At 41.2% G+C, this 57,671-nt stretch carries 50 protein-coding genes, 1 pseudogene and 1 riboswitch (1 of these 52 running past the window's edge); of the genes and pseudogenes, 6 read left to right on the top strand and 45 right to left on the bottom strand.

Going from position 1 to position 57,671, the window contains the following annotated elements; genetic code table 11:
• The 23 genes and pseudogenes from hpt to BLS20_RS09080 form a co-directional block, all read right to left on the bottom strand.
• Positions 1 to 108, bottom strand: the beginning of a protein-coding gene (gene hpt / locus BLS20_RS09190; protein WP_090174083.1) for a hypoxanthine phosphoribosyltransferase. It extends 417 nt beyond the left edge of the window; 108 of the gene's 525 nt are visible here — the first part of the coding sequence; it begins with the start codon at positions 106 to 108; its stop codon lies beyond the left edge, outside the window.
• Positions 109 to 110: 2 nt separating this feature from the next.
• Positions 111 to 1,526 (bottom strand): tRNA lysidine(34) synthetase TilS, encoded by a 1,416-nt coding sequence (gene tilS, locus BLS20_RS09185; protein WP_090174082.1) that lies wholly within the window; start codon positions 1,524 to 1,526, stop codon positions 111 to 113.
• A 17-nt stretch (positions 1,527 to 1,543) separates the two neighbouring features.
• On the bottom strand, positions 1,544 to 1,843 hold the full coding sequence (locus BLS20_RS09180; protein ID WP_090174081.1) for an FtsB family cell division protein: 300 nt from the start codon (positions 1,841 to 1,843) through the stop codon (positions 1,544 to 1,546).
• A 180-nt stretch (positions 1,844 to 2,023) separates the two neighbouring features.
• Positions 2,024 to 2,263, bottom strand: coding sequence for an RNA-binding S4 domain-containing protein (locus BLS20_RS09175; RefSeq protein WP_090174080.1), 240 nt, complete (start codon positions 2,261 to 2,263; stop codon positions 2,024 to 2,026).
• Positions 2,264 to 2,347: 84 nt separating this feature from the next.
• Positions 2,348 to 2,623, bottom strand: coding sequence for an HU family DNA-binding protein (locus BLS20_RS09170; RefSeq protein ID WP_090174079.1), 276 nt, complete (start codon positions 2,621 to 2,623; stop codon positions 2,348 to 2,350).
• 135 nt (positions 2,624 to 2,758) lie between these two features.
• Complete coding sequence (locus BLS20_RS09165; protein WP_090174078.1) at positions 2,759 to 4,489, bottom strand: phospho-sugar mutase; 1,731 nt, start codon at positions 4,487 to 4,489, stop codon at positions 2,759 to 2,761.
• A 21-nt stretch (positions 4,490 to 4,510) separates the two neighbouring features.
• Positions 4,511 to 5,800: a hypothetical protein gene (locus tag BLS20_RS09160; protein ID WP_090174077.1), complete on the bottom strand. Its 1,290-nt coding sequence runs from the start codon at positions 5,798 to 5,800 to the stop codon at positions 4,511 to 4,513.
• Between the two features lie 4 nt (positions 5,801 to 5,804).
• On the bottom strand, positions 5,805 to 7,130 hold the full coding sequence (locus BLS20_RS09155; protein WP_090174076.1) for a CCA tRNA nucleotidyltransferase: 1,326 nt from the start codon (positions 7,128 to 7,130) through the stop codon (positions 5,805 to 5,807).
• A gap of 33 nt (positions 7,131 to 7,163) precedes the next feature.
• Complete coding sequence (gene proS / locus BLS20_RS09150) at positions 7,164 to 8,603, bottom strand: proline--tRNA ligase (RefSeq protein ID WP_090174075.1); 1,440 nt, start codon at positions 8,601 to 8,603, stop codon at positions 7,164 to 7,166.
• A 4-nt stretch (positions 8,604 to 8,607) separates the two neighbouring features.
• On the bottom strand, positions 8,608 to 9,282 hold the full coding sequence (locus tag BLS20_RS09145) for an RluA family pseudouridine synthase (RefSeq protein ID WP_090174074.1): 675 nt from the start codon (positions 9,280 to 9,282) through the stop codon (positions 8,608 to 8,610).
• A gap of 245 nt (positions 9,283 to 9,527) precedes the next feature.
• The gene (locus BLS20_RS09140; protein WP_090174073.1) at positions 9,528 to 10,217 is read right to left on the bottom strand and encodes a response regulator transcription factor; all 690 of its coding nucleotides are present in this window, start codon (positions 10,215 to 10,217) and stop codon (positions 9,528 to 9,530) included.
• Positions 10,210 to 11,703 (bottom strand): sensor histidine kinase, encoded by a 1,494-nt coding sequence (locus BLS20_RS09135; protein ID WP_090174072.1) that lies wholly within the window; start codon positions 11,701 to 11,703, stop codon positions 10,210 to 10,212. The genes BLS20_RS09140 and BLS20_RS09135 overlap by 8 nt, the downstream gene beginning before the upstream one ends.
• A 96-nt stretch (positions 11,704 to 11,799) precedes the next feature.
• Entirely contained in the window at positions 11,800 to 12,987 is a 1,188-nt protein-coding gene (gene metK, locus BLS20_RS09130; protein ID WP_090174071.1) for a methionine adenosyltransferase, read from the bottom strand.
• A gap of 67 nt (positions 12,988 to 13,054) precedes the next feature.
• A riboswitch (SAM riboswitch) is annotated at positions 13,055 to 13,152 on the bottom strand.
• 121 nt (positions 13,153 to 13,273) lie between these two features.
• Entirely contained in the window at positions 13,274 to 14,566 is a 1,293-nt protein-coding gene (locus BLS20_RS09125) for a UDP-N-acetylglucosamine 1-carboxyvinyltransferase (protein WP_090174070.1), read from the bottom strand.
• Between the two features lie 191 nt (positions 14,567 to 14,757).
• On the bottom strand, positions 14,758 to 15,273 hold the full coding sequence (locus BLS20_RS09120; protein WP_090174069.1) for a shikimate kinase: 516 nt from the start codon (positions 15,271 to 15,273) through the stop codon (positions 14,758 to 14,760).
• Positions 15,274 to 15,366: 93 nt separating this feature from the next.
• Complete coding sequence (locus BLS20_RS09115) at positions 15,367 to 17,115, bottom strand: ABC transporter ATP-binding protein (RefSeq protein WP_090174068.1); 1,749 nt, start codon at positions 17,113 to 17,115, stop codon at positions 15,367 to 15,369.
• On the bottom strand, positions 17,105 to 18,832 hold the full coding sequence (locus tag BLS20_RS09110; protein ID WP_090174067.1) for an ABC transporter ATP-binding protein: 1,728 nt from the start codon (positions 18,830 to 18,832) through the stop codon (positions 17,105 to 17,107). Before BLS20_RS09110 ends, BLS20_RS09115 begins: the two co-directional genes overlap by 11 nt.
• A gap of 133 nt (positions 18,833 to 18,965) precedes the next feature.
• The gene (locus BLS20_RS09105; protein ID WP_090174066.1) at positions 18,966 to 20,090 is read right to left on the bottom strand and encodes a peptidyl-prolyl cis-trans isomerase; all 1,125 of its coding nucleotides are present in this window, start codon (positions 20,088 to 20,090) and stop codon (positions 18,966 to 18,968) included.
• Positions 20,091 to 20,171: 81 nt separating this feature from the next.
• Positions 20,172 to 23,708: a transcription-repair coupling factor gene (gene mfd / locus BLS20_RS09100; RefSeq protein WP_090174065.1), complete on the bottom strand. Its 3,537-nt coding sequence runs from the start codon at positions 23,706 to 23,708 to the stop codon at positions 20,172 to 20,174.
• Positions 23,709 to 23,717: 9 nt separating this feature from the next.
• A complete protein-coding gene (gene pth / locus BLS20_RS09095) occupies positions 23,718 to 24,290 on the bottom strand; it encodes an aminoacyl-tRNA hydrolase (protein WP_090174064.1) in 573 nt (190 codons plus the stop codon).
• 317 nt (positions 24,291 to 24,607) lie between these two features.
• Complete coding sequence (spoVG, locus tag BLS20_RS09090; protein WP_090174063.1) at positions 24,608 to 24,880, bottom strand: septation regulator SpoVG; 273 nt, start codon at positions 24,878 to 24,880, stop codon at positions 24,608 to 24,610.
• Between the two features lie 25 nt (positions 24,881 to 24,905).
• Positions 24,906 to 26,042: a glucose-1-phosphate adenylyltransferase subunit GlgD gene (glgD, locus tag BLS20_RS09085; protein ID WP_090174062.1), complete on the bottom strand. Its 1,137-nt coding sequence runs from the start codon at positions 26,040 to 26,042 to the stop codon at positions 24,906 to 24,908.
• Positions 26,039 to 27,314, bottom strand: a pseudogene (locus tag BLS20_RS09080) (glucose-1-phosphate adenylyltransferase). The gene glgD and the pseudogene BLS20_RS09080 overlap by 4 nt, the downstream one beginning before the upstream one ends.
• Positions 27,315 to 27,591: 277 nt before the next feature.
• Between BLS20_RS09080 and murC the strand changes: the two are divergent.
• The 4 genes from murC to BLS20_RS09060 all read left to right on the top strand — a co-directional run bounded on the left by murC (position 27,592) and on the right by BLS20_RS09060 (position 32,620).
• A complete protein-coding gene (gene murC / locus BLS20_RS09075) occupies positions 27,592 to 28,971 on the top strand; it encodes a UDP-N-acetylmuramate--L-alanine ligase (protein WP_090174061.1) in 1,380 nt (459 codons plus the stop codon).
• A 286-nt stretch (positions 28,972 to 29,257) separates the two neighbouring features.
• Positions 29,258 to 30,334 (top strand): DnaD domain protein, encoded by a 1,077-nt coding sequence (locus BLS20_RS09070; protein WP_090174060.1) that lies wholly within the window; start codon positions 29,258 to 29,260, stop codon positions 30,332 to 30,334.
• 20 nt (positions 30,335 to 30,354) lie between these two features.
• Positions 30,355 to 31,347, top strand: a complete 993-nt coding sequence (locus BLS20_RS09065; protein ID WP_090174059.1) for an ATP-binding protein — start codon at positions 30,355 to 30,357, stop codon at positions 31,345 to 31,347.
• A 97-nt stretch (positions 31,348 to 31,444) separates the two neighbouring features.
• Positions 31,445 to 32,620, top strand: a complete 1,176-nt coding sequence (locus BLS20_RS09060) for a ribose-phosphate pyrophosphokinase (RefSeq protein WP_090174058.1) — start codon at positions 31,445 to 31,447, stop codon at positions 32,618 to 32,620.
• 38 nt (positions 32,621 to 32,658) lie between these two features.
• Here BLS20_RS09060 and BLS20_RS09055 read toward each other — a convergent pair whose 3' ends face one another.
• The 3 genes from BLS20_RS09055 to BLS20_RS09045 are packed head-to-tail and all read right to left on the bottom strand — an operon-like array spanning position 32,659 to position 36,032.
• Positions 32,659 to 34,095, bottom strand: coding sequence for a TrkH family potassium uptake protein (locus BLS20_RS09055; protein ID WP_090174143.1), 1,437 nt, complete (start codon positions 34,093 to 34,095; stop codon positions 32,659 to 32,661).
• A gap of 5 nt (positions 34,096 to 34,100) precedes the next feature.
• Positions 34,101 to 35,459: a Trk system potassium transporter TrkA gene (gene trkA, locus BLS20_RS09050; RefSeq protein WP_090174057.1), complete on the bottom strand. Its 1,359-nt coding sequence runs from the start codon at positions 35,457 to 35,459 to the stop codon at positions 34,101 to 34,103.
• A 24-nt stretch (positions 35,460 to 35,483) separates the two neighbouring features.
• Positions 35,484 to 36,032: a DUF308 domain-containing protein gene (locus BLS20_RS09045; RefSeq protein ID WP_090174056.1), complete on the bottom strand. Its 549-nt coding sequence runs from the start codon at positions 36,030 to 36,032 to the stop codon at positions 35,484 to 35,486.
• A 163-nt stretch (positions 36,033 to 36,195) separates the two neighbouring features.
• On the opposite strand from BLS20_RS09045, the gene metA reads away from it, so the two are divergent.
• Positions 36,196 to 37,110, top strand: a complete 915-nt coding sequence (metA, locus tag BLS20_RS09040) for a homoserine O-acetyltransferase MetA (RefSeq protein WP_090174055.1) — start codon at positions 36,196 to 36,198, stop codon at positions 37,108 to 37,110.
• A 193-nt stretch (positions 37,111 to 37,303) separates the two neighbouring features.
• Here metA and nrdG read toward each other — a convergent pair whose 3' ends face one another.
• The 13 genes from nrdG to BLS20_RS08975 all read right to left on the bottom strand — a co-directional run bounded on the left by nrdG (position 37,304) and on the right by BLS20_RS08975 (position 51,124).
• Complete coding sequence (gene nrdG / locus BLS20_RS09035; RefSeq protein WP_090174054.1) at positions 37,304 to 37,840, bottom strand: anaerobic ribonucleoside-triphosphate reductase activating protein; 537 nt, start codon at positions 37,838 to 37,840, stop codon at positions 37,304 to 37,306.
• A gap of 146 nt (positions 37,841 to 37,986) precedes the next feature.
• On the bottom strand, positions 37,987 to 40,164 hold the full coding sequence (gene nrdD / locus BLS20_RS09030) for an anaerobic ribonucleoside-triphosphate reductase (protein ID WP_090174053.1): 2,178 nt from the start codon (positions 40,162 to 40,164) through the stop codon (positions 37,987 to 37,989).
• Positions 40,165 to 40,521: 357 nt separating this feature from the next.
• Positions 40,522 to 41,184 (bottom strand): phosphatase PAP2 family protein, encoded by a 663-nt coding sequence (locus tag BLS20_RS09025; RefSeq protein ID WP_090174052.1) that lies wholly within the window; start codon positions 41,182 to 41,184, stop codon positions 40,522 to 40,524.
• Between the two features lie 293 nt (positions 41,185 to 41,477).
• The gene (gene fdhF, locus BLS20_RS09020; RefSeq protein WP_090174051.1) at positions 41,478 to 44,189 is read right to left on the bottom strand and encodes a formate dehydrogenase subunit alpha; all 2,712 of its coding nucleotides are present in this window, start codon (positions 44,187 to 44,189) and stop codon (positions 41,478 to 41,480) included.
• 1 nt (position 44,190) lies between these two features.
• Positions 44,191 to 46,014: an NADH-quinone oxidoreductase subunit NuoF gene (gene nuoF, locus BLS20_RS09015; protein ID WP_090174050.1), complete on the bottom strand. Its 1,824-nt coding sequence runs from the start codon at positions 46,012 to 46,014 to the stop codon at positions 44,191 to 44,193.
• A gap of 16 nt (positions 46,015 to 46,030) precedes the next feature.
• The gene (locus BLS20_RS09010) at positions 46,031 to 46,408 is read right to left on the bottom strand and encodes a (2Fe-2S) ferredoxin domain-containing protein (RefSeq protein ID WP_090174049.1); all 378 of its coding nucleotides are present in this window, start codon (positions 46,406 to 46,408) and stop codon (positions 46,031 to 46,033) included.
• 26 nt (positions 46,409 to 46,434) lie between these two features.
• The gene (locus BLS20_RS09005) at positions 46,435 to 46,983 is read right to left on the bottom strand and encodes an ATP-binding protein (protein ID WP_090174048.1); all 549 of its coding nucleotides are present in this window, start codon (positions 46,981 to 46,983) and stop codon (positions 46,435 to 46,437) included.
• Positions 46,984 to 47,475, bottom strand: a complete 492-nt coding sequence (locus tag BLS20_RS09000; protein ID WP_423230178.1) for an NADH-quinone oxidoreductase subunit NuoE family protein — start codon at positions 47,473 to 47,475, stop codon at positions 46,984 to 46,986.
• Positions 47,476 to 47,982: 507 nt separating this feature from the next.
• Positions 47,983 to 48,699 carry a PHP domain-containing protein gene (locus tag BLS20_RS08995; RefSeq protein ID WP_090174047.1) on the bottom strand — a complete coding sequence of 239 codons (717 nt, stop codon included), beginning with the start codon at positions 48,697 to 48,699 and terminating at the stop codon, positions 47,983 to 47,985.
• Positions 48,689 to 49,027 carry a DRTGG domain-containing protein gene (locus BLS20_RS08990; protein ID WP_090174046.1) on the bottom strand — a complete coding sequence of 113 codons (339 nt, stop codon included), beginning with the start codon at positions 49,025 to 49,027 and terminating at the stop codon, positions 48,689 to 48,691. The genes BLS20_RS08995 and BLS20_RS08990 overlap by 11 nt, the downstream gene beginning before the upstream one ends.
• On the bottom strand, positions 49,017 to 50,321 hold the full coding sequence (locus BLS20_RS08985) for a [Fe-Fe] hydrogenase large subunit C-terminal domain-containing protein (RefSeq protein ID WP_090174045.1): 1,305 nt from the start codon (positions 50,319 to 50,321) through the stop codon (positions 49,017 to 49,019). The genes BLS20_RS08990 and BLS20_RS08985 overlap by 11 nt, the downstream gene beginning before the upstream one ends.
• 31 nt (positions 50,322 to 50,352) lie before the next feature.
• Positions 50,353 to 50,778, bottom strand: coding sequence for an ATP-binding protein (locus tag BLS20_RS08980; protein ID WP_090174044.1), 426 nt, complete (start codon positions 50,776 to 50,778; stop codon positions 50,353 to 50,355).
• Positions 50,771 to 51,124: a DRTGG domain-containing protein gene (locus tag BLS20_RS08975; RefSeq protein WP_090174043.1), complete on the bottom strand. Its 354-nt coding sequence runs from the start codon at positions 51,122 to 51,124 to the stop codon at positions 50,771 to 50,773. Before BLS20_RS08975 ends, BLS20_RS08980 begins: the two co-directional genes overlap by 8 nt.
• A 337-nt stretch (positions 51,125 to 51,461) precedes the next feature.
• Here BLS20_RS08975 and BLS20_RS08970 point away from each other — a divergent pair, with 337 nt between their 5' ends.
• Entirely contained in the window at positions 51,462 to 52,355 is an 894-nt protein-coding gene (locus tag BLS20_RS08970) for a LysR family transcriptional regulator (RefSeq protein ID WP_090174042.1), read from the top strand.
• Positions 52,356 to 52,400: 45 nt separating this feature from the next.
• On the opposite strand, the gene BLS20_RS08965 is transcribed toward BLS20_RS08970, so the two are convergent.
• The 6 genes from BLS20_RS08965 to BLS20_RS08940 all read right to left on the bottom strand — a co-directional run.
• Positions 52,401 to 52,991, bottom strand: coding sequence for an HD domain-containing protein (locus tag BLS20_RS08965; protein ID WP_090174041.1), 591 nt, complete (start codon positions 52,989 to 52,991; stop codon positions 52,401 to 52,403).
• A gap of 2 nt (positions 52,992 to 52,993) precedes the next feature.
• On the bottom strand, positions 52,994 to 53,599 hold the full coding sequence (locus BLS20_RS08960; protein ID WP_242870565.1) for an NUDIX hydrolase: 606 nt from the start codon (positions 53,597 to 53,599) through the stop codon (positions 52,994 to 52,996).
• Positions 53,600 to 53,603: 4 nt separating this feature from the next.
• A complete protein-coding gene (locus BLS20_RS08955) occupies positions 53,604 to 54,767 on the bottom strand; it encodes a GNAT family N-acetyltransferase (protein ID WP_242870571.1) in 1,164 nt (387 codons plus the stop codon).
• Between the two features lie 87 nt (positions 54,768 to 54,854).
• Positions 54,855 to 56,138 (bottom strand): L,D-transpeptidase family protein, encoded by a 1,284-nt coding sequence (locus BLS20_RS08950; protein WP_176762354.1) that lies wholly within the window; start codon positions 56,136 to 56,138, stop codon positions 54,855 to 54,857.
• A gap of 212 nt (positions 56,139 to 56,350) precedes the next feature.
• Positions 56,351 to 57,274: a ribonuclease H family protein gene (locus BLS20_RS08945; RefSeq protein ID WP_090174039.1), complete on the bottom strand. Its 924-nt coding sequence runs from the start codon at positions 57,272 to 57,274 to the stop codon at positions 56,351 to 56,353.
• Positions 57,275 to 57,391: 117 nt separating this feature from the next.
• Positions 57,392 to 57,671: group II intron maturase-specific domain-containing protein (locus BLS20_RS08940; protein ID WP_143010248.1), on the bottom strand; the 280-nt coding region annotated here is incomplete at its 5' end.

Here is a 57,671-nt window from a genome sequence, read left to right as displayed (position 1 = left end):
TACATAAAGTTCTTCTCCTTCGTAGTCCTTTGTAATCTGTGCTCCGATTTCCCGAATTCTCTCATTCACCTTTTCCTCTGATATAAATTCGTGAATAATCTCTGCCATTTTTAGTTGCCTCCGTCTATTACTATTTCCAAAATTTTACTTGTTGTCTCTGTGATTCGATACCCTTCACTTCCTCGGTATCCAATCACCCACAGGATATGATTTCCTTCTGCAACAAGTGGAATCAGTTGTCTTTGACCGGCCGGAATCTTCTGATTCACAAAATAATCCTGCAATCGTTTTTTATGCCCTTTCGAATCTATCACAAGGTAATCGGATTCCTGTCGATTTCGTACAACTAATCTATTCTTAATTTTATCATAATCATACCATTTCGTATACCGATTTTTCGGAATTTCCATGGTCGAGGCATCGTAGTCAAACTTTCTCCACCTTAGAATTGTCCCATCTTGAAGCGTATAGCTGCCGTCTTTTGAAACTTCTAGTAAAGCCGGCTCTATCTGCTGTACCTTCTGCGGATCCCTTTCAAAAATCAAGCTTTCATACTCTTTTGTAATCATGAGTCCTCGATAGATTGATATCCTTTTTCCGCTCTGCGCCTCAGCCAAAGCCATCGCATTTTGGACATGTGTTTTTGTTAAATCTTTGTTATGCCCTGTCATATCTGCAATGATCTGATACATCACGAAAGAAGCAATATACGGATGCAGTTTTTTAAACCGCCTAAGATCGACCACCCCTTTTTGCTCTTCTACTTGTCTAAAGCATTGCTTCATTGCCTCCTCTACACTCAGTGCAAGATAGCTTTCTGCTTCCCTCATCGTCGCTGCCGCCTGCGTTATATGGTGCACCGCCTGTTCATTAATCTGCTCAAGTTGAGGTATCACATGCAGCCGGATTCGGTTTCTTGCATACGCATCCGAGCTATTGGTTGCATCTACGCGATAGGATTGTTTCTCATTTGCAAGATATTCCTCTATCTCCTGCCGCGTACTTTCTAGAAGCGGGCGAATAAGGTTGCTGCGCTTTGGCAACATTCCACGTAATCCACGGATATCACTTCCGCGCACCAAATGAAACAATATGGTTTCTGCCTGGTCTCCCGCATGATGCGCCAGCGCAATTTTATCTGCCTTACAACTGCATGCCGTCTCTTTTAGCGATTGATACCGCAAAATTCTTGCAGCTTCTTCTAGTCCTAGTTTTTCCTTTGTTGCAAATGCAGGTGCATCAACCGTCACAATATGAAACGGAATGTTTCGACTTCTACATAGTTTTCTTACAAACTCGGCATCCTGAAGGCTTTGTGCTCCGCGAATCCCATGCTCTACATGTATTACCTCCAAATCAAAATCGAGTTCTTCTTGTAATTCATGTAAAAGCAGCATGAGACACACAGAGTCTGCTCCTCCCGATACAGCCGCTAGAACTTTTTCTTTTGGTCTGATTAAATTTTCCCGTTTAATAAATGCTTTTACGTTCTCTTTCATCATTTCCACAATCAAATAAAACCACACTCGCAAGTGTGATTTTATTATTCCTGTTCTTTAAATACAATTTCATTATCATATACAAGTCCAAGCTTGGCTCTTGCCATCTTCTCGATGTATTCTGCCGTCTTTACATAATCAGCATAATCATCAAGTTCCTCCGCGCGCTGCTCTTCATCCTCAATCTGGCTTTGCAACTCACTTGCTTTCGCTTCATAACGGGTTTTATCCTGGTATAAGGCGACAATTCGAACAGACATAACACCGACCAACATACAGACGATTGCTATGACGCATACTTTCCCTGTATTCTTTTTTTTCCTTTTTCCACGTCGTCTTGCCATATATTCATCTTCCCCGATATATATATTATCTTTATTTTACCCCAAAATACCAAAATTTCAAATGTTTTCGGGTTCTTTCACATATTTTTCTGTCAAGACTCGCTCGCGAGTCTTGCGCGAGATATATATTTGCGCATAATCTACCACTGTAGTTTATATCGGACAATAGTCCCAATTTCTTTATAATATTTCAAACAATTCTTTCGCTTCTTCTTTTTTTGTTGTTTCTTGCAAATCAAGCACTCTAGCGCGCAGCGTTTTGGTTCCAAACTGGATTTCAATAATGTCTCCAACTTTAACCTTTGTCGAAGCTTTTGCCACTTTATCATTTACCAACACACGTCCCGCATCACAAGCTTCATTTGCAACGGTTCTTCTCTTAATCAATCTTGATACTTTTAAAAACTTATCCAATCTCATGAAATCATTCTCCTACCATTATTAGAGTATTTGCAAAAAGAAAGAGCGGAACAAGTGGTTCCACTCTTTAAGCATTTTAATTTCTTAGTTATTTACAGCATCCTTTAAAGCCTTACCAGCTTTGAACTTTGGTGCTTTAGAAGCTGGAATCTTAATTTCCTGCTTTGTCTGAGGATTTCTTCCTGTTCTTGCAGCTCTCTTTGATACTTCAAATGTACCAAATCCTACTAACTGAATCTTGTTGTCTTTCTTCAGCTCTTCTGTAACAACCTCTGTGAAAGCTTTTACAGTTGCTTCTACATCTTTCTTAGATAACTCTGTCTTGTCAGCGATTGCTGCAACTAATTCTGTTTTGTTCATTAAAATACTCCTCCTATAATTATCTTTCAGGTTTTGATTTCACCTATATCATTAGTTATACTTTGTTTTGCCCTGTTTGTCAAGGAAAAATGGGCATTTTCAGGCATTTCTAGGCATTTTTATAGCTCTATAGTCCTATAAATAGTGCTCCACAATTTCGTTCAGACTTTTTTCTAAGAAAGCGCCCTGTTTTTCAGCATCTTCAAAGTTTTTCCCTTTCACGCCGTAATATAATTTTAATTTTGGTTCGGTTCCGGATGGTCTCACACATACCCATGCTCCGTCACTAAGTTCGTAATACAAAACGTTAGAAATCGGCAGATTCGTTGGCGTCACTTCCCCGGTCAGAGCGCACACACTTTTTCCGGTCCTGTAATTGCGCACTTTCTCTACCTGATAGGCTCCAATCTGTGTCGGAGAATTCTTCTCTAATTCCTCAATAATAAATTGAATTTTCTCAATTCCTTCTTTTCCTGCAAGCGTGATGGAGGTTACGCTATCCTTGTAATAACCGTAACGCTCATACATCATCAGCATAACGTCCCACAAAGTCTTACCTTGCGTCTGATAGTACGCAGCCGCTTCACACAAGACCATCGTTGCCGCCACTGCATCTTTATCTCTGGCATAGTCGCCCGGAAGACATCCATAACTTTCCTCAAGTCCAAACAGATAGCTTCCGTTTTTCTTGGTTTCAAATTCAAGAATCTGCCGTCCGATATATTTAAAGCCGGTTAACACCTCAATCAAACGTACATTGTAATATTTTGCAACCTCATCCACCATATTGGTCGTAACTATGGATTTTATAATTGCGGCTCCATCCTCAATCAATCCTCGTTTTGCTTTTTCACTGATTAAATATTGTGCAATCAAAGTTCCTGACATATTTCCTGTCAGCACATGATATTCTCCGTCTTTGTCCTTTACATATACACCTAACCGGTCTGCATCCGGATCGGTTGCCAAAATCAAATCTGCATCTACTTCTTTTGCAAGTTTTTCGCCCAAAACAAATGCTTCTTTTGATTCCGGATTTGGATAACTTACGGTCGGGAAATTTCCATCCGGCATTTCCTGTTCCTTCACAACATAAACATTTTCAAAACCTAATTCTTTTAACACACGTCGAACCGGCAGATTCCCCGTTCCATGCAGCGGCGAATATACAATCTTGATTTCCTTTTGCATTCGACGAATCGCATCCTGATTGAGCACCAGTTTCTTAAGTTCCTCATTATAGGCATCATCAATCTTTTTACCGATAACTTCATAGAGACCTGCCTGTTTTGCTTCGTAATATGGCATCGTTTTGGCAGCTGCATAATCGGTTATCTTTTTTACTTCCTCCATAATCCCCTGATCATGAGGCGGCGTAATCTGGGCACCATCTTCCCAATACACTTTGTATCCGTTATATTCCGGTGGATTATGACTTGCCGTAATATTAATACCGGCCGCACATCCCAGATAACGAACAGCAAATGACAATTCCGGAGTCGGACGAAGAGCATCAAATACATATGCCTTAATTCCATTTGCTGCCAAGGTTCTTGCAGACTCATCCGCAAATTCAGGCGACATGTGTCTAGAATCAAATGCAATTGCAACGCCCTTACTTTGCTTATTTTGGGAAATGATATAATTTGCCAGCCCCTGTGTTGCCTTTCGAACCGTATATACATTCATACGATTGGTACCGGCGCCAAGAATACCTCTAAGTCCCGCCGTTCCAAATTCAAGATCTTTATAAAACCGTTCTTCAATTTCCTTGTCGTCTGCGGCAATCTCCTTCAGCTGTGCTTTTGTCTGTGCATCAAAGTATGGATCTTCCAGCCATATCTGATAGTTTTCCTTATAACCCATTAACATTTCCTCCTTCTATTTTTAATCATCGTCATCATCACTGCTTCCTGTCAAATTGCTGATAAGATTAGACAGTGTTGACAATGTATCGTCCGATACGCTACTAGTAGATGAAGAACTCGTTGTGGAACCTGTTGATGTCGTACTCGAACTGCTGCTTGCAGTTCCGGCTGTACTACCCGCCAATGAGCCCGCCAGCGAACCCGCTGTTGCAGACGAATCCGTGCTTGACTGCGTCGAGCTCGAATCATCTGTAGACGTTTCCGATTCGGTGTCTGACTGCGCACTTAATACCACCCCAATTGTGGCTGTTTCAGACGCTACCATCAAAGTCCGACTCCAAGTTTCATACTCCTTAGCTACCACCTGCAAGGAATATGCTCCGTATTGCAACGTGATTTCCTTGCTATAATCCGTTTCTTTTCCGTTAATATATAATTTTGCTCCATCATAAGGTATGGAAAATTTGATCTTGCAATACTGCGGACCGTCGCCTTTTAGCTTACTACAATCCACCAGCGTCACTTCATTTTCCTTAACTTCTACTTGTGTATGATCTCCATAACCGTTATTGGCAACTGCAACTGTATATGTTCCGGCTGATACGTCAAACTCCATATCCTTTTCCACTTCTTTCGAAACAACCGTACCAACCGTTAGCCATCCGCCTTCAAACAAATCGGTATTGGTCAAACGTATCGTTCCATGTCCACTTGTTACCACCAAAGAAATAATCTTTCTTGCCGTCCCGATTACGCTCAACACATCTTCCTGTGATATATCCTCATACGTGATACGTTCATTATTCTGATAAACTCTAGCATCATCACTCAACTTATAATCCGTTGAACCAATTGTCAGCACGCCTTCTTGTTCATCAATTGAAAAATTGCTGATATCCTCCTGAATCCAAAGTGCATTTGATTCCGTTACGCTTTTTAGCAACTCGCTGCTTTCATTTACTTCAAAGGTTACCGGCATACCGCAATATAATGAATCAACCGTTGTACTGATTTCATTTTTATCGTAAATATAGGTGCTTCCGTTATAAGTGTATCGCTCCAATTGTCCGTTCGACAGATTTTCAAAGCGTATCATCTGTTCAACCGTATCAATTTCATCGATTCGATAAACATCCTCTTCCATCTGAGTTTCCTCAGAACTTGTCTGCGTACTTTCCGTCGCAGTTCCACCAACACGGCTTCCTTTAACCAATCCACCCGAACGCGATGTGGTCCCACAACCTCCTGCAACAGTCAAAACTGCCACAACCAGCACGATACAACCTATTAATCTTAAATGTTTTTTCATCGTATCACCCTTTTACAATCATCGAAAGCAAGTTTTCCTTTGTATTCATCCGAGGATCATCTAATACTTTTTCCAGCATCATGGAAAGATTTTCTCCAATCATTTTTCCCTGAGGAACTCCGGCTTCTATCAGATCTTTTCCGTTTACTGCCAAATCTGCAATCTTAAGACATTGATTTTTTTGCAAAATTTCCCGATACATTTCACCACAGGACTGTAGATATGCAAGTTTTTCATCCTTACGATAATCACTCTGGCCCATGGCATCTGCTACTTGAACTTCCAAAAGATATGGATACATCTCTGCTGACACCTTACTAATCACTCTTCGAAGATTTTTTTCTCGAAGTGTCGGTCTCACATCATGATAGCGAACCAATCGGCAGACCTTACTTATGGTATCATTATCGAATTTTAGACGTTTTAATATCCCCTTTGTTATCTGTTCACTTTCCACCGGATGATAATAGAAATGATCGATTCCTTTTTCATCAGTGAACCTGCACTTCGGCTTTCCAATATCATGAAAAAACATAGAAAGCCTTAAGACTTTATCTGCCCGAATTGCGTTTACCGCTTCCATCGTATGCATCCCAACATTGTATTTATGATAAGGATGATTCTGCGGCGTCTCCATCATCACATCAAACTCCGGCAAAACAACCGCTGTAATCCCGGTCTTATACAAAACCAAAAACTTCTTTGGATGAGCCGAAATCAAAAGCTTTACCAGCTCACTTTGTATCCGTTCTGCCGAAATAAGCTTCATATTCTCTGCAAGTTCTTTCATCGCCTGCAGCGTTTCTTCTTCTATTTCGAACCCGAGCTGCGCCGCAAACCGAGCTGCTCGCATCATTCGCAAAGCATCTTCCGAAAATCTCTTACGTGCATCTCCCACACAACGAATCACCCGCTGTTTAAGATCCCTTTGTCCATCAAACAAATCAACTATTCCACGGCTCTCATTGTACGCCATTGCATTAATGGTAAAGTCTCGTCGTTTTAGATCTTCTTCTAGAGATCTTGTATAGATAACTTCACTTGGATGTCGGCCATCTTCATACTTACCGTCTATTCGGTATGTTGTTACTTCATAGCCTTCTTTTTCCATCATAACTGTCACGGTTCCATGTTGGATTCCGGTATCAATGGTACGTGAAAACAACTCTTTTACCTGCTTAGGACTGGCTGATGTTGTGATATCCCAATCCTTTGGCTTCTTGCCTAGCAAACTGTCTCGAACGCAGCCGCCAACAGCATACGCTTCGTATCCGGCTTTTTCCAGAGTTCGTATAATCTCTCTTACATGTTCCGGCATCACCAGTTGCATTGGCAGCTCCTCCTTTCACAATCTGCTACGATTTTAATATGCTTTTCCCCAATAAATCAGTTTCTTTGCCGGTTTTCCACAGCATACACATACATCTGAAATTTTCTCCTGATCTTTAAATGGCATACAACGCGATGTTGCCGTCGTATCTTCTTTTATTTTATCTTCGCATGCCTGCTCTCCACACCACATTCCTCGTATGAATCCCGGCTTTTCTTCTACAATATTCTTAAATTCCATATAATCGTGTGCATCATAGATGTGAGCATCACGATGTGCCTTAGCCTTTTCAAACAGGTTCTTTTGCACTGCTTCTAACAGTTGCGGAATCAGCCCTGCAATTTCATCTAATTTCACAATCTGCTTTTCGCCATTATCTCGTCTTACCACAACGCACTGGCCGGCCTCTATATCCTTAGGCCCAATTTCCACACGAAGCGGAATTCCGCGCATTTCCTGCTCTGCGTACTTATAGCCCGGTTTTTTATCTGAATCATCTATCTTCACGCGGCATACCTTAGCCAGCTCCTCTTGCAGCGCTTTCGCACGGTCCAAGACACCTTCTTTATTCTGCATAATCGGCACTACCATAACCTGCGTCGGTGCAATTCTTGGCGGAAGTACCAATCCGGAATTGTCTCCGTGCACCATAATTACCGCACCGATTAATCTTGTTGTCATGCCCCAGGATGTCTGATGCACATACTGCAGTTTGTTATTCTTATCGGTATATTGAATGTCAAATGCTTTTGCAAATCCGTCTCCAAAATTATGGCTGGTTCCGGACTGCAATGCCTTTCCATCATGCATCAGCGCCTCGATCGTATAAGTTGCCTTAGCACCAGCAAATTTTTCTTTTTCCGTCTTTTGTCCGCGCACAACCGGAATAGCAAGAACTTCTTCGCAAAAATCTGCATACAGATTCAGCATCTGCACAGTTCTTTCCTCTGCCTCTTCGGCAGTTGCATGTGCAGTATGTCCTTCTTGCCATAAAAACTCTCTTGAACGCAGGAACGGACGCGTCTCTTTTTCCCATCTTACGACAGAGCACCACTGGTTATAAACCTTAGGCAGATCCCTGTAGGACTGAATATCGTCTTTATAAAAATCGCAAAACAGCGTCTCTGACGTTGGTCTTACACACATTCTTTCTTGCAACTTATTCAAACCACCATGTGTCACCCAGGCAACCTCCGGTGCAAATCCTTCTACGTGATCTTTTTCTTTTTGCAAAAGACTTTCCGGAATAAACATCGGCATATACACATTCTCTACACCTGTCTCTTTAAATCTTGCATCTAACTCTTTTTGGATATTCTCCCAGATCGCATATCCTGCCGGTTTAAAAATCGTACATCCTTTTACGCTCGAATATGATACCAGGTCTGCTTTCTTTACTACGTCTGTATACCATTGTGCAAAATCATCTTCCATTGATGTGATTGCTTCTACCATTTTCTTATCGTTTGCCATTGTCTTATTTCCTCATTTCTTCTATTTTCAAAAACGCCTCTTGTTTGGGCGCAATCGTATATTCCATACTCTTTTTGGTTGTCGGATGTTCGAATTCAAGCCGAATTGCACAAAGCGCAAGTGGCATCTTCTCCCATCCTTGCACAGATACGCTGCCATACTTTCGGTCACCCACAAGAGGATGTCCATCATGTGCGAACTGTGCACGAATCTGATGATAGCGTCCCGTCTCAAGTGTAATCTCCACAAGCGACACCTCGCCATTTGTATATAACCTTTTATAGGAGAGTCTTGCATGTTTTGACTGCCCAGAAGGTTGCGCTAAAACCAGTGCTTTATTTGCCTTACTATCTTTTACCAGTTCATCTTCAAGCACACCCTTATCGGGCACTTCCCCGCATACAACTGCACGATAGATCTTAACAATCTGTCTTTCGCGCACCTGCTTGCTTAGATCTGCTGCTGCCTTTTGATTCTTTGCAAAGACTAGGATTCCCTCTACGGGTTGATCCAATCTATGAATCACACCGACATAAGAATCTCCATTTTCTTTTGATAAATGATTTCGTAATTCGCTAACCAGATCCTTTTGTGTAATCTGTCTGGTCTGAGTTGGCAATCCTGCCGGTTTATAGCAGACGATGAGCTCGTCATCTTCATATAGAATATCTGTTTTCATAACCTTTAGTATAGCATAATTGTGGTATCTATGGGGAGTTTAATTCAAGAACGCCTAATAAGAACCTTTTTGAGTAAAAAAACGACCTGACAAAACTCAGGTCGCTTTTTCATCTTCCTAGTCAAGACTCGCTCGCGAGTCTTGCGCGCCGGATTCGGGTCTGCTTCAGCAGACAAATTCCTGTCCGAATCCGTGCGCATCCTCGCGGAGCGTTTAACTCAGTCGGAGCTTGTACTCCGACTGAGTTAAATCTTAAATCTGTAGCCAACACCCCAGATTGTTTCAATATACTGAGGCTTAGCAGTATTCACCTCTATCTTCTCACGAATCTTTTTGATATGCACCGTTACGGTAGCGATGTCTCCGACCGATTCCATATCCCAAATTTCCCGAAACAAATCTTCTTTGGTATATACATGATTCGGGTGTTCTGCAAGAAACGTCAACAGATCAAACTCCTTGGTTGTAAACTGTTTTTCCTCCTCATTAATCCAAACGCGACGTGCGGTTTTATCAATCTTGATTCCTCGTATTTCCACAATATCATTTTGCTGATTTGTACTACCAATCAAGCGATCATATCTTGCAAGATGAGCCTTAACGCGCGCAACCAATTCGCTCGGCGAGAACGGCTTGGTAATATAATCATCTGCGCCAAGTCCCAATCCGCGAATCTTATCGATATCGTCCTTCTTAGCCGAAACCATAAGAATCGGTGTGTTCTTTGTATTTCGAATCTGCTTGCAGATTTCAAATCCATCTACGTTTGGAAGCATCAAGTCCAGGATAAACAAATCAAATTCTTCTTCAAGTGCACGTTTCAAACCAACTTCACCATCATTGACTACTTCCACTTCAAAACCGCTAAGTTCTAGATAGTCTCTTTCCAAATCTGCAATTGCTTCTTCATCCTCTACGATTAATATCTTACTCATTAGGCACCTCCTGATATTTTCGTACGACAAAATACATAACCGTTCCGACAGTTTCTGTACTGGTTGCCCAGATTTTACCTCCGTGGTCTTCTATGATCTTGCGTACTATTGACAAACCGATTCCACTACCTCCCGTGGCAGAATTACGTGATGAATCGGCTCGATAAAAACGGTCAAAGACATAAGGCAAATCCTGCCCTCCAATTCCTTTCCCGTTATCTTCAATTTCAACCTGAACAAAATCCCCAACATCTTTCACTCGTATATTGACAAATCCTTGTTCCTTCGTCTTATCCATATATTTAATCGAATTACCTACAATATTGTAGACAACACGCCGAAGCTGCTCAGGGTCTGCAATAATCATTACGTCCGATGCAACCTCATTAACATATGATAAATTAATGCCTTTTGATTCCAGATCCATCCCAACTTCTTCCACACAATCCGCAAAATAATCATTTACCTGAATTCGATTAAAATTGTACGGAATACGATTGGTATCAATATTTAAATAGAGCGTAAGTTCATTGATTAAGATGTTCATTTCATTAGCCTTATTATACACTGTACGAATATATTTATCCATCTTTTCCGGTGTATCTGCAACACCGTCCATGATGCCTTCCATATATCCCTTAATTGCCGTAATCGGAGTTTTTAAATCATGCGAAATATTACTAATCAGCTCCCGGTTGTCTCGTTCACTTCGCAGTTTATCCTCTGCATTAATCTTCAAACGTTGTCGCATTTCTTCGAAGGTCTGAAGCACTTCCCCGATTTCATCATCACGTTCAATGGAAATCTCATAATCAAAATCACCTTCTTTGATTTTCTGTGCGCTATATTGCAGTTTTTTGATAGGATTGAGAATCCCCTGGTAAATCCATACTACCAAAATCAAAGCTGTCATAAACAAAACCACAAGCGCTCCTACTGCCAAATCAATAATCATTGTCTGCATCTGCGGAATAGCATCATAGATATCCGTCACAATATACACCTGCGACAGGCGTCCGCTTGCCGGAAGATAATTAATCTGTCTTACCATAAGCTGATTTCCACCGTCTATAAATATCCCGACACATCCAAGCTCTGTCTTTTCAGATAACTCATCAAGATTGGTCGGCTCTTTTTCATCCTCGTCATTTCCTTCAAAAATCAGTTCATCATCCTCGCGAATCAGCAAATACGAATTATCCTTTTCAAGTTCCTGATTCATCGTCTCCAAATACTCTTCGTTATGCAACCGCTTTGGCTCGGATAATGCAATTTGCTCAAGTTCATCCTCCTGAGCCTGCGTAAGTTGTACCAGCAGTTGCATACTGCTCGCCAGATAAAAAACGGTATCTCCTTGAACTCCATAAGCTTTTTCAAGTTCGTTCATCTGAATCCCATTCAATCCCAAAAACACGACTCCCACCAGAATCAGCGGGACAAAAATAATAAACAAAAAAGCGGTAATTAATCTAGACTTTAGTTTCATAAGATTCTCCTACTCAAGAAAAAAGATGCCGCAAGGCTTATCCCTTGCGGCATCCAATCTGCATTCAGCCGCAGCTTTATGCAGTCATTATATCATTTACAGATATTTCTTTAAAGCATCAACCTTGTTAAGAGCTTCCCATGGAAGATTCAAATCATTACGTCCAAAATGACCGTAAGCTGCGGTCGGACGATAAATTGGTCTTCTAAGATCAAGCATCTTAATAATTCCTGCCGGACGAAGATCGAAGTTCTCACGAACAATCTCAACAAGTTTCTCATCAGATACCTTTCCGGTACCGAAAGAATCTACCATGATAGATGTTGGCTGTGCAACACCAATTGCATAGGAAAGCTGAATCTCACACTTGTCAGCAAGACCTGCAGCAACCAGGTTCTTAGCAACATAACGTGCTGCATAAGCTCCGGAACGGTCTACCTTCGTACAGTCCTTTCCTGAGAATGCTCCGCCGCCATGACGAGCATATCCACCGTAAGTATCAACTATAATCTTACGTCCTGTCAGACCTGCATCACCATGAGGTCCACCAATTACAAATCTTCCTGTAGGATTAATGAAGTACTTTGTTCCATCGTCCAATAACTCCTTAGGAAGGATTGGATCAAATACATATTTCTTAATATCTTCATGAATCTGTTCCTGTGTAACCTCTTCATCATGCTGTGTAGAAAGAACAACAGCCTCTAATCTCTTAGGCTTACCAGCTTCATCATATTCAACAGAAACCTGTGTCTTACCATCGGCTCTTAAATATGGAAGTGTGCCATCCTTACGAACCTTTGTAAGTTGAAGTGCAAGTCTATGAGCAAGCGAAATCGGATATGGCATATATTCATCGGTTTCATTTGTCGCATAACCAAACATCATACCCTGATCTCCGGCACCAATTGCCTCAATCTGCTCATCGGTCATATTGCTTTCGCGAGCTTCTAATGCTTTGTCAACACCCATGGCAATATCCGGTGACTGCTTATCAAGTGCTACCATTACTGCACAAGTGTTTCCATCAAATCCTTTCTTACCATCGTCATAACCAATTTCATTAACGGTCTTACGAACGATAGCCGGTACATCAAGATTTGCCTTTGTTGTAATCTCACCTGTTACGAGAACAAATCCTGTACAAGTTGCAGCTTCACAAGCTACACGACTCATCGGATCTTCTGCAAGGCAAGCATCTAAGATTGCATCTGAAATAGCATCGCAGATTTTATCCGGATGTCCTTCTGTAACGGACTCAGATGTAAATAATAATTTTTCCATTTTTTCCTCCTCGAAAAAAATAATCCGCTGCATATCATGAGCGGATTCGACACATTCTCATCAAATCCTCTTATTGTTCGATTGCTCGCTCAGGTTGGCACCTTCCTCAAAGGGGGTTGCCGTGGCTTCCACGATCCTATGTATCTCTGCCACTCTTAATAAGAGAACTTATATAGTTACCATGTGTTAGGTTACACTTTTTTTCCTTTTCTGTCAAGAAAAATGTAACCCGGTCATTTATTTAATTGAATACGCTAAGACATTCCTTCTATCTGTAACGCTTTCCTTAAGAAACTTTAATCATAAATTTTTGAACATCTTTTTCAGACGTAACGAGCTCCATGACGGCGCCCAATCCACGCATCTTTTCTTCGAATCTTTCATATCCGCGTTGAATAAAATGAATATCATCAATTGTGGTAATTCCTTCCGCTGCAAGTCCGGCAATCACAAGCGCTGCACCTGCCCGAAGATCCGGAGCACTGACTCTAGCACCGGTATATCCTGCCACACCTGTAATGATGGCAATATTACTTTCCACCTTAATATCTGCACCCATCCGGGTCAACTCATCTACATATTTAAAACGGTTCTCAAAAATAGACTCCGTTACCACACTTGTTCCTTCTGAAATTCCAAGAACAACCGCTATCTGCGGCTGCATATCTGTCGGGTATCCCGGATACGGAAGTGTTGTTACCGAGGTATGATGAAGTCCTTTTGACGCGACAACACGTACCGCATCATCAAATTCCTCAACTTCACAACCGATTTCAAGTAACTTCGCAGTTGTTGCCTCAAGATGCTTCGGAATAACATTCTTAACCGTTACATCGCCCTTTGTTGCAGCTGCTGCGAACATAAATGTTCCGGCTTCAATCTGATCGGGAATAACTGCATAGGTTGTCTTATGAAGTTTCGCAACGCCGTTTACACGAATCATATCTGTACCGGCTCCACGAATCTGTGCACCCATACTATTCAAAAAATTCGCAACGTCAACTACATGTGGCTCTTTCGCCGCATTTTCAATTACCGTTTTTCCTTCTGCCATAGCGGCTGCCATCATAATATTGATTGTAGCGCCCACAGAAACTTTATCCATATAAATATGACTTCCGACAAGTTTCTTGGCATTCGCGGATACCAATCCATAGGAAATGTCTACTTCAGCGCCAAGTGCCTTAAGACCTTTGATATGTAAATCAATCGGACGGCTTCCGATTGCGCATCCACCCGGAAGTGCCACCTCAGCCTTTTTATATTTTCCAACCAAAGCTCCTAGTAAGTAATAAGAAGCTCTGATTTTCTTAATTGCATCATAATCTACTCTAAGAGTATCTATCGTTGCACCGGTAATTCGAACCGTATGCGCATCAATTCTTTCAACGATTGCACCAATTCCACTAAGTGCTTCCAAAAGTACATTCGTGTCCCGTACATCCGGAAGATTTTCAATTGTAACTGTTTCGTCTGTCATGATTGCAGCTGCCAAAATTGCCAATGCAGCATTCTTAGCGCCACCGATTTCAACCTCTCCCACCAGAGGGTTTCCACCCTTAATCACGTACTGATTCATAAAGCACCTCTATATCTCAATCTATTACTTATATTCTATGATCACCAATTTACCTCTCAACCACATTATATGTGACCATAGTCCTATAATTACACATTATATCGTTGTTATTATAGCACATAGATACGTTTTGTAAATCCCTAAAATCATTACAATTTTGTTTCATTTTTTTTACATTCTTTACTCTTTCCCTAGATAAACCCGTTTTCTTTGAGTGTCTTTACAACCAAATCCAATGTCTGTTCCGTATTAAGTCCATCTTCTGATACTACTACATCCGCATATTTTTCATAAAGCCGACTTCTTTCTGCATACAAGTCGCCAAGCGTCTGTCCTTCTTTTAATACGACTCCGCGTCCTCGGATATTATGCAGTCTTCTTCTAATCTGTCTGTAGGAAACTTTCAAATATACGACATGGCCGATCTCTTTTAAGTGTTCCATCGCCTCTTTTCCATACACCACACTTCCTCCTGTCGCAATAACACTGTGCGATGTTTCGATTGCGGCATTCACTTCATTTTCAACTTGAATAAATCCATCTGTTCCACGTTCTGAGATAATCTCATGCAGCAATTTATTTTCCCGCTCTTGAATCAATAAATCCGCATCCATAAAATGATATCCAATTACTTTTGCCAATATGACACCAATTGTACTTTTACCGACTCCCGGCATTCCTATTAAAACGATATTTTCTTTTTTCATCCTATCTACTCTTTATTCCTTCTGATTTATTTTGCGCAAATCTTATATTCGCATAATCGTTTGCATAACGTCAAGACTCGCTCTATATCTTCCTTACTCCTTGCCGGCTACCGCTGCATCAAACTGACTTTCATACAACTTACGGTAAAATCCGTCCTTTTTCAAAAGCTGCTCATGCGTTCCTCGCTCTACAATCTTTCCATCATTCATAACCAAAATACAATCTGCATTCATTATAGTAGAAAGTCGATGTGCAACAACAAAACTTGTCCTTCCCTTCATCAATTTATGAAATGCTTTTTGAATCTTTTGTTCCGTCAATGTATCGACAGAAGATGTCGCCTCATCCAAAATCATGATTGCCGGCGAATGAAGCATCGCTCTTGCTATACAAAGCAGCTGCTTTTGTCCCTGCGAAAGGGTATCCGCCTCAAAATCCAATACCGTATCATAACCTTGCGGAAGCTGCATAATAAACTCATCTGCATATGCTGCTTTTGCTGCATTTACGATTTCCTCCCGGCGAATCTGTTCTAAGCCAAAAGATATATTATCACGAATTGTTCCCTGAATCAAAAAAGAATCCTGTAAAACCATACACATCTGCGCGCGAAGACTCTGGCGCGAATAATCTGCAATATCCTTCCCATCTATCAGTATGCGTCCATCATCGACTTCATAAAACCGCATAAGCAAATTAATCAACGTCGTCTTTCCGCATCCCGTCGGTCCAACAATGGCAATTAATTGTCCTTCTCTTGCCTCAATATTCATATTTTGAATCAAAGGCTTGTCCGGCTCATAGGAGAAGCTGACATTCTCAAACGTAACATTTCCCTTCACTTCGCCCGGAAATTGCATTGCTTCTTCTTGTTCTTCCTCTTCTTCTAAGAAATCAAATATTCTACCGGCACAGGCTAATGCATTTTGCAATTCCGTCACAACCCCTGTTATTTCATTAAATGGTTTTGTATACTGATTTGCATAACTCAAAAAAACTGTCAGCTGTCCTACACTAATCAAACCACGCAGGGCACTGATTGCTCCGACAAGAGCCACCGCCATGTATACAAGAGCATTGATAAATCGTGTCCCCGGATTGACCAAAGAAGAATAAAACGTTGCTTTTCTCGATATCACCTTTAAGTCATGGTTGCTCCTTGCAAACTCCTCCATTATGATGTCTTCCTGTCCGTATGCCTGAATCAATTTCTCACCAGAAACACTTTCGTTCACAATCCCACTTACCTGTGCCCTAAGTTTTGATTGTTTTTGAAATAAATGGTAGGTTTTTTTCGAAATAAATGTTGCCGCAAGCAAGCTAATCGGGGTCAGATAGATTACAACCAGCGTTATTCGTACATCCATAAGCAGCATAAAAATCAATGTTCCCACAATCGTTACCAACCCGGAAAACAACTGGTTTGCTCCTAAAAGAAGTCCGTCCGACACCTGTTCAACATCCGAAATCATCCGATTGACCAAATCACCATATGCATATTGATCCATTCTTGCTAGTGCAATTCGTTTCATCTTTGAAAAAAAGTCTTCCCGCATTGCATGTGAAACCCCAAACGAAATCGCATTGTTGCAGTAATTTGTAAGCCACTGGGCAAAAAAACCCATCACTATGCATAGTACAATCTTTTGAATCAAATCGGTCAAAACAGCAAACTCCACTTGACCGGCTCCTATCATTTGGTCCACTGCACGACCGGTCAGAAGCGGTATGTATAAACTAATGACTGCACCGGCAAATGCTCCCGCAAAAGAAAGCACAACATATCCTACCTGACTTTTCAGATAGCCAAATAGCGTCTTCATCGTAGTTCTACGCTTCATATGACCGCTCCTTCCTACCTTGTGCAGCGCTGATTTCCCGATATTCTTCGCAGCGTTTCAGCAACTCCTCATGTGTGCCAAGCGCCACCATCTTTCCATGCTTTAATAACAACACCCGATTCATATGCTCCATAACCGAAATTCGCTGAGAATTCCAAATCACGGTTGTCTGCGGCATAGACTGCTGCACATAATGTCGAAAAGCTGCATCTGTCGCATAATCCAGCGCCGATGTACAGTCATCTAACACAAGCAACTTAGGCTTTCTAATCAGTGCACGCGCAATTGATAAACGCTGTCTTTGACCACCCGAGAAATTGCTTCCATCTTGTTCTACCAGCGCATCAAGTCCCTTGTCCAATTCACTGACAAACTCATACGCTTGCGCACCCTTAAGTGCTTCTAACATCTCTTCTTCTGTTGCATCTCTTTTTCCCATCCTCAAATTAGAACGTATCGTTCCCTTAAACAGCTTAGGTTTTTGCTCTGCCCACGCCATATTGCCTCGCAGCATTTTAGGTTCTAGGTCTAAGATATTAATCTGCTCCCAAAAGACATTGCCATCGGTCGCAGCATAATGCCCCATTGCCAGCGCCGCAAGCGTTGATTTCCCCGCTCCGGTACCACCAATCACACCGATTTTCTCCCCCTTTTTAATAGAAAGGTTAATTCCTTCCAATGCTGCATTTGCCCCTTCTTTATAGGAGAAAACAAGATTGTCAAACGTCAGCATTGCATCTGTATCCATCTGATGTTTCTTGCCACTTTGCTGCATCTGCTCGAGTCTGAGCACTTCCTCGATTCGTTTTGCACAAGCAATCGATTTCGTTACCGTAATTAAATAATTGGCAAATTTCACAAGTTCTACTAAAATCTGCGAAATATAATTCACAAGTGCCACCATTTCTCCTTGTGAAAGAATGCCGGTATTTACCTGATCCCCGCCAAAATACAGCAATATTGCAAGGCCTCCATTTACAATTGCAAATGTCAGCGGATTCATAATACTTGCAATATTTCCTACTTTTTTTTGGCGCATGAACATTTCATCATTGGCTGCAACAAAATCCTCTTCCATTCGCTGTTCTCTTCCAAATGCCCGTATCGGCCGAACGCCCATAAGAGACTGTCTGGTTCGCATAAGAAGACCATCAAGATGTCGCTGCAGATTCTCGTACTGCGGCAGTGTATACTTCATTACAATCCCAATGCAAAGAGCCAACAAACCTATTACAAGAACAAATAATCCGGCTATCTTCATATGGATGGTAAATGCCATTACCATTGCTCCAAATACGACGAATGGCGAGCGTAAAAGAAGTCGCAGGGAAAGGTTCACTCCGGCCTGCACCTGATTTACATCTGAAGATAATCTGGTAATCAGCGTAGAAGATCCTGCCTCGTCCAACTGTGCGAAGGATAACTGCTGTACTTTTGCAAATATTTTTTCCCGAAGGCTTGTCGAAACTTCTGTCGCCACATAAGCAGAGAAAAATTGCCCTGTCACGGAAAATCCCATACCAAGCGCCGCCAAAACAATTAACAGCACTGCGCAGTGCCCTACGTGCGACATATCGGAAAGTGCAATTCCATCATCAATCATCGATGCAATCACCAATGGTACACATAGTTCTAACACCGCCTCTATCATTTTGAAAGCCGGTGCCAAAACTGTCTGTGCCTTATATTGTTTAAGCAGTGATAATAGCTCGTTCATACACTCTCCTTCATAATCCGCGTTTTCTTACAAGGTCACCCTTCGCTTATAAAGCTTTATTTTCGCCTACTCACACTCTGGCTAAAACAAAAGCTGCCGACAATCATTCGGCAGCTCAATACGTTCACTCTTCTTATTCCGCTTGTGAGGTTTGGCCCTCTGTTGTCTCATCTGCGGATGTATCAGAAGTTGTGCCTTCTGTTGTCTCATCTGCAGTTGCATCCTCATCTGTACTTGTTTCATCCGATTCTGTTGTAAACAACTCATCAAATGTTACGGTAGCCCACACATCCTCATCCACAGTCCACTCAACTTCTGCTTCAAATCCGGCAAGCACTTCTTCATAATACTCTTCTTGTCTTTCCGAAACGATTTCTTCCTTTTCCGTCTCTGTCGCTTCCTCATCAAAATCGCTTGTAACCGTTACTACATAAAGAGCAGTATCTGTCTCAACAACCCCGGAAGTCTCACCTTCCTTCAGTTCATCTGCAGCTTGCAATACGGCCGTATCAAGAGTTGCATCATCATCCTCTGCAGATCCGTACGTATCTGTCTGCACTTCATAGCCAGCATCTTCCGCTGCTTCATCAAAGCCTTTCTTTGCAGCCTTCGCAAACTTTTTCGCATCCTGTGCAAGTGTTTCCTTTTCCTCATCTGTATAATCAACGGTATTGCCATCATCATCTGTATAAGAATCCGTTGCAATTTCTACATATGAAATAGCTCGCTGCGCTGCTTCCTCGTCCGACACTTTCGTATCCACTTCCGCAACGATTGCATCATACATCAAAGAATTAATCTGGTTGAGTCTTAACATCTCCACAACGTATTCCTTCGTAGCACCTATCTGTTCGATCGCTTCATCAGAATTATCCGCAATGAAGTTTTGTGCAACTTCTTCAATCTCAGCTAGTTCTTCTTCACTAAGTGCCACATCATATTCTTCTGCATACGAGTCTAGTACATAGCTGTCTTCAATACTTTGCATCACTTCTTCCTTCACGGAATCTTCAAAAGTCTCTCCGGATCCTGTCATATCCTGACTCCACATATCATCTCCCATGTAAGCAAGATAATAAGAATCATAAGTTGCCTGCTGATATCTCGCTACAAAATTCGCATATCCAAGCGTGATTTCTTTATCATCAAGAGTTGCTACCACCGCATCCGCATCAATCTTTGAGCCACAGCCTCCAACCAATGTCATACCGGCCACAACTGCTGCCATAGCTCCTGCAGTTATCTTTTTATATTTCATGTTAAATATTCTCCTGTTGTAAAATTTATTCCAAACTATTATAAAATGAATCCAAGCGAGATGCAATCCCTTCTTAAGCTGCTAAGAAAAGTCCAAAAGCTGCGAAACAGCGCTGTCTAATATCTTCGTAACTGCCTCTATCAAAGTCTCATTTTTTTGTCTCGAGGAATATTTTCGGTTGTAAATCAGCTGCGGCGTCTTGGCATTTTGTCCAAAACGCAGCGCCCCATCAAAACCATCCAGTAAAGGCGCCATCTTCGCCGTATTAATCTTGGCATGCTCAAAAAATGTAAATTCGATTTCGTCTTCTAACTGTCGCACCTGCGTAAAATAACAGCTATGTGCCTTAGCCTTTAAAAGCGCAATCGTAATCAGCATCTCAACACTTGGCGGCACCTCTCCAAAACGATCAATCAATTCCGCAATCAGCTCCTGTGATTGTTCTTCATCCTCAAGCATTGCAATATCCTTGTAGATTTCCAGCTTTTGCTTTTCATTTGCAATATAGCTCTCCGGAATAAATGCATCCACCTTTAGATCAATCTTTGTTTCAAAGCTTTCTTGAACGGGAATTCCTTTTAGGCGCGCAACCGCTTCATTGAGCATCTTACAATACAAATCATACCCAACTGCTTCCATATGACCATGCTGCTTAGCTCCGAGCAGATTCCCTGCACCTCGAATCTCCAGATCTTTCATCGCTATCTTAAAGCCGCTTCCTAGCTGTGTATATTCCTTAATTGCCTCTAAACGCTTCCTTGCAACTTCTTTCAAAACACGGTCTTTTTTATACACCAAAAATGCATACGCCGTTCTTGCTGAGCGTCCTACTCGTCCTCGCAACTGATAAAGCTGAGACAAGCCAAAACGATCCGCATCTTGAATAATAATGGTATTGACATTGGAAATATCAAGTCCGGTTTCAATAATCGTTGTAGACACCAATATATCAATCTCACCATTCATAAAATCATACATGATATCTTCAAGTTCTCGCTCATTCATGCGTCCATGTGCATATGCCACAACTGCATCCGGAACAATTCTTTGAATCACCGTTGCAACTTCTGCAATCTGTGCAACACGATTAAACACATAATACACCTGTCCTCCACGAAGCAATTCTCTTTGTATGGCTTCGCGAATCATCTCTTCATTGTATTCCATAACATAGGTCTGAATCGGAAGTCTATCAATCGGCGGCTCTTCAAGCACACTCATATCACGAATTCCAATAAGGCTCATATGAAGCGTTCGCGGAATCGGTGTTGCCGTAAGTGTAAGCACATCGATGTTCTTTCTCATCTGTTTGATTGCTTCTTTATGCTTAACGCCAAATCGCTGCTCTTCATCAATAATCAAAAGTCCCAGATCGTACAATTCGACATCCTTAGAAAGCACACGATGCGTACCGATTACAATATCTGCGGTTCCTTTTTTCAATTTTTTCAACGATTCTTTAATCTGCGCTGCCGTTCGAAACCTGCACAGCAATTCAATTTCAACACCAAGATCTCCCATTCTTTGTACAAATGTATTGTAATGCTGTTGCGCCAGTATTGTCGTCGGCGCAAGAAAGATTACCTGCTTATGTTCCTGTACCGCTTTAAATGCCGCACGAATCGCAATCTCCGTCTTTCCGTATCCTACATCCCCACAGATAAGCCGGTCCATAATTTTCTTGCTTTCCATATCGCGCTTCGTATCTTCAATGGCTGCTATCTGATCCGCCGTTTCCTCAAACGGAAAACGTTCTTCAAACTCCGTCTGCCACACAGTATCCGGACCGAATGCATATCCTTGCTCCTTCTGTCTGATGGCATACAAATCCACCAGTTCCTGCGCAATATCCAATACTGCAGACTGCACTTTTTGCTTCGTCCTAATCCATTCTTGACCGCCAAGCTTTGAAAGCTTTACTTTCTTCGCATCCCGCCCTGCATACTTTTGCAAAGCTTCTAGTTGTGCCACCTGAATATACAGTTTTTCCTCTTTTGCATATTCGATCAGCAAATAATCCTTTAACGTATTCGCACTCTTTACCTGCTCAATTCCCCGATAGATTCCAAGTCCATATCTCTCATGAACAACATAGTCGCCAACCTTTAAGTCCGAAAAATCAGAAATATGTTCCCCTTCGTAGCGAACCTTTCGGCGGACTTTCTTCTTTGTTGTTCCAAAAATGTCACTTTCCGAAATCACTACAAATTGCGCCTTTGGATATTCAAATCCCTTGCGAAGTTTTCCATAGGTCACCATCACTTCTTTGGGCTGCACCGTTCGGTTCATATCCTCCGAATAAAAAGCCGTCAGTCCCTGTTCAAGCAAATCATTTGCCAGATTTTCGGCTCTAGTCTTAGAACCGGACAAAATCAAGATTTTATAATTCTTTTTCCTATATTGTTTTAAATCTTTTACCAGAAGATCGAAACTGTTATTATACGGACTTACCGCCTGCATCTGCACCATTGCGCCGGCTTTTGGCGCAAGCGGTTTTACCTTTGTCTCAAGTGCGCACAAAGATAATACTGCAAATGCATCCAGTTTCTTTTTTACTTCCTTAAACTCACAGCGCATCGCCAGCTGACCTTCTATCAGATTGCCGGTCTCGATGCGTCGTTCCATTGACTGCGTATACTCTTCTTGTGTGGTTGCCACAAGCTCCATCAGCCGGATTGGATCATCCAGACAGATAATACTTCGTAAAGGATCAAAGTAATCCGTCAGCGTTGCTGTTTCTTTCTTAAAATACGTCAAAAAACTTTCGATACGCATGCCTTCCCCTAGACCATCTAGTTCATCACAAAGCTCTGCATAAATGGTCTTTAACTGAAATGCCTGTTCCGTCTTCATTTCCCTTCTTAGAAGTTCAATCCGCTCGAATATTTCCTTTTCAATTTTCTTTTTTCCGGCAATCTTCTCATCCTCTGTAAGACACATCTCAGATGCCGGATAAATCCGGGCTACATCCAGACCAAAAGTGACGGACTTTTGACTTTCAGGATCAAAATAACGTATCGAATCAATCTCATCTCCAAACCATTCGATTCGATACGGCATCTCCTCAGTCATGGAATAAATGTCCATAATGCCACCGCGGACCGAAAATTGCCCCGGAGCTTCTACCTGTCCGACACGCTCAAGCCCCATCTGTGTCAACCGACTGCTCAGCGCTTCTAGATCTTCCTCATTGCCACTTTTAAGTTCTATACAGCTTTCTTTAAAATCATTCGGTCTGACCATCCGATCAAACAACGCGTCAAAGGTCGTCACGACCGTAACTTTTTCATTGCTCGTCAGCGCACGCAGCACACGAAGCCTTTCATCTTTTAGCAGACCACCTTTTAGATCCGACTGATAAAACAAAATATCTCGCGCCGGATAGTAACAACAATTCTTCTCATAAATTGCATATTCTTCTAAAAGCTGTTTTGCACGCTGCTCACTATAAGTCACTAGCAATTTCACAGCGGCTGTTCTCGCCATAGTATAAATCAAATGGGACTTTCCGGCATCTGTGCACCCCGACACCTGGAAAATCCCACTTTCTTTTTTCAGTTTCTCTTTTATCTCAGAAAGCTGCGTTAGAGCTTCCATCGGTTTTACAAAAACGTTCATGTGTTTCCTTTATTTTTTCTTTGCATTAAATTGATTCATTGCTTCTTCTATATCATCACCGACAATCAACTGCGCCGCCTGCAAGGCTTCCTCAATTGCTGCATCAACCAACTTCCTGTCTGCCTTATCAAATTTTCCAAGAACATAATCAGCCAGATCCCAGTTTTTCGGCTTTTCCCCAACACCAATTTTAATTCTTGCAAATTGCTGCGAACCTATCATCGCAATAATATCCTTGATACCATTGTGACCGCCCGCGCTTCCTTTCTTACGAATCCGGATGTTCCCCGGTTCTAGTGATATATCATCATAAATCACAAGCAACTGCGTCGCCGGATCCAATTTATAAAAATTCATCGCATCTGCAATTGCCTCTCCACTGTTATTCATATAGGTAAGCGGTTTCATCAGCATGACTTTTTGTCCTGCTATCATTCCCTTGCCGCACATTGCATGATGCTTCTTTTGATCAAAATCAATATTATGAGTCTTTGCCAATTCATCAATCGCATCAAACCCTACATTATGTCTTGTTTTCTCATATTTTGTTGTTGGATTTCCCAAACCGGCTATCAGATACATGATATTCTCCTGTCGTTTTCTTAATCTTATTTTCATCAAAGCTCATCTCTTTATCTTTTCGAGTTTTTCTTTGTGCATTATAGCAAATTCTGTTAAGAATGAAAATATGCTGTTTCAATTCAAGAACAAGAAAAGCAACGAATCGAAATCCGCTGCTTCTCTCGTGTTAAACGCGTGTTCCCCAACACAATCGTTTCCCAAAATCCTCCCCCCATTCTCTTTTTATCCGCAATCTTGAGCAGCTGCCTCACTTCCCAAATCGGGCCGACCAAGATTACGTATGAGAATCAGGTTATCCTCTTTTGTCCATACAACTCTTATTCTTTTCCGGCTTCTTGTAATGCCTCATGGTATTTCTCCATGATACAACCCGAAATATAATCTCTTACCTCTGAATTAAGTGGATGCGCAATATCACGATATTCGCTATCTGATGCTTTACGGGACGGCATTGCAATAAACAATCCCTTCTCACCTTCTATTACCTTGATATCGTGAACTACAAATACATCATCAATTGTAATAGATGCTACCGCCTTCATCTTGCCTTCCTTCTCAATCAGTCTGAGTCTCACATCCGTAATCTGCATAATTTCAGTCCCCTTTCTACTTTTGTCAGATCATGTAGCGTTCGTTCTTCTCGCATACAACCCTTATTCCATCTTCTCCACTATAGTAAGAATTCGCCTTTAAGGTTCCACGACTTTCTACGATACAATTCTCAATATGCGTATTATCTCCTATATACACATCATTCAATATGATAGAGTTGCGAATCACACAATTAGAACCCACAAATACTTTTTTATACAATATAGAATTCTCTACTTGTCCATTTATAATACAACCGCTTGAAATCAAGCTGTTTCGAACCATACTTCCGGTATTATATTTTGCCGGCGGATAGTCATCCACCTTCGAATAAATCGCCGGATTATCTCCCGAGAAAAACTCTTCTTGAATCTCAGGTTTTAAGAAATCCATATTCGTTTTGTAATAAGATTCCACAGATGCGATATTCGACCAATAACTTTCGAGTTTATATCCATAGATTTTCTTCATATTCTTATATCGAATCAAAATATCATTTACCAAATCATGACGCTGCTCAAGCGCAAGCTGCTCAAGCGCAAGCTGCTCAAGCATCGAAATCAACATTCTTCTTCTCATCAGATAGATTCCGGTTGATACCGTATGCCCCTGCGTCACCATCGGTTTTTCCTCAAAATCATAAATCTGCGATTTTTCATCCATCCGTACGATTCCATATCGACTTACATCCTCGCTAAGAGGCATATCCTTTACCACAACCGTGATATCTGCATTCTTCTCAATATGATAATCAAGGAGTTTACCAAAATCCATTTGATAAACGCAATCTCCACCACAGATAATGACATAAGGTTCATGACATCTCTTTAAAAAGTCCAGATTCTGATAAATGGCATCTGCTGTTCCTCTATACCAATAACTGTTATCCATCGTAATGGTTGGATTAAATACGTATAAGCCGCCTTGCTTACGTCCAAAATTCCACCATTTTGAAGAACTTAGATGTTCATTCAGTGATCTTGCATTGTACTGTGCCAGAACCGCAACCTTGGTAATATGAGAATTGGTCATATTACTAAGTGCAAAATCAATACAACGATAACTTCCCGCTATCGGCATTGCCGCAATTGCTCTTTTCTCTGTCAATTTTTCCATTCGGTAGCTGTTACCACCAGCCAAAATAATTCCTACTGTTTTCATGACTTATCACCTGCCTTTATAATAGATCCCCCGCTTTCAAGCCGGCCATCAATATAATCCTCAGGCTCGGTGACTCCGGCAATCGCCGTATTCTTTCCGACATTCATTCTTCTTGGAATAACCGAATTCTCACCAATCGTTACTAGTCCGTCTGTATAAATTGCAGGTTTTAATTTATTTGGAGCTTCTTCTCCGTCTCCCAAAACCACCTTCTCGCCAATATCACAGTTTTCCGCAATAATACTTTTTTGTACAATCGCCTCTGCTCCGACTCTTGTTTTGCTCATTATAATGGAGTCTTTAACAACCGCACCTTCTTCTATGATAACGCCCTCTCCAATTACCGAATTGCTGACGTCTCCATATATCCGACTTCCCTCTCCGATAATACACTTTTCCACGCTCGCCTTCGGTCCAATGTACTGCGGGCTGATAATATCCTGCTTCGTATAGATTCTCCAATATTCCTCATACAGGTTAAATTCCGGAACGATATCAATCAGCTCCATATTCGCCTCCCAATACGAACTAAGCGTTCCGACATCTTTCCAGTAACCGTTAAATTCATAAGCAAAAATCGGTTCATTATGCTCATGGCAATAAGGAATCACATGCTTTCCAAAATCACAATTATCTACTTCTGCCAGTTCCATAAGCACTTCTCTAAGAAGCTTATAATTGAAAATGTAGATTCCCATCGAAGCCAGATTCGAACTTGGATTCTCCGGTTTTTCCTCAAATTCCTTTATCTTATGATCCTCATCCGTAACCACAATTCCGAATCGACTTGCTTCCTCAAGCGGAACCGGCATTGTTGCAATCGTTACCGATGCTCCATTCTTCTTATGGAAATCAAGCATCACTTCATAATCCATCTTATAGATATGATCGCCCGACAAAATCAGTACATATTCCGGATCATAACTGTCCAGATAACTGATATTTTGATAAATCGCATTCGCCGTTCCACTATACCAGTCCGAACCATCCGTACTTTCATATGGCGGTAATATTGCAACACCACCATCATTGCGGTCAAGATCCCATGGAATACCGATTCCAATATGCACATTCAAGCGAAGTGGTTGATACTGCGTCAGCACTCCCACTGTATTAATTCCCGAATTAATACAGTTACGTAAGTGGGAAATCGATAATTCTATATATTCCTCCAAAGGATACCGCAGGCTTTGCAACCTGTTCCGTTAGCACCCCCAGGCGACTTCCCTGGCCCCCCGCAAGCAGCATCGCTATCATTTCTTTTTTGTACATAATGCCACCTCCTGTTGCTGTAAAAAATAGTACATCATGATATTTTGCTGTTTTTATCTATAAATTTTACGTCCTCAAAATTTACTAGTAAATTATAACATATTATCAATAATTTTTATAGTTTATTTGTGCAATTCTCATTATTTTTCTATATATTTCCGGAATATATCGTGCGTTTTTTTTTATTTAGACATGTTATAATGAAAAATGTCATTATTTCCTATTTAATAGTACATAATGATTTCATTTGATAATAGAAAAGAGGCATTTAGTTAATATGTATCAAATAAATTTTAACAAACCGTGTCATATTTATTTTATGGGCATTGGCGGCATCAGCATGAGTGGACTTGCTCAGGTATTGGTTCGCCGTGGTTTTACTGTCATGGGATCGGACGTAAAAGAGTCCCCTTTGACAAAGCAGCTCGAAGAGCAAGGCTGCACGATTCATTACGGTCAACGCGCTGACAATATCACTGCGGATATCGATATTGTTGTATATACAGCTGCGATTCACGCTGACAATCCTGAATTAGTCGCTGCCAAGGAAGCGAACATTCCGCTTCTTTCCCGGGCAGAACTTCTTGGACAGATTCTCGATCATTTTGCCAACTCTGTTGCCGTAGCCGGTACACATGGTAAGACAACTACAACTTCCATGATTGCACAGATTCTGATTGACGCCGGAAGTGACCCGACCATATCCGTTGGCGGAATCTTAGATGTCATTGGCGGCAACATCAAGGTTGGTCATTCCGATATTTTTGTTACAGAAGCCTGTGAATACACCAATAGTTTTCTGAACTTGAATCCAAAATTTTCCATCATACTTAATATTGAAGAAGATCATCTTGATTTCTTTAAAGATTTGGCCGATATCCGTCATTCTTTCCAAAAATTCATTGCCCAAACCGCAGATGATGGCATCGTCTTTTTGAACGGCTCTATCGAAGACCCAAATACGCTTACTGCAGATACCAAAGCTCAGGTAGTTACGTATGGTATTGATTCGACTAACGATTACCATGCTACAGATATTACCTATGACGAGCTTGGCCATGCTACATTCACACTTGTTGCACATGGTCAATCACTTGGTACCATTTCCTTAAGCGTTCCCGGTTCCCATAATATCGAAAATGCACTTGCAGCTGCTGCATTGTCCTTGAGTCTCGGACTTTCCTTTCAAGAAATCGCTGCCGGGCTAAAGCACTTTACCGGTACCAAACGACGCTTTGAGCTCAAGGGACGCCTTGGCAAAATCACCATCGTTGATGATTATGCACACCACCCAACTGAAATCACCGCAACCTTAAATGCTGCTGCAAAATGTAAGGTAGCACGTATCGTCTGCGTATTTCAGCCGCATACTTATACAAGAACAAAATCATTTTTAGATGATTTCGCAAAAGCGCTATCAAAAGCAGACCTGGTAATATTACCACCGATTTACGCTGCGCGTGAAACCGATACGCTCGGCATCAGTTCCAAAGACCTTCGTGACCGTATCGAAGCACTCGGCACACCAGCGTATTATTTTTCATCCTTTGATGAGATTGAAAATTTTTTATTAAAAAATTGTATGAACTCCGATTTGTTAATAACTATGGGTGCCGGAGATGTTGTAAAAATAGGCGAACATCTTCTCGGACAATAGTTATCCACTATTTCCACTGTGCAATTCACTGCTTTGTGTTTTGCTACAGTGGATTTTTTTGTGGATATCTTTGCCACTTATCCACGCCCATGAGTTTTTGTTTTTTGCAGTTTTTTCAACGCTTGTTTGATTCTTACATCCTTATTTATCCACTTATCCACAGAATATATCCACCGATATTTTCCATATTTCACTCCTCTTCTCAAATTAAAATCGCTATGCTATACTACGTCTAGAAAAAAATCTTCAAGACATTTTACAGTCTTATGAGGGGTAGGGATTTTATATGTCAAACATTAAAATATGCACAGAAAAATCATCTTCATATACTAATATTCCAGATTTTTTTGTAGATCAGTATATGGCCAAAGCAAATGGAGAATACGTCAAAGTATACCTGTATCTGCTTCGGCTTCTTCATGCGCCAAATGCGCAGTTATCAATTACACACATGGCTGACTTTTTCGATCATACCGAAAAAGACATTCGTCGTGCGCTCAAATACTGGGAAAAGGAGAATCTTATTCGCCTTGACTATGATGCAGATTGTGAGCTTTCAAGCATCTGCTTTTTAGCTCCTCATAGCGCACAGTCTTCTTTGCATGCAAATATTACGCAGCCACCAACACCTGTAACGCCTGTTGCACCGGATGTCCCAGCGCAAAATCCGACAAAACACGAATATTCTCTAGATGAAATATCCGGATTCAAAAAGAAGGCCGATATCAAAGAATTACTGTTTATCGCCGAAACCTATCTGCGAAGAACACTTTCCAATACAGATTGTCAGACCTTATTATATCTGCACGATCAAGTAGGCTTATCGGTTGAACTTATCGAATATCTTATTGAATATTGTATAGAAAAAGGACATTCTTCCATTCGATATATCGAAAAGACCGGGCTTGCCTGGCATGAGAAAGGTTATCAGACCGTCTCTGAAGCCAAAGCCAATAATAAAATTTATACCAAATCTCATACTGCTGTTATGAAAGCCTTTGGTATAAAAGGACGTAATCTTGTGGATTCCGAACTTCAAACGATTAATCATTGGAGCAAGGACTTTGGATTTTCTGCAGACCTGATTAGCGAAGCCTGCAATCGTACCATGGCTTCTATTCATACACCAAGTTTTGAATATGTAGAAAAGATATTAGAATCCTGGCATCAGCAGAAAGTAACAAAGCTTGATGATCTTGTCGCTTTGGATGAAAATCATGCTAACGCTGCCCGTAATACCTATCCAAAGAAAAATAACAACGTGCGCGTTAACAAAAACTCAGGATTTTCTAATTTTTCACAAAGAAATTATAATTATGATCAGCTCGAGCAACAATTACTTCATACCGGAAGTCATCGCTAAGGGAAGAAAGGTATTTATTTATGCCACTAACGAACAGTCAATTCTCTTCTATTATGAGAGAATACGAAGAAAGACAACAACATAACCATCGAGAAGAACTAGAAAAAAAAGAGGCTCTGTACGCGAGAGAGCCTCGTTTTTTAGAGATTGACAATCAAATTGCCTCTCTTTCGATTGCACGCATTAAAGCAGGCATTTCCAAAGAAAGTGCAAAAGCGGCCGATTTAGAACATCAGCTTGAGAACCTAAAAAAAGAAAAGGAAAATCTGTTTCATTTTCACGGACTTACACCACAAGATCTTGAACCATCTTATACCTGTCCGGATTGTAAAGATACCGGTTATATAGGCAATCAAAAATGCCACTGCCTAAAACAGGCATGCATTGATCTTGTATATAGCCAATCCAATATCAAGCAGATACTTTCTAAAGAAAGCTTTTCTAACTTTTCTTTAGACTATTATCCGGCCGATATTGTTGATCCAGCTACGAAGCTGACGCCCTATCAATTAGCACAAAACGCTTATGAGGCAGCTCTCGAATTTGTGCGTAACTTCGATACAAGATTTGAGAATCTCATTTTTACAGGAGATACCGGCGTCGGAAAGACCTTCCTGTCTAATTGTATCGCTCGCGAACTGTTAAACACCGGTCATTCTGTCATCTATTTTAGTGCTGACCAGCTATTTAACCGGTTAATCCAGTCCCGCTTTGAACGTGCAACAGACGGTCTGCTTGATAGTGAGCAGATATTAGACTGCGATTTGTTAATCATTGATGACCTTGGAACAGAATTTGGTACCGGTAGGAACTCAGGCGCAGCTTCACAGCTCTTTACTTGTATCAACGAAAGAATTATCAGGAGAAAATCAACCATTATCTCCACGAATCTTTCCTTGCAGCAGATTGCCGACACCTACACAGAACGGATCTTTTCTAGATTATCAAGCAACTATGAATTACTTAAACTTATTGGAAATGATATACGTATCCAAAAAAAAATACATGTATAGTTTCATTTCCAAAAAAATTGTGCTATAGTAGTAAATGCCGTTTTCGGCTCATTAAGATAAATTATTAATAGTTATTCATTAGACGGAGGACATTTTCATGAGTGACGAAAGAAATTTAGAGACAATCCCTAAGGGTTCGTTGGGAATTGTTTCGCTGAAAAGTTGCACTGAAATTGCAGACAAAGTAGATTATTATCTTGTTCACTGGAGAGAAGAAAGACAACAGCAGCACAAGGATTCCATGGCTTTTAAGGGATATCAGCGTGACACCTACATCTTAGATGTAGACACTCCAAGATTCGGCTCCGGTGAAGCAAAATGCGTCATCAACGAGTCCGTACGTGGATATGACTTATATTTATTAGTAGATATTACAAACAACAGCCTGACTTATAAGCTCGGTGGATATGAAAATCATATGTCTCCGGACGACCATTACCAGGACTTAAAGCGTGTAATTGCAGCTGCTGCCGGTAAAGCACGTCGTATCACCGTAATTATGCCATTCTTATACGAAGGACGTCAGCATAAGCGTTCCTCAAGAGAATCTTTAGACTGTGCTTTAATGCTTCAAGAATTAACAAGCATGGGCGTAGACAACATCATTACATTCGATGCTCACGATCCTCGTGTGCAAAACGCCATTCCGCTTCACGGATTCGAAACCGTTACTGCTGCTTACCAGTTTGTAAAGGGAATCTTACGCGAATGCGATGACTTAAAGATTGATAATGATCATCTGATGGTTATTTCACCGGATGAAGGCGGCACCAACCGCGCCGTATATCTTGCCAGTGTACTTGGTGTTGATATGGGTATGTTCTATAAGCGTCGTGACTACAGTCGTATCGTAGATGGTCGTAATCCGATTGTTGCTCACGAATTCCTTGGACCATCCCTTGATGGAAAAGATGTTATGATTGTAGACGATATGATTTCTTCCGGCGAAAGTATGCTTGACGTAGCAGCTGAGCTTAAGAGAAGAAACGCTAATCGAATCTTTGTAATTTCAACCTTTGGTCTGTTCACAAGTGGATTCGATAAGTTCGATAAAGCGGTAGAAGATGGTATCATCTATAAAGTGGTTACCACAAACCTTTGTTACCAGTCTCCTGAACTGTTATCTAAACCATATTACATCAATTGTGATATGAGCAAATATATCGCTTATCTGATTGATACTTTAAATCACGATGCATCTGTCAGTGATCTGTTAAATCCATATGAAAAGATTAAAACTCTTGTCACAAAATATACGCAAGAACATCAATAAAAAAATGTCGCTTATGATTCTCTCATAAGCGACATTTTTTATCTTCTCCACGTCGTCGGTGCAATCAACATAAGAAGCGGGAACAATTCGAGTCTTCCGGCTAACATATCCAGCATCAATACAATCTTAGATACATTGCTAAAGCCACTATAATTTCCGCTCGGACCGACCTCACCGATTCCCGGCCCAATATTGTTCAAGCAGGCTGCAACCGCTGAAAAATTCGTATCAAACCCATAATTGTCAATGGCTATTACAATCACGGAACCGGCAAAAATAAAGAAATACACCAGCACATACGAATATAACGATTTCATAGTCTCCTTCGGCACAACATGTCCATCCATCCGAACCTGTCTGACTCGTCTTGGATGAATCAAATAAGAAATCTCATTTCTTACAGCTTTAAACATCAATACCCAACGAGATACCTTCATACCTCCGCCTGTACTTCCTGCACAGGCACCAATCAGCATCAAAAACACCAACAGAGTTTGCGAAAACTCAGGCCATTTTGTATAATCCACCGTAGCAAATCCGGTTGATGTTAGAATTGACGACACCGTAAATGCGACATGATGTACGCATTCTCTCATTCCATCAAAACTATGATAGGCATTCGCGCAAATCAAAACCACAGAACCTACAAAGATTCCAAGATACCACCGAACTTCTTCCATAACCGCAGCATTTTTCACCTTACGAAACAGCAAAAAGTAATAAAACGAAAAATTAACACCGCTCACAAACATAAATACTGTGATAATATTTTGCTGTGCAATCGTATATGCTCCGATTGACGAATTTAAAATCGCAAACCCTCCGGTTCCTGTCGTTGCCACAGATATCGTCACGGCATCAAACACCGGCATTTTAGACCAAATAAGCGCTCCTATTTCAAATACTGTAATCACAATATAGATTTTATATAAAAGCCCTGCCGTCTTACGAATCTGCGGCACCAATTTGCCTACCGATGGACCCGGACTTTCCGCCCTCATCAAATACATATTGTTTCCACTGCTTCTTGGCAGAATTGCAAGCATCAATACAAGCACTCCCATTCCACCTACCCAATGGATAAAGCTTCTCATAAACAATGCTGTATGCGATAAGGCCTCTACGTCTGTTAAAATACTGGCACCGGTTGTTGTAAAGCCGGATACATTTTCAAATAATGCATCTAAATAATTAGGAATCTCTCCGCTTAATGTAAACGGGACTGCTCCAATTGCACTGATTACAATCCAGCATAGCGCTACCACAACAAAACTTTCTTTTGCGTAAAAGCTGTCATTTTCTACCTTTCTCATACTTCCAAGTGTACCAACAATGCCGCACGCAATGGAAGTCCCCAGATAGTACCACCCCTGAGGCTCTTGATAAATCAAAGCAACCAGACATGGAACCAGCAACAGCACAGCCTCCAACTGTATAATTCTAAAAGTAAAATATCTAATAATCGCTCGATTCATATTTCCTACCTCATGATATCCGAAATACATTCTAATCCTCGATCCATCGTAACTACAATAACCGAATCATTCATACGTATCTCATCCTTACCACCCGGAATAATGAATTTGCCGGCTCTTACGATACACGCAATCAAAAGATTCTTCTTCAGATGAAGCTTTTCCAGTGGGATTCCCAAAAAGTCGTGATTACTGCGTACAACAAATTCCAACACTTCAATCCGATCGTCCACCAACTGATATAGCGTTTCCACATTGCTGCCCATAGAGTTATTCATCGCTCTAATATACTGCAATATCCGCTCCGCCGTAATCTTCTTAGGATAACAGATACTTCCAACATCCAGCGTCTGAAGGATTTCATCATGTTCAATCTTATGAATCTTCGTGATTGCCTTCGCCTTGGCATGTTGCTGTGCGTACAAGGACAGCATGATATTTTCTTCGTCAAAATTGGTCCATGCAACCACAATATTCATGCTTTCAATGCCTTCTTCAAGCAAAAGTTCCCGATCCGTTCCGTCTCCGCAAATCACGAGCGCATTTGGAAGCAGTTCACTTAATTCACCGCATCTTTCCTTGCTGCTTTCTATAATGGTCACATGAATCCCGATATTCAATAAATGCTTAGACAGATATACCGTAGTTTCACCGCCACCGATAATCATTACCTTGTGAACCTTTCGATTCACATTTCCAAGTTTCTTCATGCTCTGCATGACTTTTGTCGGCTCGGCAACAAAATAGACCACATCTCCTTCTTCAAGGACATACTGTCCATTAGGGATTACAACCTCCCCTTTTCTTTGCACGGCAATCACCAGCATATTTACATTGTGCTTCGATGTAATATCCATCAGCGCACATCCGGCCAACTCCGAGCCTTCTTTCACTCTGCATCCTAAAAGATCCAAACGACCCTTGGCAAAATTCTCCACGCGGATTGCCGATGGAAATTTAATCAAACGTGCAATTTCATGTGCTGCTGCCATCTCCGGATTAATAATCAATGATAGTCCAAGTTCTTCCTTTATAAAAGACACTTCCTCTAGTGTGTAAATAGGATTTCGAACACGGGCGATTGTCTTACAATCCCCTGCTTTTCTTGCTATGAGGCAGCAAAGCAGGTTCAACTCATCTGCCGCCGTCACGGCAAGAAGTACATCCGCTTTTTTCACGCCGGCGTCTATAAGCAATGTCCGACTTGCGCCATTGCCGATATAGCCCATTACGTCATATTCCCGTACTACTTGTTCTACACGGCTTTTGTCAAGATCAACCGCAGTCACATCATGACCTTCTTTTACCAGCTGTTCAATCAGCGTTCTTCCGACATTTCCACAGCCTACTACAATAATCTGCATGATTTCCCTCCGAATTTGATACAGTTATTTTTCTTTATATTCTACATCAATCGGCTCTGAGGCAGAAAATCCTTTTGATTTGATACCCAAGAACAAATCTCCAAGAGCATCCACAATTAATGCAATTCCTACCAGTCTTAAGCCTATGCTCCATACTGCAAAAGCATTGACGATTAGTAAAATCGCCAGCACAATTGTCACAATAGATACCAGCATTGCTATCACTCGTTCCCGCTCCATTACCTGCGCAAGCTTAAAATCACGCACTCCGTGAACCAGCAACAGAATACCTATTAAAACCGAAATCAGCCAGATTACCGCACCTGGCATTGCTATAAATATAATACCGATTATCACAATCACCAGACCTCCGGCAATTCTAATCACTCCAATCGGACTGAGTAAAAATGTCACAAGCGACACAATTCCGGAAATCAACAACAATACTCCTACAATCTTAACCACCGAAAACGATGTCTGAATCGGCCATACAAGCAAAAGCACTCCAATGATTAATGAGAATAACACGGTCAATGAAAGATCTATTCTTCTTGTATTCTTTATATTTCCCATAGTTTTTTTACTCCTTTATTCCAAACCATTTCCACTTAATACACTATAGTCCAACTAACAGGTAAAGGCAAGTTTATTTAGCCATTTCAACCTACCCCAAATAACTTGAATTTTTCCCGAAAAAATATTATATTGGTACTAATCGCTAAAAGGAGGTCAAAAGATGCCAATTAAAGTTCAGGACTCATTACCTGCCACTTCAATACTTGAACAAGAAAATATTTTTGTGATGACAGAATATTTTGCTTTGCACCAGAATATTCGACCGCTTCGAGTACTTATTCTTAATCTGATGCCAACTAAGATTGTCACAGAAACGCAGCTTCTGCGCAAGCTATCGAATACTCCGCTCCAGATTGAAGTAGAATTCTTGCAGACGGCATCTTACCAGCCACATAATGTTGATCCTTCTCATCTAGAATCTTTTTATCGAACATTTAAAGAAGTCAAGGACGAAAAATATGATGGCATGATTATTACCGGCGCACCTTTAGATTTTGTAGAATTTGAAGATGTAGAATACTGGGATGAGCTCTGCGAAATTATGGAATGGACGAAAACTCATGTCCACTCAACTATGCATTTATGTTGGGGCGCCTATGCCGCTCTTTATTATCATTACGGAATACAAAAGACCAAGCGCGACAAGAAGCTTAGCGGAATCTATGAGCATACCATTTTAAAATGGACCTCTCCGCTGTTTCGTGGCATGGATGATCGCTTCTTTGCTCCGCACTCAAGATTTATAGATTGTACCAAGGAAGATATCCTGGCCGTGCCGGAGTTAGAACTTTTGGCAACTTCAAAAGAAGCCGGTGTGTCCATCCTTAAGACCACCGACTCTCACAAATTCTTTATGACTTGCCATCCGGAGTATGATGCTGACACTCTCGCGCAAGAGTATCTGCGCGATTCACAACGCGGCATGAATCCTGATCTTCCGGTCAATTATTTTCCGGATGATGATCCGACAAAATCTCCAATTGTTCGTTGGAGATCCGCCGGTCAGCTTATCTTTTCAAACTGGCTCAACTATTATGTATATCAAACCACACCTTATGATGTACGAGATATTTAACTCAGTCGGAGTACAAGCTCCGACTGAGTTAAACGCTCCGCGAGGATGCGCACGGATTCGGACAGGAATTTGTCTGCTGAAGCAGACCCGAATCCGGCGCGCAAGACTCGCGAGCGAGTCTTGACATACGCTTCTCGGTCGGGGTACAAGCTCCGACTGAAAAGCTTAACGTAGTAAAGACGCCTCTGTGTCTCTATCGCATCTTCATAAGTTCCGGAATCAGCACGACCTGATTCGTATTCAAAGACTTTTTCACATCAATAATTCTTTGATTTTCACTACCACGAAACTTTAAACGGATATTCTTCTTGTCTTTTTCGAATTCACCATCCACAAGAACATCAATATTTTCCAAAATCCTTCGTGTTGAATGACATTCCCTGAGCTTACCATTTAACATATCCGCATCGAATTGATAGCCGGAATATATCCAGATATTTTTATCCGGAAGTTCCTCTCTCACTCGCAAAATCAATTCGAGAACGCTCTTTTGATTCTCCGGTTCCATCGGTTCCCCACCTAGAATCGAAAGCCCATCAATATACTCTTTATCCAGCATACCGATAATCTTGTCCATCGTATCATCCGTAAACTCATCCCCGTAGGAAAAATCCCAGGTCTCAGGCTGAAAACAATCCTCACAGCAATGCGTACATCCAGAGACAAATAATGAGATTCGAACCCCTACACCATTTGCAATATCACAATCTTTAATTGCTCCATAATTCATATTATTTATTCCTTTCCGCAATATTTCCCCGCCACTGCACTATAACAGCCAGGACTTTGCGTTATGCAAACAACCTCTTCCCCGTATCACTACGGCGAAGAGGTTGTTTGCATTTTTTATGTTAAGACTACGGTCAAATCAAACTTCTACAAGTGAAGCACACGGTCTTTGATTTCCTGCGTTCTTCCCTGATTCCAGAACTGACTTCCGATATATCCACAGGTACGTCGTGCCACGTTCATCTTGGACTGATCTTCATTTCCGCAACATGGACATTTCCAGATCAATTTGCCATGCTCATTTTCCTGAATCTGAATCTCTCCGTCATATCCGCATACCTGACAATAATCACTCTTGGTATTAAGCTCTGCATACATAATATTCTCATAGATAAACTTCATTACCTTAAGAACCGCATCTAAATTGTCCTGCATATCCGGCACTTCCACATAACTGATTGCGCCACCCGGAGAAAGAGCCTGAAACTTCGACTCAAAGGCAAGTTTATCAAAAGCATTAATCTCTTCCGATACGTGAATATGATACGAATTCGTAATGTAATTCTTATCCGTAACACCCTCAATGATGCCAAATCTCTTTTGAAGAGCCTTTGCAAATTTGTATGTTGTAGATTCAAGCGGAGTTCCGTAAATGGAAAAATCAATATTCTCCTTTGCTTTCCACTCAGCACATTTGTCATTCATATGCTGCATAATATCAAGCGCAAATGGAGTCGCCTGCGGGTCGGTATGACTCTTACCCGTCATATATTTTACACATTCAAACAAGCCCGCATAACCAAGCGAGATAGTGGAATATCCGCCAAATAACAGTTTATCAATAGGTTCGCCTTTATCAAGACGTGCAAGAGCCCCATACTGCCACAGAATTGGTGCCGCATCCGACAAAGTTCCCATAAGTCTGTTATGTCTATACATCAAAGCTTTATAGCAAAGCTCCAATCTCTCATCGAAAATCTTCCAGAATCTATCCTTGTCACCTTTTGAAGAAAGTGCCACATCCGGAAGGTTAATTGTTACCACGCCCTGATTAAAGCGGCCATAATATTTTGGATTGTTATTTTCATCCACATATGGTGTCAAAAAGCTTCGACAGCCCATACAGGTATAACAATGTCCATCTCCATTCTTATCACGCTTAAGCTCAAGCATCTTCTTTTCAGAGATATAATCCGGCACCATACGCTTTGCGGTACACTCAGCCGCAAGCTTTGTCAGATACCAATATTCACTGTCTTCATGGATATTTTGCTCTTCTAAAACATAAATAAGCTTTGGAAATGCCGGTGTAATCCATACATTCTTCTCATTTTTAACACCCTGGATTCTTTGCTTAAGCGTTTCTTCTATAATTAATGCAAGATCTTTCTTTTCCTGCTCATTCTTAGCCTCACCAAGATACATAAATACGGTAACAAACGGAGCTTGTCCATTCGTTGTAAGAAGTGTTACAACCTGATACTGAATCGTCTGCACGCCCCGGCTGACTTCATCATGAAGTCTTTGCTCTACAATATCATTGATGACCTCGTCTGATGGATTGACACCAAGCTGCGCGGTTTCTTTAAGCACCTGCTTGCGAATCTTCGCACGGCTGATATTAACAAACGGAGCAAGGTGAGACAGTGAAATGGATTGGCCACCATACTGGCTTGATGCAACCTGCGCAATAATCTGCGTTGCGATGTTACATGCCGTTGAAAAGCTATGTGGCTTCTCAATTAAGGTACCGGAAATTACGGTTCCATTTTGCAACATGTCCTCTAGATTTACCAGACAGCAATTATGCATATGCTGCGCAAAATAATCCGCATCATGAAAATGAATGATTCCTTCTTTATGCGCATCTACAATATCTTTCGGAAGTAAAATTCTGTTTGTAATATCCTTGGAAACTTCTCCCGCCATATAGTCTCTTTGCACCGAAACAATCGTCGGATTCTTGTTTGAGTTTTCCTGCTTTACTTCTTCATTATTACACTCAATCAAAGTCAGAATCTGCTCATCTGTCGTATTGGACCGACGCACCAATGCTCGTTGATAACGATAACGGATATACTTACGTGCTACAGAAAAGGCTCCGGCTCCCATCAGTCCGTCCTCAACCATATCCTGAATTTCTTCAACGGAAGGGGAACGTTCAAGGCTCTCACATTTCGTAAGAACATCATCGGAAATCTCTTTAATTTTATCAAAGCTTAGCCTTTCATTTTCCGGCACTTCATTATTCGCTTTACTCATAGCATTTGAGATCTTTGTAATATCATATGCTACTTCTTGTCCATTCCTTTTAATTACATTCATAATTTTCCCTCGTTTCATTTTGCACTAGAATCTGTGCTCCATGTTAAATAATACCACAACATGTTGTTATTTCAAGAGTCCATTCAAAACTATTTTTATTTTTAGCATTTTATACAAATATCCCCTGCATTCTTTACTATAATTACTACTTCATTTCAAGCCAAATCAGCCGAAACCAGACCGGCATCACGCTCGTGACAGTCAAAACTCGCTCTCGGCTGCATCTTGTAGTGTGTTCTCTTGGTGTAAATGTACATCCCGTTTTATACAGAAAATGCAAATCGCTTTCCTATAAAATAAAAAATTACCCGTCTCCATAATTGGTTTCGGGTAATTTCGCAGATTTCTTTATTCTAGTTACCAGATTCGTTCCTTGCGTACCATAATAATAGTTCTATATATAAAGATTAACACGGCGGACAAAAGAATGCCTCCGATAATATCCGTCGCCCAATGCACTCCGCTTGCAAGCCTTGTGCAAACCATAACAACAGATAATACATCAAATAAAATCACCAAAAATCCTCTGGCAAATCCTTCCATAAAACGGCTTTTAAACTGCATCCTCGCTGTTACGAATACACACAATGCCAACATGGTATGTGAAGAAGGATAAGATGCTGCTAATTGACCATCCTCAAGCACCGGTCTGTAATTAATTACTAAAAATTCAAATAAAACATAACAGATTCCCACTAGTACATAAAATACAATCAGTACTTTAAGCGACAAATCGACCTTCGACAACTCTCTCGACCGTGCAAACTGTAGAATTGCCAAAATCACAAAAAATATTGCAATTACAATTGCCAAATATCCAATGTACTTCGACACATCATAGCATAATTCATTACTTCCAACCACTTGATAAACCATGCTGTTAAATGTTGCGAATCCCACTTCGCTGCCTTGTGGACCGATTGCCTGCACATCCACAACTTTCAATAATAATGTATACGCGATAAATATAATTAATAAGATGAGCGTAACGAGCTTACATCTCCTTGTTCGATTCTCCATATTAATATATATTCCCCTTATTTTGCTTACTAATTTCTAAAATCATATACTAGCATTGTCTTACATAATTCAGGTTTTTGCAACCCCCCCCTTTCCTGTTCCCCAGAACAAAGCATGTCGCTTGCGACATGCTCGCGCCGAGCGCGGTTGCAGAATGCAACATTTTCATCTCGCGCGAGTGCGCATCCTTAGCGGAGCGTTTTTTGTTTAATAGGAAATGCAGAGCAATTTCCTATTAAATAAAAAGAGCAGAGAAGCATCTGCTATGCCCCTCTGCGTCTTTCAATCTCTTCTTATATTTTTTCAAGCTTTACTGCACATACCTTATATTCCGGAATTCTGCAGATTGGATCAAGCGCTGCATTTGTCAGCCAGTTACAATTTCCATCCGGAAAATGGAACGGCATCCATGTCTCGCCCGGCGAGACTTTATCTCCCACTCTTGCAGTCGTTTCTACCGAACCACGACGTGAAGATACCTTAATCCTCTCTCCATTTTTAATTCCAATACGCGCTGCATCCTGCTCATTTATTTCGATAAAGGACTTTCCTTCAATCTCCATAAGTCCCGGAGTACGTCCCGTCATTGCACGCGTTGTGTAATGATACAAGATACGACCTGTCATCAAGATGGTCGGATACTCTTCATCCGGAAGTTCCTTCGATGGCTTATAAGTTGTCGGATATAACCAGCCAAGTCCTCTTGAGAAGCGATCCACATGCATGATTGGTGTTCCAGGATGTTCCTTTGATGTACATGGCCACTGAAGTCCCTGTCCTGCAACTTCTTCGCTGTCAAGTCTTTCATGTGAAATTCCGGCAAATGACGGTGTCAAAGAAGCAACTTCATCCATAATTTCAGCTGCTGTCATATGTTTTTGCGGATATCCCATGCGATTCATAAGATCAATGATAATATCCGTATCCAGGCGAATATCAAACTCCGGATTCTTCGTCAAATCTACCGCCTTGCGTACTCTTTGCACGCGACGTTCTGTATTCGAGAACGTTCCTTCTTTTTCTGCATATGACATACCCGGCAAAATAACATCTGCAAGCTGCGCAGTTTCAGTCATAAATAATTCCTGTACCACAAAGAAATCAAGACTCTTAAGTGCTTTTATAATATGTGTTGTATCCGCATCTGTAACAACCGGATCTTCTCCATAGATATAAAGTCCCTTGATCTTACCTTCTATTGCTGCCGGGAACACATCTGTTGCATGAATTCCAACTTCCGTCGGAAGTTTCACGCCCCAGGCATCTTCAAACTTCTTAATGACATCCGGATTCGCTACTTTTTGATATCCCGGGAAGTCTGTCGGCTGAGCTCCCATATCACAAGCTCCCTGCACATTGTTCTGACCTCGCAGCGGATTCACACCGCATCCGGACTTGCCAAGCTTTCCGCACAGCATCGCAATATTGGACATAGACATAACGCCTTCTGTTCCCTGCGAATGTTCTGTAACACCAAGACAGTAAATAATCGGAGCCTTGTCTGCTTCCGCATAAATATGCGCAGCCTTTACAAGATCATCCGCATCAATATGGCATTCTTTTGCTACTTTTTCCGGTGTATATTCTTTTACGATTTCGGCTAACTCTTCATAACCTTCTGTACGTTCTTTGATAAACTTCTCATCCACAAGGCCATCGCGAATCAGAATATGCATAATACCATTTGCAAATGCAACATTGGTACCCGGCTTTAATTTCAGGTGAATCGTTGCCTTCTTGGACAAGTCAATATCACGAGGATCCACTACAATCAGCTTTGCCCCCTTCGCTACCGCCTGGCGAATCTGCATACCAACAACCGGATGTGCTTCTTCCGGATTGGAGCCCACAAGCAAAATAGCGTCCACATCCTTTGTAATATCTCCGATTGGATTGGTCATTGCACCGGAACCTAACGTCATAGCCAATCCTGCTACCGAAGCTGAGTGGCATACACGCGCACAATTATCTGTATTGTTTGTTCCAAAACAAGTACGAACCATCTTCTGCACCATGTAGATATCTTCATTTGGTGATCTAGAGCAGGCAAATCCCGCCAGTGAATCAGAGCCATACTGTTTCTTTATTTCCATGAATTTAGAAGCAACAAGGTCAAGTGCTTCATCCCAGCTTGCTCGTTCAAACTCGCCGGTCTTTTTATTTTTAATCAAAGGATATTTAATTCTATCATCTGCATGAACGAAATCAAAAGAACCGCTTCGTCCCTTTACGCAAAGCAATCCCTTGTTGGAAGGACCATCTGCTGCAAGGCAATCAACAATCTTATTATCCTTTACCACAAGATCAAACTGGCATCCGGTTGCACAATGTGGACAAGTAGTACGAACCTTGTGCGTCTCCCAAACACGATATGGTTTATGACGCTTCATGGTTAATGCTCCTGTCGGACAAGCCTGCGCACAGTTACCACAGGACTCGCAAGTTGAATCCGCCCAGTCCACTCCAAACGGAGTGGATATATGTGCAACAAATCCACGTTCTGCAGTACCGATTGCTCCGCGCCCTACAATCTTTTCACAAGTATTTACGCATCTATGACACAAGATACACAGGTTCGGATCGAAGCGCAAGAACGGATTACTCTCATCGATTGGATAATCAATCTTTTCGCCCTCAAATTCCGATCTTTCCACACCATATTCCATACAATATTCTTGTAATTTACATTCTCCGTTAAAAGAACACTTAAAGCAATTTGTCTTATGATTCGATAACAAAAGATCTAGCACGGTCTTTCTTGCTTCTCTTACCTTCGGTGTGTTCGTAAATATATTATTTCCTTCTGCAACCGGGAACGAACATGCTGTCTGCATCTTAGGATTTCCTTCAATTTCCACAAGACACATACGACATGACGCTTCCGGACTTAACTCTTTTAAATAACACAGGGTTGGAATCTTAATTCCCGCAGCTTCAGCCGCCTGGAGAATGGTAGTTCCTTCTTCTACCTGCATTTCAATGCCGTCGATTTTAATGTTTACCATTCTATTCCACCTCCTTTGCTGCTTTTACCGCCACACCGGCCACTTTGTGGATTGCATTAAATTTACAATGTTCTATACAAGCTCCACATTTTACACATAAATCCTGGTCGATCGTATGCGGATTCTTAACGGTTCCAACAATCGCATTACTTGGACATTTACGTGCGCACAGTGTACAACCTTTACATTTATCTTCTTCAATTTCAAAATGCATCAAAGGCTTACATACACAAGCCGGACATTTATGATCTCTTACATGTGCTTCGTATTCTTCACGGAAGAAATGAATCGTTGAAAGAACCGGATTTGGCGCTGTCTGACCAAGACCGCAAAGTGCCGTTGTCTTAATCTTATTTGCCAGATCTTCAAGTCGATCTATATCCTCCATCGTTCCTTCGCCCGCTGTAATCTTATCTAAGATTTCAAGCATTCTCTTGGTTCCCACACGACATGGTGTGCATTTACCACAAGATTCATCTACCGTAAATTCAAGGTAGAATTTGGCAATATCTACCATACAGGCATCTTCATCCATTACAATCAATCCACCGGAACCCATGATGGAACCAATTTCCGCAAGATGTTCATAATCCATCGGCACATCAAGATGTTCTGCCGGAATACATCCACCGGATGGTCCACCCGTCTGTGCTGCTTTGAACTTCTTGCCATTTGGAACGCCGCCGCCAATCTCTTCTATAACAGTTCGAAGCGATGTTCCCATCGGCACCTCTACAAGTCCTGTATTGTTGATCTTACCGCCAAGTGCAAATACCTTCGTTCCTTTTGATTTGTCTGTTCCAATATTCTTGTACCAATCTGCACCATTTATAATAATCTGCGGAATATTGGCATAAGTTTCGACATTATTTAAGATTGTCGGACTTTCAAAAAGACCTTTTACTGCCGGAAATGGCGGTCTTGGTCTAGGTTCTCCACGATTCCCTTCAATAGAAGTCATAAGCGCAGTTTCCTCACCACAGACAAATGCTCCGGCACCAAGTCTAAGTCCAATATCAAAATTAAATCCTGTGCCAAAAATATCATTTCCAAGCAGGCCATACTCTCTTGCCTGCTTGATGGCAATATTCAGTCTTTCTACTGCAATCGGATACTCTGCACGTACATAAATATATCCCTGATCTGCACCTATCGCATATCCGGCAATTGCCATTGCTTCAAGCACTACATGTGGATCACCTTCTAACACGGAGCGATCCATGAATGCTCCCGGGTCACCTTCGTCTGCATTACAACATACATACTTTTGTACTTTGCCCCGGTTGCCGGATGCAAAACGCCACTTCATACCTGTCGGGAATCCGGCTCCGCCTCGTCCTCTTAATCCACTTTCGAGAATTTCTTCGATTACTTCATCCGGCGTCATTGTTGTCAGGACTTTGCCAAGTGCTTCATATCCGCCTGTACCTATATACTCATCAATTTCCTCAGGATTAATCACACCGCAATTTCTAAGCGCAATTCTCTTTTGACTTTTATAAAATACGGTATCATTTAAAGAATAATGCGTTGATGCACCTTCTCCCTGATAAACAAGTCTTTCCACCACACGTCCCTTAACCAGATGTTCCTTCACAATTTCTTCTACATCTTCAAGGGTTACTCTTGAGTAAAACGTTCCTTCCGGGTCAACAATAACAATCGGACCCGCTTCGCACAGACCATGACATCCTGTCTGTACCACTGCAATTTCTTCTTCAAGTCCATTTTGCCTTATTAATTCTTTAAATTTTATAATCAGCTCATCGCTTCGGCTACTCCGACAGCCGGTTCCTCCACAAACGAGCACTTCTGATCGATACATTTCGTTCCTCCGATTTCTATTTGACCGTATCAGCATCACTTAAAGTATATTCTTTTATCACTTCTTTACCCTTTAAGTGTTTCTGTACAATATCTTTTGCTTTCTTTTCATCAACCCAAATATAGGTAATCTTTTCCTTTCCCGGTTCAAAGACTTCCACAATTGGTTCATACTGACACAAACCGATACAACCGGTCTGTGTTACCATAACATTGTCCAGCTTTTCTTTTTGCACTTCCTGTGCCAATGTATTGAGTACCGGACGTGCTCCGGAAGCAATTCCACAAGTCGCCATGCCGACAACCACCCTTGTCACATCAGCACCCATTTCACGGATTCCAATCTGACCTTTCATCCGCTCCTTAATTGCCCGAAGTTCTTCTAATGATTTCATCTCACGTACCTCCTAAGGTATCTAAGTTATTTTCCATCTGTTTGTTCAATATGTTCTTGAATATATTCCTTTAGAAAAGCAGACACTTCCTGCTCCCGAAAAGAAACATCTCCAAGAATCTCCCTAACTTCACTTGTATCCAACACGAATTTTCTACCATCAACTATATAACAAAATACAAACCGTATTTCTTCGTGATATACAACAAGCGTATGTATTGTTGCTGTAAGATCACCAAGCGGCATGCAATCGATATGTCCTGTTTGAAATACTGCTTTTATATGTGTTCCGACTCCTTCTTTCGAAGAAAGTTCAAAACTCCCCTGTGTTGCTTGCGCACTCTGCTTAAGAAATGGAATCCCTAATCCAACTTTTCTTGTTTTTCTTGAAGTATAAAAAGGATCTACAACCTTTTTGCACATCTCATCGCCCATTCCACATCCATCATCACGAATGTCAAATATCAAAATATCCTTTTGTGTATTAACCTCAACCAATAAATCAATCTTAGACGCTCCGGCTGTAATAGAATTCTGTGCAATATCTAATATACTTAGTGAAATTTCAGGTAACATTTATTTGTATTTCTCCAAAATACCCTTGACATCTTTCTTCTCAAGACGTCCATATACTTCGTCATTAATCATCATAACAGGTGCCAGTCCACATGCTCCCACGCATCGACAGGCATCCAATGAGAATTTTCGATCCGGTGTACATTCTCCGGTCTTAATTCCAAGTATCTCCGATACTTCTTCTAGGATATTTCCCGATCCTTTTACATAGCAAGCAGTTCCAAGGCAAACCGAAATCTGATATTCTCCTTTCGGCTGCAGATTAAACTGCGAATAAAATGTTGCTACACCATAAATTTTTTCCAAAGGAATTGCCAATCCATCCGAAATCATCTGCTGCACTTCCACCGGAAGATACCCATAAATTCCTTGCGCTTTTTGCATGATCGGCATCAAACATCCCTTTTCATCCTTTAATTCCTCAATGACGGCTTTAAGCTCTTGTTCTTGCTCTTTCGTGCCCTCAAAAGGAATCAACGTCTGTTCACTCACAATAACGCCTCCTAACTGTTTTTTATTTTCTTTCACCCCGCCAAATATAGTCCTAATAATAAGATAAAAACTTTTTGTTATAAATGCGACTCCTTTACACATTTATAACCACCTTTTAGTCCCATATGGCTTTTAACCTACATTACCTATCTTATCATAATTCATCAATTTCTCAACGGAATTATCCCAACTTTAGTCTCATCTAACCAAGAAGATACTTTTCATTTTAATAAGTTTTTTTTATTGATTCGCATTTTTTATCACATTTCCAAAAAAAACATGCACGAATGTAACATTTTCCTATCATCAAGATATAAGAAAATGTCCCCCTCCGGATAATCCTCCTAAAACGTCTCCGAACAAAGCATGTCGCTTGCGACATGCTCGCGCCGAGCGCAGTTGCAGAATGCAACATTTTCATCTCGCGCGAGTGCGCATCCTTAGCGGAGCGTTTTTTGTTTAATAGGAAATGCAGAGCAATTTCCTATTAAACAAAAAAGGAGCTTGCTATAAAAGCAAACTCCTTTTGATTCCTTCAAAACTTTTTTCTTCCACTTCTAACACATACGCGTTATCTTCTGTTCTCATCTCAATCAGCCGGTGTGCATCCGAGTCCGACAGATATTTCTTGCCGCGCAAATACGGATGCTCCTTGCATAATTGTTCTTTATCCGCCGGTCTGTTCAATTCATAAATTGTAAATTCACTATCCGGAGGAATCATGCCAAAACTACTTAAAAGACTTGTTGTTGGTTTATTAATATGTGCCGGCAAATAGATGCCACCATACTCCTTCCATATCTGCGGCATCTTCTCAAATGAAAGATCCGTTCCTGCAATCAGCAAATTATCATATTCTCCAAGGCATCGGTCTCCCGGTCCATACAATAACTGATTGCCATATATTCGAATCTGGTTTTTCACCTTCAACAAATGTTCTTCTACAAAAGCATCAAATCGCATTGCTGCTTCTAAACTTTCAAACAGCCACAATACATGTATCTCTTCTGCTGTTGTAAGTTCCATTCCACAGATTCCCAGCACTCCATGTTTTTTCGTTGCTTCAAGAAATGCCTCGCAGTTCTTACAACTGTTATGATCGGTGAGCGCCACAGCATCGAGGCCATTGATGTAAGCCATTCCTGCTATATTCTCCGGCGTCATCTCATTGTCTCCACACGGAGAGAGACAAGAATGAACATGAAAATCATATTTAAGCTCCATGAATCTTGTTATGTACCTCCAGTGCTGCTTCAAATATCGGCTGTCTTGTTTTCATCAGGCAGATTTCCTGCTCTTTCGCCGTCTCGATTACCTCTTTTGTCGGCTGTATTCCTTCGCACAAAATTATACAGGCGCACTCCGTCAATGCCGCCACAGCCAGGGTATTGTTGTTATTCATAATCGTACACCAGACACCACGTTGTGGCACATCACGCATTGCCACACTTAGTAAATCGCAGCAATATACTTTACTGACTTCCATTTGTTTATCTACCGGCTTTGTCACATATTCAAATTCTTCCAATGCAGCAATTTCATCAATTGTCATCTTTATGTTCTTCTTCCTTTTGCATCTTACTGTAAAATCCTCGAAGCAGATAGATACAATTCTCTTTCTTACTTCCTTCAAATCCTCTCACGATATCTTCCGCGAGCGCACGGCATGTCGGCGCACCACATGAACCGCAGTCCATCCCCGGAAGAGTCTTAAGCAGCGTCTCAACTTTTGACATATTATCAATGCTTTCTTGCATACTTTGACCAAGTTCGAAAACCGGTTCAAATTCCGGTGTGTTCTCCCATTCAATCTGAATGTTGCACAATTTTTCAAAATACTCTCTTGGTGACTTTTTTGTCACCGGAATATAACGGTCAAGCTGCTTTACTTTAGCTCGCGCAATATAAGGATTTTCAACATTCAAAACTCCACCCATACATCCGGCCGAACAATTCTTGAGTTCTGCAAAAATCAAATCATCCGGAAGTCTGTCATCTTCAATCTCCTCTAGGGTCTTGATGACATTTTCAATTCCATCTACTGCCACATAATTGCGAATTCCGATTCCCCGCGCCTCTGCACACGTCGTTCCAACACCTACACCGCTACGACCGGCTCTGATTAATTTTTCCTTCGGATTCGGATTCTCTTCCATACACCTTACCAGCTGCTTATAGATATCTTTCATTGCCAGCACCGAAGTTATATGTGTCTTTTCTATTCCAATCGGAGACTTGATATATGCTGCCTGCGCAGGACAGGGCGTAATATATACAATCTCAATCTCCTCTTCTTTATATCCCGTCTGTTCCATCGTCTGTGCCAATGCCGCTCGCGCTGCAATCTCAATCGGCGGAACAAACGGAATGAGATGATCTAGCAATTCCGGAAAACGCACTCTTATCAAACGCACTACCGCCGGGCAGGTCGAGTTGATAATCGGATACTTTTCCTTATGTTCTTCAATATATACTCTGGCACATTCCATCCAATATTCATAAGCATAGGCAATATCAAACACATCATCAAATCCCATTGCCTTAAATCCATACAGCACAACATTTAAATCATGCAAATGGTTAAACTGTCCATAAATCGACGGATCGACAAGTGCCACCTTGTATTTTTCCTTGTCTATATTCTTCCATTCATCACGGTGCGATCGCTTAGCATGATAAGGGCAGTGCTGATTACACTCTGCACAGTCAATACAAAACTCCTTTATGATATGCGCTTTTCCGTTACGTACACGGATTGCATTCGTCGGACACCTTTTCAGACAGTGAATACAGCCTTTGCATCTGTCTGCTTTGAGATAAACGGAATGATAAAATTTATTCTCCATTCAATTCACCTTTTCCAATCAGCTTTATCGTTTACTGATTGATGTAGATTTTCATTTCTACGGTAGTTCCTACCCCCAGTTGTGTTTCGATATGCATCTCATCAGTCGATTTTTTCATATTCGGAAGCCCCATACCGGCTCCAAACCCCAACTCGCGCACTTTATCTGTTGCCGTAGAATATCCTTCTGTCATTGCTTTTTTCACATTCTCAATGCCAGGTCCTCGATCACATAATCTAAGAACTATCTCCCCTTGTGAGATTTCTGTATCGATATAACCTCCGTCTGCATGTATGACCATATTAATTTCGCCTTCATACATCGCAATCGCCACACGCCTTACAATTGCCGGTGTTATATGCATCTTTTTCAGCTTTCGCTTAAAATCCGTACTTGCAGATCCGGCATTCGTAAAATCATCCCCATCAACCTCATAGTGAAATTCTATCTTATCCATGATTGTTTGGTCCTATAATTCCCTTTCCATATAATATTCCGCAAGTGTCAAATGTTGACAGCTCCGTGCGCATCACACATAACCCAAAGGTATTCGCAAGTGCAATAATCTCGCCTTCCGGCATTTTCCCTCTTGTATAAATCACACAGGGAAAATCCTTCATCTCTGCTGTGCGCACGGTTTGCGAATTCACCAAACCTGTAATGAGCACACAATTATCCGATGCAAATGCCAATGCATCGCTCATCAAATCCGTCGCATATGCCAATGTAATATCAACGCTTTCATCAAGTTCATCCGTTAATACTTGTGCCTGTAACGCTTCTTTCATTTCGAGCAGGTTCATAACTATTCCTCCAACTCCTGTGTAAAATAACCATATGGTAATTATAGTCCTAAACCATAAATGGGCGCAATAAAAAAAGAATTTCCTGTAAAACAAACAAAAGAGCGCTCTCTTAGGGGAAAGAACGCTCTTTTGTTTCCTATTTCATATCAATTCGTATTATTTAGAAAGAAGGTCTTGTGCTTATTTATCACTATTGTTCTAAATCCGCTACGAGACAATCGTTCTTGTACTTAATTAAGTACATGTTTATATTACCCGCTTTTTTTTTCATAATCCAATAGAAAAATTGTATGATATAATAACTTTATCTTATCAGTAAACGGAGGCGGTCATTATGAACACCAGACAGATTGAATATTTTATTGCGGTTGCAGAAGAACTTAATTTCACCAAAGCTGCTGCTCGATTATACGTATCGCAAACAGCTGTAACGCAGCAGATAAAATCACTTGAGAATCTGATTGGTTCCCCTCTTTTTATTCGAACAAAGAAAAAGGTGACTCTTACCGAAGCCGGCAAAGCATTTTACCGAGAAGCTCCGGAGATTTTAGAGCATATTGATTCTGTATTTACCCACACTCGCGATGCCGCTCTTGGTATGATTGGTTCCATTGATATCGGGTTTACCGCCGATATTAAATCCACCATCTTTCCCGACCGCATCTTAGAATTTCATCGTATGTACCCTAATATCCAACTGCATTTTAGCAGTGGCAACCCTTCCGAATTGTTGTCACGTCTCAAAAGCAGGGAACTTGATATCATTGTTACCCCTATATTTGACCAAACGTGCTTTGTTGGAATTGCTCATAAAACCATGCAGCGCTCTTCCTTAACTGTTGTGGTTCCTTTTAATCACAAATTATCGCATCAGCGTTCCATTTCAAGACAAGATCTGCAACACGAAAAACTGATTTTGGCCTGCTCCCCTGATAGCCAGGTTGGTGAGGACCGTGTCATTATCAATCCTTTTGTAAAAGCCGGATATGATGTAGAAATCCTTGATAAAATTGAAGATATCGAAACCGTATTGCTTATGGTCTCTTTACATATGGGAGTCTCTATCTTGCCGGCTTATATTGCTGATTCCAACCGAAATGATAAACGTGTCGTTGCCATTCCATTCGAAAATGGAAAAGAATATGTCGATAATGCATTAGCCTGGAATCCGGAACACTCCAATCCAACTTTGGAGCAATTTATTTCCTTTATCATCGATGAAACATAAAAACGCAGGATTTTCCCCTGCGTTTTTTTATATGATTCCTTATGGTTATGTGTCGGATATATTTCCCTGTGCAATATGACGTTTTAGGATTTCATCCGTTAATTCAAACAAGATCTTAGACCCTTCTTTCGTCTGACTTTGACGTTTATAGACCTGTTCCTTACTGACTTTATGATATTTCCAGTCAGCTCCTCCGTTGCTGTCATTTAACATTAACGGCTGCAGATTATCCATAGCTCGTACAAATCTCGCTTCCGGAGTCTTAAGTTCCTCAAACTCATCAAAAATGGCCTGCAGCTCCGTCTTTTGGTCCTCCGGAAGAAGCGAGTAGATGCGCTCCTTTGCAGCCTGTTCTCTTTCATGCTGAGACTTCTTGCCTTCTTCATCATAGGCATAAGTATCTCCGGCATCAATCTCCACAATATCATGAATGAGGCACATGAGCATAACCTTTGCAATGTCAATTTCTTCATTTGCATATTCTTTTAGGACATATGCCATAATTGCCATGTGCCAGGCATGCTCTGCATCATTTTCATTTCTCCCATGTCCGGACAGATGCGTCTGCCGAAATACATTTTTATCCTTATCAATTTCCAAAGCAAACTTCATCTGCTTTTTCAGTCGTTCATTCATTTTTATACTTCCCGTCTTAATATTTTTCCAAAGGAATTCATAAGCAGCGCTGTAAATCCCCAGATTGTGTGATATTCATACTGATAGAACAGCGTTTTTTGTTCAACCTGTCTCCATTGGTAATCTTTTCCACCGACAATTCTGTCAAATGGAAAGTCGTCCCCAAACTGTGGCTCATAAGAAACGATATATTCTTCCGGTTTGGTTTCTAAAAAGAATTTCAGTGGGACGGTAAATACCGATTCTACTTCCTCCTTATTGAAGTTTCCCTGATATCCTTTTATCACTGCCACAAATGGATAAATCATAAGATTCCCTGTTCGAAAGGTATCTGCTTCTCCTATAATCTCAATCTGCTTTGGTGAAATGAGAAGTTCCTCACAGGCTTCTCTCACAGCTGCTTGTCTTGCAGTTTCACCCTCCTCAATTGCACCTCCCGGAAGACATACATCTCCCGGCTGAGAGGGAATGGTACTCGAACGCACCTCAAAAATCACCTCATGACCATCCTGTGCTTCAATCATCGCAATACATACTGCACAGCGAAATCTCTCTTTGTCTCCAATTTCTTCCGGTGTCCTACCTTGAATGATTTCTTTCATATCCATCCTACTACACCTCATTTTTTTCTAACCATTTTGATGCATAAGAACATGTTGCGGTAACAGTTCCTCCATTTTCCTTAATGGTATCCGCCGCCATCTGAATCAATTTTCCGGCAATTCCCTGGCCTCGCAGTGATTCGTCCACATAAGTATGATTGATACAGTAGACATGATTGGGCATCTCCGGAAATGTTACTTCTGCCATCAGCTTCCCACTTTCATCTCGCCAATAAATTCTGGTGCTTTCGATGACATATTGCTCTTTTTCCTGCTTGTCTTCTTTAACCTCATGATTTCCAAACTGTTCTACTCTCTTCATAACCTGCTTCTCCTTCGACCGACTCTTAACATGATTTCCAACAATCTCGGATACCTCACTAACCGTTACAAAAGTAGACGCATCCACAGAATCAATTACACTTTTCAGTTGTGGTACTTCAAACTGTGTCAGCACACAATATAAGATGGTTTTCGAACCACTTACCAGACCCTCACCACGAATAATGGTAACGGTACGCCCAAGATATTTATAAATATTTTCCGCGACTTCTGTTGGTGCATCTGTAATAATAAGCGCGGACTTTGCCTGGCCTATTCCGCCCTCTACCAAATCCAGGATCTTAGAGGTAATAAAATATGTGAGCAGCGAATACATCGCACGGTCCGGTCCAAACAAGATTCCGGCAACAGAGTAAATAATCAAATTGAATATCAAAACGGTTCTTCCCACAGGAAAATCTTTTGCCCTATTCAGCAGGATTGCCACCGTCTCCGTTCCGTCTAGACAACCTCCATATCGAATTACAAGGCCTACTCCAAATCCCAAAATAACGCCTCCAAAGCATACGGCCAACAGATATTCATCTGTCATCCCCTTAAGAGGTTCGAATGCTTCAAGAGCAATAGAAAAAATCACCATGGAATACGCTGCTTTTATCACGAATAGATATCCCATCTTCTTCCAGCCGATTATCAAAAATGGAATATTTAACACAATTGTAAGTAAGCCAAGCGGAATCTTACTCACAGTACTGATAATAATCCCGACACCTATCACGCCGCCATCTAGTATGGTACATGGCACCAAAAATTCTTCAATTGCAAATGCCGCAATCACTGCACCTGCTGCTAATACTAAAAAATCTATCAACAATCGTAATCTCTTATCCATATTCAAATTATACCACAGTCCTCCTTGCTATGAATCAAATCACAAAAAAAGACTGCCTGATCATCAGACAATCTTCTTTTAACTAAGTTAATAAATTAATACCGGCATACCGGCATAGGCAACCTCAAACAGTGATGCTGCAAAGGAAGCCGGCAAATTGATACATCCGTGAGAACCATTGGTCTTATAGATATTACCGCCAAACGAGCTTCTCCAACTTGCATCGTGGAAACCAACGCCTGTCCAGGTAATTCGCATCCAATAATTAACTTCCGTCTCATAGTCCTCTCCAACAAGCACCTTATCGGTCTTTCGCTCAAGCAAATAATAAGCTCCTGTTGGCGTATCATTTTCTCCTGCTTCTCCGGTTACACAATCCGACTGCATAACCAATTTTCCATCCACATATACCCATACATGCTGTTGACTGATGGATACTTCGGCATATGTATTGCCGATTTCTCCTCCCTGTCCTGCCATCTGCGGCTCACGATTGCTCACCGTTTCCTTGTTTGCAATAGCTTCCTCCAGATAGGCGATTTCCGTTGTTTCATCAACCTTGGTTCCCCAATATCCTCCGGACAACTCGATGTTCTCTCCACCAGTAGTCGTAAAGGATACCGGATCTCCTATGGTATTATATGTATCATCTAAATCATCAACCGATTCCTCCAAAAACGAAGTATCCACTTTTACTTTCGCCTTCTTGGTAATCTTAATGCTATCTTCCGGTATCGTAATCTCGAATCCATTCTCATAGGTTGCGGACCATGCAAGATACTCTTCTTTTTCTGCTACTGCTGCTTCCATATCTTCTTGTGTAACGGTCGGCTGCACGTAATACTTAGAAACATCAATTCCCGTTGCATCCTCTGTTACAGCTTCAAGCAATGCCTCTTTATCAATCTTATTTCCATATACTTCCGCCGTAATATTATCATCAGAATCAACTGTTGCATTCTCACTTTCCGTTGCTGACTCGTTCCATTCATCAATATAGGCTTCAAGCTTGTCTGTATCTACACTGGTTTCTATCGTTACTTCATATTCTTTATGAAACAAGCTAGAAAACAGTCGAGATCCTGAATCCAAACCAGAGGTATCGATGGAATAGGTTACACAAGCCTGCTCCATCTCAGGATCCGAAAAAACATATCCATTCTCATAAAACTGCTCCGTCAGTGCAGTCTCCACATCCCCATCACTCGAATAGCGAATCTGTTGTCCATTCACTATTATATGTGCATTGTTATATGCAAACACAGCTGCCGCAATTGCAGCTGCAATCACTACAATTACAATGATCCATATTATTTTTTTCTTCTTAGCCTTTTTTTCCTCTATCTGTTGAGGTTCTGTCATTGAACTCATCATCTTCTCCTATCATATCTTGAATGTGACTTATCGTCTTCTCCAAAACCTCGAATTCTAATCTATCATATCCTCTACACTCTTTCTAACACATGATTTGCGCATCATATGAAATCTTGTTCATTGTACGACCATCCCTGCAACTTGTCAATAAATCAGGCGACTTTTTGTCCGTCTTAACTACTTTTTAACAAATTCGCAATCTGGCATTCTTAATTTACCTTTGCGCTTATTCCATTTACATCTACAACCCTTCCATAGCGTCTTTCATCTAGATCGGTTACATAAAATGGTGCCGTCTGCTCGATGTGTACAACTTCTCCTTCCAAAAACTCCGCATCCGGTACTTCCTTTACAATCTTGCTTCCATGAATCAACTGTACCAAACCATTTTTTTGTGTTTTTTGATTCACTGCATCAACGATTCCAATATTGGCAAGCCGATCGCAGATTTTATTATAAGGATTTTTATAACAGCCCCTCTCATCCGGTTTATCACCATGTGCAAATGGAATATACTGACGCTCTCCCTGTCTATATGGTCTGGGAATACATTCTAAACGATGCGCCTTTCCAAGTTCGTATAACTCTTGTACCAATTCAAGATTCTTGACATCTTTCCATCCCTTTTTTTCCCACTTCTCATAACGCGGCTGATCCGGAAAATCCTTCGCAAATCCCGCATATACATAGGTGCTGTCTGTAATAAAATACACCTTAGCTCCTTCTTTTACCGCTTTTATACCTTCGATTGCGCCAAGAAGCTCTGCCTGGTTATTGGTCATATTCTGGCCATATCCGTATCCTTCTTCTACTATATTATGATTGCAATCGACAACTACATATCCATAGCCTCCATACCCCGGATTACCACCTCGTGCGCCTCCGTCTGAATGCACCTCAAAGTATTCTTCCGATGTATCCGGTTCAAATCTTCTATCGATAAGACTATAAAGCTCCTTGCTTGGCGTTTGATTGTTAACGCCCTGCATATATTCAATTGCCTCTTCTTTTGTCGCAAATCCTTTATATTGTGCACCTTTATATCCATTTACCTGTACTTTCGCCTCATCCCAGCTTAAATAGATTCCCGGTGTCAATCCCCTTCTCACAGCATAATAATTCTTCTTTGCCATTTACACTACTCCTCTTACTTTTTTGTCCTTAATTATTGTACACGCAATCGAGTAGGAGGGAGTGACTAGCTCCCGTCCTCTCATAACACCGTACGTACCGTTCGGTATACGGCGTTTTCAATAGTTGACGTGCACAGACTGATAGGCTGTGGCTAAATCATAGAAGCCACTGTTTATCAGTCTATCTTTTGTCATCGCCATGTTGACTGCGACTGTATGTGTGGTAAACCAATATCCACGCCGACTGTTGCCAGCCATATGTGCCAAGTCCTTAGGCACACCCATCTTAATCAGATTTCGCACCTTTGTCTTGGGCTTCTTCCATTGTTTCCATATACACATACGTATTCTGTGATAGAGCCATCCATTGATTTCGTCTATGTTGTTCTTCATGCTT

It is taken from the genome of Eubacterium oxidoreducens (genome assembly GCF_900104415.1).
GTDB classification, from domain to species: Bacteria; Bacillota; Clostridia; order Lachnospirales; family Lachnospiraceae; genus Eubacterium_C; species Eubacterium_C oxidoreducens.
Note: the sequence above shows the minus strand (reverse complement) of the source record. Positions and strands in the feature narration are given on the sequence as shown.

What these genes read in the sequence shown, in the direction of transcription:
- glgD (WP_090174062.1), bottom strand. Translation starts at nt 26,042, where the DNA reads ATGAAAACAGTAGGAATTATTTTGGCTGGTGGTAACAGCTACCGAATG.
- metK (WP_090174071.1), bottom strand. Translation starts at nt 12,987, where the DNA reads ATGGAAAAATTATTATTTACATCTGAGTCCGTTACAGAAGGACATCCG.
- nuoF (WP_090174050.1), bottom strand. Translation starts at nt 46,014, where the DNA reads ATGTATCGATCAGAAGTGCTCGTTTGTGGAGGAACCGGCTGTCGGAGT.
- fdhF (WP_090174051.1), bottom strand. Translation starts at nt 44,189, where the DNA reads ATGGTAAACATTAAAATCGACGGCATTGAAATGCAGGTAGAAGAAGGA.
- BLS20_RS08955 (WP_242870571.1), bottom strand. Translation starts at nt 54,767, where the DNA reads ATGGATAAGAGATTACGATTGTTGATAGATTTTTTAGTATTAGCAGCA.
- pth (WP_090174064.1), bottom strand. Translation starts at nt 24,290, where the DNA reads ATGTATCTGATAGCCGGTTTGGGAAATCCAACAACAAAATATGAGAAA.
- BLS20_RS09155 (WP_090174076.1), bottom strand. Translation starts at nt 7,130, where the DNA reads ATGCAACTGGTGATGCCGGAACATGTAAGAGAGATTATACGAACTCTG.
- BLS20_RS08945 (WP_090174039.1), bottom strand. Translation starts at nt 57,274, where the DNA reads ATGGCAAAGAAGAATTATTATGCTGTGAGAAGGGGATTGACACCGGGA.
- BLS20_RS08995 (WP_090174047.1), bottom strand. Translation starts at nt 48,699, where the DNA reads ATGGAGCTTAAATATGATTTTCATGTTCATTCTTGTCTCTCTCCGTGT.
- BLS20_RS09135 (WP_090174072.1), bottom strand. Translation starts at nt 11,703, where the DNA reads ATGAAACTAAAGTCTAGATTAATTACCGCTTTTTTGTTTATTATTTTT.
- BLS20_RS09110 (WP_090174067.1), bottom strand. Translation starts at nt 18,832, where the DNA reads ATGAACGAGCTATTATCACTGCTTAAACAATATAAGGCACAGACAGTT.
- BLS20_RS08975 (WP_090174043.1), bottom strand. Translation starts at nt 51,124, where the DNA reads ATGAACCTGCTCGAAATGAAAGAAGCGTTACAGGCACAAGTATTAACG.
- BLS20_RS08950 (WP_176762354.1), bottom strand. Translation starts at nt 56,138, where the DNA reads ATGAGTTCAATGACAGAACCTCAACAGATAGAGGAAAAAAAGGCTAAG.
- BLS20_RS09070 (WP_090174060.1), top strand. Translation starts at nt 29,258, where the DNA reads ATGTCAAACATTAAAATATGCACAGAAAAATCATCTTCATATACTAAT.
- BLS20_RS09115 (WP_090174068.1), bottom strand. Translation starts at nt 17,115, where the DNA reads ATGAAGCGTAGAACTACGATGAAGACGCTATTTGGCTATCTGAAAAGT.
- BLS20_RS08965 (WP_090174041.1), bottom strand. Translation starts at nt 52,991, where the DNA reads ATGAATGAACGACTGAAAAAGCAGATGAAGTTTGCTTTGGAAATTGAT.
- BLS20_RS08980 (WP_090174044.1), bottom strand. Translation starts at nt 50,778, where the DNA reads ATGGATAAGATAGAATTTCACTATGAGGTTGATGGGGATGATTTTACG.
- BLS20_RS09055 (WP_090174143.1), bottom strand. Translation starts at nt 34,095, where the DNA reads ATGAATCGAGCGATTATTAGATATTTTACTTTTAGAATTATACAGTTG.
- BLS20_RS09170 (WP_090174079.1), bottom strand. Translation starts at nt 2,623, where the DNA reads ATGAACAAAACAGAATTAGTTGCAGCAATCGCTGACAAGACAGAGTTA.
- BLS20_RS08970 (WP_090174042.1), top strand. Translation starts at nt 51,462, where the DNA reads ATGAACACCAGACAGATTGAATATTTTATTGCGGTTGCAGAAGAACTT.
- metA (WP_090174055.1), top strand. Translation starts at nt 36,196, where the DNA reads ATGCCAATTAAAGTTCAGGACTCATTACCTGCCACTTCAATACTTGAA.
- BLS20_RS09145 (WP_090174074.1), bottom strand. Translation starts at nt 9,282, where the DNA reads ATGAAAACAGATATTCTATATGAAGATGACGAGCTCATCGTCTGCTAT.
- BLS20_RS09140 (WP_090174073.1), bottom strand. Translation starts at nt 10,217, where the DNA reads ATGAGTAAGATATTAATCGTAGAGGATGAAGAAGCAATTGCAGATTTG.
- nrdD (WP_090174053.1), bottom strand. Translation starts at nt 40,164, where the DNA reads ATGAATGTAATTAAAAGGAATGGACAAGAAGTAGCATATGATATTACA.
- BLS20_RS09165 (WP_090174078.1), bottom strand. Translation starts at nt 4,489, where the DNA reads ATGGGTTATAAGGAAAACTATCAGATATGGCTGGAAGATCCATACTTT.
- BLS20_RS09060 (WP_090174058.1), top strand. Translation starts at nt 31,445, where the DNA reads ATGAGTGACGAAAGAAATTTAGAGACAATCCCTAAGGGTTCGTTGGGA.
- trkA (WP_090174057.1), bottom strand. Translation starts at nt 35,459, where the DNA reads ATGCAGATTATTGTAGTAGGCTGTGGAAATGTCGGAAGAACGCTGATT.
- BLS20_RS08990 (WP_090174046.1), bottom strand. Translation starts at nt 49,027, where the DNA reads ATGACAATTGATGAAATTGCTGCATTGGAAGAATTTGAATATGTGACA.
- BLS20_RS09010 (WP_090174049.1), bottom strand. Translation starts at nt 46,408, where the DNA reads ATGAAATCATTAGAAGAACTTCGGGCAATTAAGGAGCGGATGAAAGGT.
- BLS20_RS09045 (WP_090174056.1), bottom strand. Translation starts at nt 36,032, where the DNA reads ATGGGAAATATAAAGAATACAAGAAGAATAGATCTTTCATTGACCGTG.
- nrdG (WP_090174054.1), bottom strand. Translation starts at nt 37,840, where the DNA reads ATGAATTATGGAGCAATTAAAGATTGTGATATTGCAAATGGTGTAGGG.
- BLS20_RS09180 (WP_090174081.1), bottom strand. Translation starts at nt 1,843, where the DNA reads ATGGCAAGACGACGTGGAAAAAGGAAAAAAAAGAATACAGGGAAAGTA.
- BLS20_RS09175 (WP_090174080.1), bottom strand. Translation starts at nt 2,263, where the DNA reads ATGAGATTGGATAAGTTTTTAAAAGTATCAAGATTGATTAAGAGAAGA.
- BLS20_RS09160 (WP_090174077.1), bottom strand. Translation starts at nt 5,800, where the DNA reads ATGAAAAAACATTTAAGATTAATAGGTTGTATCGTGCTGGTTGTGGCA.
- BLS20_RS09065 (WP_090174059.1), top strand. Translation starts at nt 30,355, where the DNA reads ATGCCACTAACGAACAGTCAATTCTCTTCTATTATGAGAGAATACGAA.
- BLS20_RS08960 (WP_242870565.1), bottom strand. Translation starts at nt 53,599, where the DNA reads ATGGATATGAAAGAAATCATTCAAGGTAGGACACCGGAAGAAATTGGA.
- mfd (WP_090174065.1), bottom strand. Translation starts at nt 23,708, where the DNA reads ATGAACGTTTTTGTAAAACCGATGGAAGCTCTAACGCAGCTTTCTGAG.
- BLS20_RS09105 (WP_090174066.1), bottom strand. Translation starts at nt 20,090, where the DNA reads ATGAAATATAAAAAGATAACTGCAGGAGCTATGGCAGCAGTTGTGGCC.
- BLS20_RS09025 (WP_090174052.1), bottom strand. Translation starts at nt 41,184, where the DNA reads ATGGAGAATCGAACAAGGAGATGTAAGCTCGTTACGCTCATCTTATTA.
- murC (WP_090174061.1), top strand. Translation starts at nt 27,592, where the DNA reads ATGTATCAAATAAATTTTAACAAACCGTGTCATATTTATTTTATGGGC.
- BLS20_RS09125 (WP_090174070.1), bottom strand. Translation starts at nt 14,566, where the DNA reads ATGAATCAGTACGTGATTAAGGGTGGAAACCCTCTGGTGGGAGAGGTT.
- spoVG (WP_090174063.1), bottom strand. Translation starts at nt 24,880, where the DNA reads ATGCAGATTACGGATGTGAGACTCAGACTGATTGAGAAGGAAGGCAAG.
- BLS20_RS09120 (WP_090174069.1), bottom strand. Translation starts at nt 15,273, where the DNA reads ATGAAAAAAGAAAATATCGTTTTAATAGGAATGCCGGGAGTCGGTAAA.
- BLS20_RS09005 (WP_090174048.1), bottom strand. Translation starts at nt 46,983, where the DNA reads ATGTTACCTGAAATTTCACTAAGTATATTAGATATTGCACAGAATTCT.
- proS (WP_090174075.1), bottom strand. Translation starts at nt 8,603, where the DNA reads ATGGCAAACGATAAGAAAATGGTAGAAGCAATCACATCAATGGAAGAT.
- BLS20_RS08985 (WP_090174045.1), bottom strand. Translation starts at nt 50,321, where the DNA reads ATGGAGAATAAATTTTATCATTCCGTTTATCTCAAAGCAGACAGATGC.